The sequence below is a fragment of the Sphingomonas sp. UNC305MFCol5.2 genome (assembly GCF_000712135.1).
In the GTDB taxonomy this organism is placed as follows: Bacteria; Pseudomonadota; Alphaproteobacteria; order Sphingomonadales; family Sphingomonadaceae; genus Sphingomonas.
The window spans coordinates 1-56,057 of the sequence record NZ_JOOE01000005.1; the positions used below are offsets into that span (position 1 = coordinate 1).

Annotated in this window: 58 protein-coding genes and 2 tRNA genes (1 of these 60 running past the window's edge); 36 read left to right on the plus strand and 24 right to left on the minus strand. The window is 66.0% G+C overall.

Features of this window, described 5'->3' with window-relative positions; translation table 11 throughout:
* Positions 1–2,586: beta strand repeat-containing protein (locus BR78_RS0119290; protein WP_029937415.1), on the minus strand; the 2,586-nt coding region annotated here is incomplete at its 3' end.
* Between the two features lie 216 nt (positions 2,587–2,802).
* Here BR78_RS0119290 and uvrA point away from each other — a divergent pair.
* The 12 genes from uvrA to BR78_RS0119345 all read left to right on the plus strand — a co-directional run bounded on the left by uvrA (position 2,803) and on the right by BR78_RS0119345 (position 14,124).
* Positions 2,803–5,727: an excinuclease ABC subunit UvrA gene (gene uvrA / locus BR78_RS0119295; protein WP_029937416.1), complete on the plus strand. Its 2,925-nt coding sequence runs from the start codon at positions 2,803–2,805 to the stop codon at positions 5,725–5,727.
* 66 nt (positions 5,728–5,793) lie between these two features.
* On the plus strand, positions 5,794–7,638 hold the full coding sequence (locus tag BR78_RS21870) for an RNA-directed DNA polymerase (protein ID WP_156022409.1): 1,845 nt from the start codon (positions 5,794–5,796) through the stop codon (positions 7,636–7,638).
* Positions 7,639–7,833: 195 nt separating this feature from the next.
* Positions 7,834–8,010, plus strand: coding sequence for a type II toxin-antitoxin system RelB family antitoxin (gene relB, locus BR78_RS0119300; protein ID WP_025560975.1), 177 nt, complete (start codon positions 7,834–7,836; stop codon positions 8,008–8,010).
* A complete protein-coding gene (locus BR78_RS0119305) occupies positions 8,007–8,282 on the plus strand; it encodes a type II toxin-antitoxin system RelE/ParE family toxin (protein ID WP_025560974.1) in 276 nt (91 codons plus the stop codon). The genes relB and BR78_RS0119305 overlap by 4 nt, the downstream gene beginning before the upstream one ends.
* Positions 8,283–8,730: 448 nt before the next feature.
* Entirely contained in the window at positions 8,731–9,864 is a 1,134-nt protein-coding gene (locus BR78_RS0119310) for a hypothetical protein (protein ID WP_025560973.1), read from the plus strand.
* Positions 9,865–9,961: 97 nt separating this feature from the next.
* Positions 9,962–10,375 (plus strand): DUF3597 domain-containing protein, encoded by a 414-nt coding sequence (locus BR78_RS0119315; protein WP_025560972.1) that lies wholly within the window; start codon positions 9,962–9,964, stop codon positions 10,373–10,375.
* A gap of 483 nt (positions 10,376–10,858) precedes the next feature.
* Positions 10,859–11,011, plus strand: a complete 153-nt coding sequence (locus BR78_RS21875; protein WP_156022410.1) for a hypothetical protein — start codon at positions 10,859–10,861, stop codon at positions 11,009–11,011.
* A 370-nt stretch (positions 11,012–11,381) separates the two neighbouring features.
* Positions 11,382–11,594, plus strand: a complete 213-nt coding sequence (locus tag BR78_RS0119325; protein ID WP_029728753.1) for a cold-shock protein — start codon at positions 11,382–11,384, stop codon at positions 11,592–11,594.
* A gap of 72 nt (positions 11,595–11,666) precedes the next feature.
* Positions 11,667–11,879: a hypothetical protein gene (locus BR78_RS0119330; RefSeq protein WP_029728754.1), complete on the plus strand. Its 213-nt coding sequence runs from the start codon at positions 11,667–11,669 to the stop codon at positions 11,877–11,879.
* A gap of 130 nt (positions 11,880–12,009) precedes the next feature.
* On the plus strand, positions 12,010–12,171 hold the full coding sequence (locus BR78_RS21880; protein WP_156022411.1) for a hypothetical protein: 162 nt from the start codon (positions 12,010–12,012) through the stop codon (positions 12,169–12,171).
* Positions 12,172–12,228: 57 nt separating this feature from the next.
* Entirely contained in the window at positions 12,229–13,995 is a 1,767-nt protein-coding gene (recJ, locus tag BR78_RS0119340) for a single-stranded-DNA-specific exonuclease RecJ (protein WP_029937417.1), read from the plus strand.
* A 54-nt stretch (positions 13,996–14,049) separates the two neighbouring features.
* Positions 14,050–14,124: transfer RNA gene (locus BR78_RS0119345), tRNA-Glu, on the plus strand.
* 205 nt (positions 14,125–14,329) lie between these two features.
* On the opposite strand, the gene BR78_RS0119350 is transcribed toward BR78_RS0119345, so the two are convergent.
* Both BR78_RS0119350 and BR78_RS0119355 read right to left on the minus strand, forming a co-directional pair.
* Positions 14,330–14,737 carry a hypothetical protein gene (locus BR78_RS0119350; RefSeq protein ID WP_029937418.1) on the minus strand — a complete coding sequence of 136 codons (408 nt, stop codon included), beginning with the start codon at positions 14,735–14,737 and terminating at the stop codon, positions 14,330–14,332.
* Positions 14,738–14,787: 50 nt separating this feature from the next.
* Positions 14,788–15,741: a C2 family cysteine protease gene (locus tag BR78_RS0119355; protein ID WP_029937419.1), complete on the minus strand. Its 954-nt coding sequence runs from the start codon at positions 15,739–15,741 to the stop codon at positions 14,788–14,790.
* A 29-nt stretch (positions 15,742–15,770) separates the two neighbouring features.
* Between BR78_RS0119355 and BR78_RS21095 the strand changes: the two genes are divergently transcribed.
* Complete coding sequence (locus BR78_RS21095) at positions 15,771–16,967, plus strand: DUF2974 domain-containing protein (RefSeq protein WP_051683427.1); 1,197 nt, start codon at positions 15,771–15,773, stop codon at positions 16,965–16,967.
* Positions 16,968–16,999: 32 nt separating this feature from the next.
* Positions 17,000–17,893 (plus strand): ankyrin repeat domain-containing protein, encoded by an 894-nt coding sequence (locus BR78_RS21100; protein WP_231478340.1) that lies wholly within the window; start codon positions 17,000–17,002, stop codon positions 17,891–17,893.
* A 24-nt stretch (positions 17,894–17,917) separates the two neighbouring features.
* On the opposite strand, the gene BR78_RS0119370 is transcribed toward BR78_RS21100, so the two are convergent.
* Genes BR78_RS0119370 through BR78_RS21105 form a run of 12 tightly spaced genes read right to left on the minus strand, consistent with a single transcriptional unit; the run spans position 17,918 to position 28,671 of the window.
* The gene (locus BR78_RS0119370; protein ID WP_029937422.1) at positions 17,918–18,556 is read right to left on the minus strand and encodes a hypothetical protein; all 639 of its coding nucleotides are present in this window, start codon (positions 18,554–18,556) and stop codon (positions 17,918–17,920) included.
* A complete protein-coding gene (locus tag BR78_RS0119375; protein WP_029937423.1) occupies positions 18,553–19,011 on the minus strand; it encodes a hypothetical protein in 459 nt (152 codons plus the stop codon). The genes BR78_RS0119370 and BR78_RS0119375 overlap by 4 nt, the downstream gene beginning before the upstream one ends.
* The gene (locus tag BR78_RS0119380; RefSeq protein ID WP_029937424.1) at positions 19,011–20,336 is read right to left on the minus strand and encodes a FliI/YscN family ATPase; all 1,326 of its coding nucleotides are present in this window, start codon (positions 20,334–20,336) and stop codon (positions 19,011–19,013) included. The genes BR78_RS0119375 and BR78_RS0119380 overlap by 1 nt, the downstream gene beginning before the upstream one ends.
* The gene (locus BR78_RS0119385; protein ID WP_029937425.1) at positions 20,329–20,937 is read right to left on the minus strand and encodes a FliH/SctL family protein; all 609 of its coding nucleotides are present in this window, start codon (positions 20,935–20,937) and stop codon (positions 20,329–20,331) included. The genes BR78_RS0119380 and BR78_RS0119385 overlap by 8 nt, the downstream gene beginning before the upstream one ends.
* Entirely contained in the window at positions 20,934–21,452 is a 519-nt protein-coding gene (locus BR78_RS22045) for a hypothetical protein (protein ID WP_029937426.1), read from the minus strand. Before BR78_RS22045 ends, BR78_RS0119385 begins: the two co-directional genes overlap by 4 nt.
* The gene (gene sctJ / locus BR78_RS0119395; protein WP_156022412.1) at positions 21,449–22,198 is read right to left on the minus strand and encodes a type III secretion system inner membrane ring lipoprotein SctJ; all 750 of its coding nucleotides are present in this window, start codon (positions 22,196–22,198) and stop codon (positions 21,449–21,451) included. Before sctJ ends, BR78_RS22045 begins: the two co-directional genes overlap by 4 nt.
* A 36-nt stretch (positions 22,199–22,234) precedes the next feature.
* Positions 22,235–22,603 carry a hypothetical protein gene (locus tag BR78_RS0119400; protein WP_231478341.1) on the minus strand — a complete coding sequence of 123 codons (369 nt, stop codon included), beginning with the start codon at positions 22,601–22,603 and terminating at the stop codon, positions 22,235–22,237.
* A 38-nt stretch (positions 22,604–22,641) separates the two neighbouring features.
* Positions 22,642–22,953 carry a hypothetical protein gene (locus BR78_RS0119405; protein WP_025494913.1) on the minus strand — a complete coding sequence of 104 codons (312 nt, stop codon included), beginning with the start codon at positions 22,951–22,953 and terminating at the stop codon, positions 22,642–22,644.
* A 27-nt stretch (positions 22,954–22,980) separates the two neighbouring features.
* The gene (locus BR78_RS0119410) at positions 22,981–24,099 is read right to left on the minus strand and encodes a SctD/MshK family protein (protein WP_029937428.1); all 1,119 of its coding nucleotides are present in this window, start codon (positions 24,097–24,099) and stop codon (positions 22,981–22,983) included.
* Positions 24,096–25,937: a type III secretion system outer membrane ring subunit SctC gene (sctC, locus tag BR78_RS0119415; RefSeq protein ID WP_156022413.1), complete on the minus strand. Its 1,842-nt coding sequence runs from the start codon at positions 25,935–25,937 to the stop codon at positions 24,096–24,098. The genes BR78_RS0119410 and sctC overlap by 4 nt, the downstream gene beginning before the upstream one ends.
* A 38-nt stretch (positions 25,938–25,975) precedes the next feature.
* Positions 25,976–27,964, minus strand: a complete 1,989-nt coding sequence (locus BR78_RS0119420; RefSeq protein ID WP_051683428.1) for a flagellar biosynthesis protein FlhA — start codon at positions 27,962–27,964, stop codon at positions 25,976–25,978.
* 8 nt (positions 27,965–27,972) lie between these two features.
* Entirely contained in the window at positions 27,973–28,671 is a 699-nt protein-coding gene (locus BR78_RS21105; protein WP_051683429.1) for a lytic transglycosylase domain-containing protein, read from the minus strand.
* Between the two features lie 487 nt (positions 28,672–29,158).
* On the opposite strand from BR78_RS21105, the gene BR78_RS0119430 reads away from it, so the two are divergent.
* From BR78_RS0119430 to BR78_RS0119460, 7 genes are read left to right on the plus strand one after another with little or no spacing between them, the layout of a single operon-like run.
* On the plus strand, positions 29,159–30,304 hold the full coding sequence (locus tag BR78_RS0119430; RefSeq protein WP_051683430.1) for an EscU/YscU/HrcU family type III secretion system export apparatus switch protein: 1,146 nt from the start codon (positions 29,159–29,161) through the stop codon (positions 30,302–30,304).
* Between the two features lie 13 nt (positions 30,305–30,317).
* Positions 30,318–30,647 (plus strand): flagellar biosynthetic protein FliO, encoded by a 330-nt coding sequence (gene fliO / locus BR78_RS0119435; RefSeq protein WP_081855868.1) that lies wholly within the window; start codon positions 30,318–30,320, stop codon positions 30,645–30,647.
* Positions 30,644–31,636: a FliM/FliN family flagellar motor switch protein gene (locus tag BR78_RS0119440; protein WP_029937434.1), complete on the plus strand. Its 993-nt coding sequence runs from the start codon at positions 30,644–30,646 to the stop codon at positions 31,634–31,636. The genes fliO and BR78_RS0119440 overlap by 4 nt, the downstream gene beginning before the upstream one ends.
* Positions 31,636–32,298 carry a type III secretion system export apparatus subunit SctR gene (gene sctR / locus BR78_RS0119445; RefSeq protein ID WP_029937435.1) on the plus strand — a complete coding sequence of 221 codons (663 nt, stop codon included), beginning with the start codon at positions 31,636–31,638 and terminating at the stop codon, positions 32,296–32,298. Before BR78_RS0119440 ends, sctR begins: the two co-directional genes overlap by 1 nt.
* Positions 32,299–32,310: 12 nt before the next feature.
* Entirely contained in the window at positions 32,311–32,577 is a 267-nt protein-coding gene (sctS, locus tag BR78_RS0119450; RefSeq protein WP_029937436.1) for a type III secretion system export apparatus subunit SctS, read from the plus strand.
* Positions 32,574–33,350 carry a type III secretion system export apparatus subunit SctT gene (sctT, locus tag BR78_RS0119455; RefSeq protein WP_231478342.1) on the plus strand — a complete coding sequence of 259 codons (777 nt, stop codon included), beginning with the start codon at positions 32,574–32,576 and terminating at the stop codon, positions 33,348–33,350. Before sctS ends, sctT begins: the two co-directional genes overlap by 4 nt.
* Complete coding sequence (locus tag BR78_RS0119460; protein WP_231478344.1) at positions 33,347–33,715, plus strand: helix-turn-helix domain-containing protein; 369 nt, start codon at positions 33,347–33,349, stop codon at positions 33,713–33,715. Before sctT ends, BR78_RS0119460 begins: the two co-directional genes overlap by 4 nt.
* 10 nt (positions 33,716–33,725) lie before the next feature.
* Here BR78_RS0119460 and BR78_RS0119465 read toward each other — a convergent pair whose 3' ends face one another.
* Positions 33,726–34,451 carry a DUF6683 family protein gene (locus tag BR78_RS0119465; protein WP_029937439.1) on the minus strand — a complete coding sequence of 242 codons (726 nt, stop codon included), beginning with the start codon at positions 34,449–34,451 and terminating at the stop codon, positions 33,726–33,728.
* Positions 34,452–34,546: 95 nt separating this feature from the next.
* Positions 34,547–35,173 carry a hypothetical protein gene (locus BR78_RS0119470; protein WP_029937440.1) on the minus strand — a complete coding sequence of 209 codons (627 nt, stop codon included), beginning with the start codon at positions 35,171–35,173 and terminating at the stop codon, positions 34,547–34,549.
* A 253-nt stretch (positions 35,174–35,426) separates the two neighbouring features.
* On the opposite strand from BR78_RS0119470, the gene BR78_RS0119475 reads away from it, so the two are divergent.
* The 6 genes from BR78_RS0119475 to BR78_RS0119500 all read left to right on the plus strand — a co-directional run bounded on the left by BR78_RS0119475 (position 35,427) and on the right by BR78_RS0119500 (position 39,588).
* Positions 35,427–35,666, plus strand: coding sequence for a hypothetical protein (locus BR78_RS0119475; RefSeq protein WP_156022414.1), 240 nt, complete (start codon positions 35,427–35,429; stop codon positions 35,664–35,666).
* Between the two features lie 37 nt (positions 35,667–35,703).
* Entirely contained in the window at positions 35,704–36,252 is a 549-nt protein-coding gene (locus tag BR78_RS0119480; protein WP_029937442.1) for a hypothetical protein, read from the plus strand.
* Positions 36,253–36,364: 112 nt separating this feature from the next.
* Positions 36,365–36,874, plus strand: coding sequence for a hypothetical protein (locus BR78_RS0119485; RefSeq protein WP_029937443.1), 510 nt, complete (start codon positions 36,365–36,367; stop codon positions 36,872–36,874).
* A gap of 64 nt (positions 36,875–36,938) precedes the next feature.
* Positions 36,939–37,793 (plus strand): hypothetical protein, encoded by an 855-nt coding sequence (locus tag BR78_RS0119490; RefSeq protein WP_156022415.1) that lies wholly within the window; start codon positions 36,939–36,941, stop codon positions 37,791–37,793.
* A 75-nt stretch (positions 37,794–37,868) separates the two neighbouring features.
* Positions 37,869–39,194 (plus strand): phage tail tip lysozyme, encoded by a 1,326-nt coding sequence (locus BR78_RS21110; protein WP_051683431.1) that lies wholly within the window; start codon positions 37,869–37,871, stop codon positions 39,192–39,194.
* A gap of 37 nt (positions 39,195–39,231) precedes the next feature.
* Entirely contained in the window at positions 39,232–39,588 is a 357-nt protein-coding gene (locus BR78_RS0119500) for a hypothetical protein (protein ID WP_029937446.1), read from the plus strand.
* A 3-nt stretch (positions 39,589–39,591) separates the two neighbouring features.
* Here BR78_RS0119500 and BR78_RS0119505 read toward each other — a convergent pair whose 3' ends face one another.
* A complete protein-coding gene (locus BR78_RS0119505; protein ID WP_231478349.1) occupies positions 39,592–39,945 on the minus strand; it encodes a hypothetical protein in 354 nt (117 codons plus the stop codon).
* Between the two features lie 184 nt (positions 39,946–40,129).
* Between BR78_RS0119505 and BR78_RS0119510 the strand changes: the two genes are divergently transcribed.
* Positions 40,130–41,662, plus strand: coding sequence for a hypothetical protein (locus tag BR78_RS0119510; protein ID WP_029937448.1), 1,533 nt, complete (start codon positions 40,130–40,132; stop codon positions 41,660–41,662).
* A 487-nt stretch (positions 41,663–42,149) separates the two neighbouring features.
* Here the strand turns inward: BR78_RS0119510 and BR78_RS0119520 are convergent, their stop codons facing one another.
* Complete coding sequence (locus BR78_RS0119520) at positions 42,150–42,554, minus strand: GFA family protein (protein ID WP_029937449.1); 405 nt, start codon at positions 42,552–42,554, stop codon at positions 42,150–42,152.
* Between the two features lie 87 nt (positions 42,555–42,641).
* On the opposite strand from BR78_RS0119520, the gene BR78_RS0119525 reads away from it, so the two are divergent.
* The 5 genes from BR78_RS0119525 (at position 42,642) to BR78_RS0119545 (ending at position 50,859) form a co-directional block, all read left to right on the plus strand.
* Positions 42,642–43,334 carry a helix-turn-helix transcriptional regulator gene (locus BR78_RS0119525; protein ID WP_029937450.1) on the plus strand — a complete coding sequence of 231 codons (693 nt, stop codon included), beginning with the start codon at positions 42,642–42,644 and terminating at the stop codon, positions 43,332–43,334.
* 360 nt (positions 43,335–43,694) lie between these two features.
* Positions 43,695–47,150, plus strand: coding sequence for a TonB-dependent receptor (locus BR78_RS0119530; protein ID WP_037567256.1), 3,456 nt, complete (start codon positions 43,695–43,697; stop codon positions 47,148–47,150).
* Positions 47,151–47,240: 90 nt separating this feature from the next.
* Positions 47,241–48,461, plus strand: coding sequence for a family 43 glycosylhydrolase (locus tag BR78_RS20690; RefSeq protein WP_081855869.1), 1,221 nt, complete (start codon positions 47,241–47,243; stop codon positions 48,459–48,461).
* A gap of 11 nt (positions 48,462–48,472) precedes the next feature.
* Complete coding sequence (locus BR78_RS0119540; protein ID WP_029937453.1) at positions 48,473–50,059, plus strand: family 43 glycosylhydrolase; 1,587 nt, start codon at positions 48,473–48,475, stop codon at positions 50,057–50,059.
* Between the two features lie 8 nt (positions 50,060–50,067).
* Complete coding sequence (locus BR78_RS0119545; RefSeq protein WP_029937454.1) at positions 50,068–50,859, plus strand: rhamnogalacturonan acetylesterase; 792 nt, start codon at positions 50,068–50,070, stop codon at positions 50,857–50,859.
* A gap of 87 nt (positions 50,860–50,946) precedes the next feature.
* On the opposite strand, the gene BR78_RS0119550 is transcribed toward BR78_RS0119545, so the two are convergent.
* On the minus strand, positions 50,947–51,528 hold the full coding sequence (locus BR78_RS0119550; protein WP_051683433.1) for a hypothetical protein: 582 nt from the start codon (positions 51,526–51,528) through the stop codon (positions 50,947–50,949).
* A gap of 133 nt (positions 51,529–51,661) precedes the next feature.
* On the opposite strand from BR78_RS0119550, the gene BR78_RS0119555 reads away from it, so the two are divergent.
* The 3 genes from BR78_RS0119555 to BR78_RS0119565 all read left to right on the plus strand — a co-directional run bounded on the left by BR78_RS0119555 (position 51,662) and on the right by BR78_RS0119565 (position 54,351).
* Positions 51,662–52,615, plus strand: coding sequence for a DMT family transporter (locus BR78_RS0119555; RefSeq protein WP_051683434.1), 954 nt, complete (start codon positions 51,662–51,664; stop codon positions 52,613–52,615).
* A 91-nt stretch (positions 52,616–52,706) separates the two neighbouring features.
* Positions 52,707–53,534: an amidohydrolase family protein gene (locus tag BR78_RS0119560; RefSeq protein WP_029937457.1), complete on the plus strand. Its 828-nt coding sequence runs from the start codon at positions 52,707–52,709 to the stop codon at positions 53,532–53,534.
* Between the two features lie 88 nt (positions 53,535–53,622).
* A complete protein-coding gene (locus tag BR78_RS0119565; protein ID WP_029937458.1) occupies positions 53,623–54,351 on the plus strand; it encodes an SDR family oxidoreductase in 729 nt (242 codons plus the stop codon).
* A 27-nt stretch (positions 54,352–54,378) separates the two neighbouring features.
* Here the strand turns inward: BR78_RS0119565 and BR78_RS0119570 are convergent.
* The 4 genes from BR78_RS0119570 to BR78_RS0119585 all read right to left on the minus strand — a co-directional run.
* Positions 54,379–54,454 (minus strand) — tRNA-Phe (locus BR78_RS0119570).
* A 31-nt stretch (positions 54,455–54,485) separates the two neighbouring features.
* On the minus strand, positions 54,486–54,671 hold the full coding sequence (locus BR78_RS0119575) for a DNA gyrase inhibitor YacG (protein ID WP_029937459.1): 186 nt from the start codon (positions 54,669–54,671) through the stop codon (positions 54,486–54,488).
* Positions 54,672–54,674: 3 nt separating this feature from the next.
* Positions 54,675–55,622, minus strand: coding sequence for a ribonuclease E/G (locus BR78_RS0119580; protein WP_029937460.1), 948 nt, complete (start codon positions 55,620–55,622; stop codon positions 54,675–54,677).
* On the minus strand, positions 55,615–56,057 hold the 3' portion of the coding sequence (locus BR78_RS0119585; protein WP_029937461.1) for a Maf family protein. It continues 127 nt past the right edge of the window; the window shows 443 of its 570 coding nt (coding positions 128–570); its start codon lies beyond the right edge, outside the window — the gene reads right to left on this strand; its stop codon occupies positions 55,615–55,617. The genes BR78_RS0119580 and BR78_RS0119585 overlap by 8 nt, the downstream gene beginning before the upstream one ends.

The following is a 56,057-nucleotide window of genomic DNA, read 5'->3' on the forward strand; positions in this document are numbered from 1 at the left end:
CAAGTCGGCGCCCGCGCCACCGGCGAGCAGGTCATTGCCGCCGCCGCCGTACAGCGCGTTGGTCCCGCCATTGCCGACCAGATAGTCGCCCCAGGCCGAGCCCTGGACGTTCTCGATCCCGAAGAACCGGTCGCCCTCGGCGTCGTTCCAGAAGCCCTCGCCGGTCGCCAGGTCGACCCAGACCGCGCCATAGTTGGCCGAATAGTCGACCGTGTCGATCCCGCCGCCGCCGGCCAGCGTGTCCGCCCCGCCGCCGCCGGTCAGCCGGTTGTTCGCACCGTCACCCTGCAGCACGTCGTTGAAGCTGGTGCCGACGACGTTCTCGATGCCCGAATAGCTGTCGCCCTCGGCATAGTTCCACGCGCCGACGCCCGCCTCCAGATTGACGACCACCGCACCGAAATCGCCCGCATAGTCCGCCGTGTCCACGTCCGCGCCGCCCGAGAGCACATCCGCCCCCGCCCCGCCGTGGAGCAGGTTGGTGCCCGCGTCGCCGGTCAGGATGTCGTTGAAGCTGGTCCCGACGAGATTCTCGATGCCGATCAGACTGTCGCCCTCGGCGTAGTTCCACGCGCCGACGCCGGCCGCGAGACTGACCATGACCGCGCCGAAATTGCCGCTGTAATCGGCGGTGTCGATCCCCGCGCCGCCGTTGAGCACGTCCGAACCCGCGCCGCCGTGGAGGATGTCCGCGCCATCTGCGCCGCTGATCGAATCATTGCCGGCGCCACCATCGAGAAGGTTGGCGTTCGCATCCCCTGAAAGCCAGTCGTCGAAGTCGGTACCGGTGACATTCTCGATACCCGTCAGGCTGTCGCCTTCGGCGTAATTCCAATAGCCCGCGCCCGCCGCGAGATCGACGATGATGCTGCCGAAATTGCCGGAATAGTCGGCCGTGTCGTTACCCGCGCCGCCCCTGAGGAAGTCCATGCCGGCACCGCCGCTCAGGACATCGTTGCCATTGCCGCCGTCGAGCCAGTCGTTGTCAGCCCCGCCGTCGAGCATGTCGTCGCCGATGCCGCCGCTGAGGCGGTCGGTGCCAGCGGTTCCGACAACAAAGTCATTTCCGCCCGCAGCATCGATTTCGCTCCCGCCCGCAGCACCGGTGAAGCCGAGCACCAGCCGATCATCCGCATCGCTTAGCAACAACAGAGGAATAGCCTCTATTCCGCTGATGCTGCCCCCGGCGATCGTGACAGGTCCCACGGTGAAGTCGGCGGATATTCCCTGTGTCAGCCGCGCAGCGAAATGCAGCGTGTCCAGCCCGGCGCCGCCGTCGATCGTGTCACCCGCGCTCGCCCAGATCGTGTCTGCTCCGGCGCCAGCGAAGATCCGATCGGTCTCGTTGTCATCGACCTGATTGTTGCCGCCGAAGATCGTGTCGTCGCCGTCACCACCGCTCAAGTCGTCCTTGCCGCGATTGCCGATCAGCGTGTCGTTGCCGTCGCCGCCTTCGATGCGGTCATCGCCATCCCCGCCCGAGACTCCGTCGTTGCCACCGCCGCCAAACAGCTGATCATGGCCACTGTCACCGCTGATCTCATCAGCCGCGGCCCCCCCATAAACAATATCGTCGCCAGAGCCCCCCGACACCAGGGCGCCATCGTCGCGCACGTAAATGGTATCGTTGCCGTTCTCTCCCATCAGACGATCCGTCGACGGGTAAACCGCGGCATTGTATCCGGTGCCGCCGATAATCACGTCGTCACCGTCCCCGCCGTAGATCGAATCGGTGCCGGCGCTTTCCGTCAGGTGATCGTTGCCGCCCCAACCACTGATGGATATCCCCACCACTCCGGGTGCGATCGGACCGGCAACGATGATGTCGTCAAAGGCGGTCAGGCTGATCCCTGCGACGATTTCTACATTCGTTATCAATCCGCCGCCGATCTGAATCGAGCCGTTATTCGCCAGTTGACGCAAATCGGCCGACACGCCCGCGGAACCATTGTAGAAATCTAGGTAGATCGTGTCGCTGCCGACGCCGCCATCCGCGCTGTCACCATATCCGACGGTCAGCTGGTCATTGCCCGCGCCTCCGGAAAGCGTGTCGATGTCGCTGTCGACGCCATAGCTCTCCTCCCCATAACCGCTCAGCAGATCATCGCCATCGCCGCCTTCGAGTATGTCGCTGCCGTGGCCGCCCCTGAGAGTGTCGTTGCCTCCGTCTCCATATAGCTGGTCATCGCCCCCGTGGCCCCATATTTGATCGTTGCCCTCACCACCGCTGAGCTGATCGGCCCCACCACTCGCGGAACCGAGGCTTGTATCGCCCTCGATTTCGTCCGCTCCGCCTCCCCCCGAAATGATGTCGTTGCCTAGCCCCCCACGCAGCTTGTCCATGCCATCGCCGCCGGCGATGATGTCATTGCCTTCGAGGCCGGAAATCTCGTCATTGCCATCGCCGCCATCGAGGTCGTCGTCGCCGAGGCCGCCGACTATGTAGTCGTTTCCGCCGTCACCCTTCACCGTGTCCGCGCCGCCATAGGCGAAGATGACGTCATCGCCCTCGCCGCCGGAGATCGTATCGTCGCCTTCGGTGCCCTGGATATAATCGTTGGCCGACGTGCCCGTTATAACTGCCATTTCCGCCCCCACTCGAAAGCCCCATCTCTATCCTCCATTATCTAAAACGCCAGCTTCAAATGGATGATAAACCTGCGCCTTTCGGCAGGTGAGGCGCTCCGGCGGCCGGACGCGGTCCGGGTTGCGCAGCGCGGTGCCGCTTCCCATTTCGCGTTTTCGTAGCGTTGGCCGCGGCCCCGCTTGCGGATCGAGAACAAATCTGGAACAATTTACCGCATGCTGACTCACATTTCCGTCCGCGGCGCGCGCGAGCACAACCTCAAGGGCGTCGACATCGACATCCCCCGCGACACGCTGACGGTCATCACCGGCCTGTCCGGCTCCGGCAAGTCGAGCCTCGCCTTCGACACCATCTATGCCGAGGGGCAGCGCCGCTATGTCGAGTCGCTCTCGGCTTATGCGCGCCAGTTCCTCGAGCTGATGCAGAAGCCCGATGTCGATCATATCGAGGGTCTCAGCCCGGCCATCTCGATCGAGCAGAAGACCACCAGCCGCAATCCGCGCTCGACCGTCGCGACGGTCACCGAGATCTATGATTATATGCGCCTGCTCTGGGCGCGCGTCGGCATCCCCTATTCGCCCGAGACCGGCCTGCCCATCGCCGCGCAGACGGTGTCGCAGATGGTCGACCGCGTGCTGGCGCTCCCCGAGGGCACCCGCCTGCTCCTCCTCGCCCCCGTCGTCCGCGGCCGCAAGGGCGAGTACCGGAAAGAGCTCGCCGAGTGGCAGAAGGCCGGCTTCCAGCGCGTCCGTATCGACGGCGAGACCTACCTGATCGAGGACGCCCCCGCGCTCGACAAGAAGTACAAGCACGACATCGAGGTGGTGGTCGACCGCCTCGTGGTCGGCGGCGAAATCGCCACGCGCCTGGCGGAGAGCTTCGAACAGGCACTCAAGCTCGCCGAGGGCCTCGCCTATGTCGACCTCGTCGACGGCGTCGTCCCCGGCCGCGAGAAAGAGGCCGCCGATGCGGGCGCGATGAAGGGCGCCGGCATCCCGCCCAATCGCATCGTCTTCTCCGAGAAGTTCGCCTGCCCCGTCTCGGGCTTCACCATCGCCGAGATCGAGCCCCGCCTCTTTTCGTTCAACGCCCCCCAGGGCGCCTGCCCGGCGTGCGACGGCCTCGGCGAGAAGCTGGTGTTCGACGAGGACCTCGTCGTCCCCAATCACGATCTCACGATCAAGAAGGGCGCGATCGTCCCCTGGGCCAAGTCCAACCCGCCCAGCCCCTATTACATGCAGGTCCTGGGCAGCCTCGCCCGCGAGTTCGGCTTCAGCCTCGACACGAAGTGGTCCGATCTGCCCGAGGAGCACCGCTACGCGATCCTCCACGGCACCCGCGGCAAGCCCGTCACCCTCACCTTCGTCGACGGCCGCAAGTCCTACGACGTGCGGAAACCGTTCGAAGGCGTGATCGGCAACCTCAACCGCCGCATGCTCCAGACCGAGTCCGCCTGGATGCGCGAGGAGCTCAGCAAGTACCAGGCCTCGCACCCCTGCGAAGTCTGCCACGGCGCCCGCCTCAAGCCCGAGGCGCTCGCGGTCAAGGTCGCTATGCGCGACATCTCCAGCGTCACCCGCCTCTCGGTGGTCGACGCGCTCGCCTTCTTCGCCACCCTCCCCGACCAGCTCACCCCGCAGAGCAAGGAGATCGCCCGCGCGATCCTCAAGGAGATCGACGAGCGCCTCGGCTTCCTCAACAATGTCGGCCTCGACTATCTCAACCTCGATCGCACCAGCGGCACCCTCTCGGGCGGCGAATCCCAGCGCATCCGCCTAGCGTCGCAGATCGGCTCGGGCCTCTCGGGCGTGCTCTACGTCCTCGACGAGCCGAGCATCGGCCTCCACCAGCGCGACAACGACATGCTGCTCGCGACCCTGAAGAGGCTCCGCGACCTCGGCAACACCGTCCTCGTCGTCGAGCATGACGAGGACGCGATCCGCACCGCCGATTACGTCATCGACATGGGCCCCGGCGCCGGCGTCCATGGCGGCGAGGTCGTCGCGCACGGCAGCCTCGAAGACGTGCTCGCCAACGAGAACAGCATCACCGCCGACTATCTCACCGGCCGCCGCGAGGTCCCCCTTCCGCCCAAGCGCCGCAAGGGCTCGGGCAAGAAGCTCACCGTCCACAACGCCACCGCGAACAACCTGACCGGCGTCACCGCGAGCATCCCGCTCGGCACCTTCACGTGCATCACCGGCGTCTCGGGATCGGGCAAGTCGAGCTTCACGATCGACACGCTCTACGCCGCCGCCGCGCGCCAGCTGAACGGCGCCCGCATCCTCGCCGGCAAGCACGACAAGATCACCGGGCTCGAGCATCTCGACAAGGTGATCGACATCGATCAGTCCCCGATCGGCCGCACCCCGCGCAGCAACCCCGCCACCTATACCGGCGCCTTCACCCAGATCCGCGACTGGTTCGCCGGCCTGCCCGAGGCGCAGGCGCGCGGCTACAAGCCCGGCCGCTTCAGCTTCAACGTCAAGGGTGGCCGCTGCGAGGCGTGCACCGGCGACGGCCTGCTCAAGATCGAGATGCACTTCCTCCCCGACGTCTACGTCACCTGTGACGTCTGCCACGGCCAGCGCTACAACCGGGAAACCCTGGAAGTGAAGTTCAAGGGCAAGAGCATCGCCGACGTGCTCGACATGACCGTCGAGGACGCGCACGAATTCTTCAAGGCCGTCCCCCCGATCCGCGACAAGATGGCGATGCTCGCCGAAGTCGGCCTCGGCTACGTCAAGGTCGGCCAGCAGGCGACCACCCTCAGCGGCGGCGAGGCGCAGCGCGTCAAGCTCGCCAAGGAACTCGCCCGCCGCGCCACCGGCCAGACGCTCTACATCCTCGACGAGCCCACCACCGGCCTCCATTTCGAGGACGTCCGCAAGCTCCTCGAAGTCCTCCACGCCTTGGTCGAGCAGGGCAACACCGTGGTGGTGATCGAGCACAATCTCGACGTCATCAAGACCGCCGACTGGATCCTCGACCTGGGGCCGGAAGGCGGCGTCAAGGGCGGCGAAGTGGTCGCCGAGGGCACCCCCGAGCAAGTGGCGAAGGAGCCGCGGAGCTTTACGGGGAAGTATCTCGCGCCGTTGCTGGAGCGGGGGAAGGTTCGGGAGAGCGTGGCGGCGGAGTAAGTCCTCCAAACCAAGCATTTCACTGCCTGTTGCCATCAGAGCTAATTCCGTAGTTTAACTGCCTGGATGACAGCTCCTCCGACGTCAAACTTTGCCGGGCTTCACACACCTCGGCTGGAGGCGCGTCAAAAGGCTTTAAAAGCCGTATTTTCCGCCGACAGAATGCTCATCGCTTGGAAGGATTACGTTCGCTCAGGCCTTCGCGACCAAGAAATACTCGACCTATTCGACTACAATGATTTCCACTGGGCACGCGATGAACGGTTCGCGGATCTGCAAACCGCTATTTTGAACGGTCGTTACAAACCGGCAAACTCCATTCCGACGAAACTTGAAAAATCACTCGGCGTTTGCAGGACTGTTGTAACACCTAGCCCTGAAGATGCTGTCGTTCTACAGTGCATTGTAGAAAGCATCATACCTAAGGCCGCCTTAAAACAGCCGTCCAAGAATGCCTTCTTCAGCAGAAGTCATCAGAATCTAAGCGGGACATTTACGTTTGGAAAAGATTACATCTGGTTCAAACAATGGCGGAAATTTTCTCGCCTAAGATTTCAGGTGGCCAGCGCTCATGACTGGGTCGTAACTACTGACATTGCTACGTACTTCGATAACATTCATTATTCTCATTTGAGAAATATAATATCCACATTCGATGGAATGGAAGAAGTTATTCTAGATGTTCTATTCGATGTATTAGATAGCATATGTTGGCGACCGGACTACCTTCCCTCAAGTCGTATCGGCCTTCCACAAGTTCAATTTGATGCTCCCCGCCTTCTTGCGCATATTTATCTATTCGAGATAGATGCATTTTTAAAAGAGCGCACCAACGATAACTTTGTACGCTGGGTGGATGACATTACCTTTGCTGTAGAGAGCCTCGAGGTCGGAAAAACCTGCCTGCGAGACCTCGATATACTTTTGCAGATGCGTGGGATCCGGTTGAACTCAGGAAAAACAAAGATACTTTCAGCTCCTCAGGCTCGGCGGTTCTTTTATCAAAGAGAGAACGAATACCTAGATCGAATAAAGGCACAAATTGACAAAAATTTAAAAGGAAAAAAATCAACTTTAGCTATAGAAACTAAGCTTAAGACTTCCTTCGATAAATTTATCGTAAGAGAAAAATACGGTCACCACGACAAGATAATTAAGAGATACATTGGATTTTTTCAACAAATTAAATCAGAGTACGCTATTGAATATTGCTTCCAGCATTTTGCCAGCGATCCCGGCTTGCGAGATAGTGTTTATCGTTACGCTGGAGCCTTATCGCCTAGCCAAAAGATGCTTACCGCTATCGGGAACTATTTGTTTGGAGGGAACGCGCTTGATGACGCGTCAATGTGTCAAATCGCGAAGCTCTTGACGGACTGGGAAATTGCCCCGGTTACCCCTCTTTTCCGATCCATGAAGAAACTCACGGAGAGAATGGCACACAAGGACTATATCAACCGCGATACCTTTAGATTCCTGGCTGCACTTTGGATGATAAGCAAATACTCCACTCAAAAACGCCTAAGAGAGTTCATTATTGAATTTGGTGATGTGTGGCGCCACTCGGAATTTTTATCCAGGCAAGTAGCCGCATCGAGCGGGAAATTTAGAAGCAGGCAGTCAATATCTTGGCTACAAGGTGAGCTGGAACGTCACAGTTTTAGATCAGCTCTTTCTGTCTTAAATGCACTGCGTGATCTTAGGTCTTGCACTAATAATATACCTTCCGATGTCAGGCTATATATATTGAACGGACGCAATATGACTACGTATTCTTTGCAGAGATTCTTGGTTGCAATTTCAGTTATGTCTGCTCCAAACCTCTTGCCGGCAACGAAGAACGGAATGCGCACGCAGTTGCTGAAGTACCTAAGAGATCCCCATTACATTAGAGTCTTAAACGCACTTTGAAAGCGATGCGTTTTCCTCGGGTCACGGTGACAGTTTACTAAATCACCTCTATCCGCCTTCTACCGCCCACACCGCCGCCACACCCCTGCATCTCCCACCAAGCACATATACTTCGTCCACACCGCCTCCCCCGGCGCACGCATCTGCAGCGCCGCCGACCTTCCTTCCCCACCCCTATCGCGCTATATTCCCCGCATGACCAAGCTCTCGCCCATCGAGTCCGAATTCGCGACCAGCGAAGACGCCGAGGCGCATGACGCCTGGTTCCGCGCCAAGGTCGAGAAGGCGATGGCATCCAGGGAGCCCGGCATCCCGCATGAAGAAGTCATGGCCGAGATGCGGGCGATCATCGAGCGCCACCAGGCCAAGTGAAGCTCGCGGTCATCTGGCGCCCGGAGGCGCGTCAGGATCTGCGTGACATCATCGACTACATCGCAGAACGCCGGCCAGCCGCCGCGCTGCGCCTCGGCGATGCCATACAGCACACTGCCGATCGCCTGCCCGACCATCCGCACCTCCACCGCCCCGGCCGTGTTCCCGGCACGCGCGAGGCCATCGTCCACCCCAACTACATCCTCGTCTATCGTGTGACCGACGCGATCGAGGTGCTCAGCGTTCTTCACGCACGACAGCAATATCCCTGACTCTTCTCTCCGCGCCTCCGCGTGAACCGATTTTCTTCGTCACCCCGGACTTGTTCCCGGGGGTCCACTGCGCCGCCACGGAAGGATAAGCGCCTCCAGCTTCTCGCCTGGCCGCCCGGTGGATCCCGGCCCAAGGCCGGGATGACAGGTGAGTGGCGTAGCGCTCTCACCGGGCACTGCCACCCTCCGCGCCTCCGCGCCTCCGCGCGAACCAATCTTCTTCTTCGTCACCCCGGACTTGTTCCGGGGTCCACCGTGCCGCCAACGAAGGACAAGCGGCTCGAGCTTCTCGCCCCGCCACCCAGTGGATCCCGGCCCAGGGCCGGGATGACGATAGAGGCGCGAAAGTCACACCCCGCGAGAAAAAGAACAAACAGCGAACAAAACGCTTTCCTACAAACCCCCTCCCGGCATATCTGGCGAGTCCTCACGCATACAGGAGGACGCAATGAACGCCGAGACCCAGTTCCTTTGCCCCGACCCCGCCGAACCCGCCGCGACCTATAGCTTCGGCCCGGCCGAGGCCCGCTATGACGGCTGGACCCCCGACAAGCAGACCATGTTCCTGCGCACCATCTCCGAAGGGCACAGCATCACTTATGCCTGCCGCGTCGTCGGCATGTCGACGCAATCGGCCTATGCGCTGCGCCGCGCGGCGCGCGGGGCGGGGTTCGCGCTCGGCTGGCAGGGGGCATTGATCCTCGGGCGCGAGCGGCTCGCCGACGAAATGCTCGATCGCGTGCTGAACGGCGTGGTCGAAACCATCACCCATCCCGACGGCAGGATCACCGAGCGCCACCGCCACGACAACCGGCTCGGCGCGGCGATGCTCGCCCGGATGGACCGCGTGGCCGATGCCACGCGCGCCGATCCGAGCCATGCCGCCGCGCGGCTGGTCGCCGCCGACTTCGCTCAATATCTCGATCTGATCGGGCGCGACGGCGGCCCGGCCCGCGCCGGCCTGTTCCTCGGCGTGCGCGCCGAAGCCGCCACCGAGGACGATCTCGCCCCGATCCGCGCGCTCGCCCGCGCCGACAAATGGCTGCGCACCCACACCGATCTCGCCGAGCCGGTCGACACCAGCGATCTCGATCCCGCCGCCCGCGCGAGCTGGACCGGCGAGCAATGGGTCCGCGCCGAAGCGGCGGGGCTGGTCCAGTTCGCCACGCCCGCGCCGCCCGCCCCGGAAGACTCGCGCGATGGCAATGGTCAACTTCGTCAACCGGCTGCGCTCGATCCCGATCCGAACGAGCCGGTCTGGTGGGACGATGTCGAGGAGGGATGGCGCACGCACTTTCCTCCGCCCGAGGATTTCTTCGGCGAGGAGGACGGCGAATATGGGGATGACGGCTATTCGCGCACGCTGAGCGAGGAGGAAGAGGCCGCCTGGGACGCCGAGCACCGCACCTATGTCGCCGCGCGCGAGATCGTCGAGAGCCGCGCGCGCGACCGCTTCTTCGGCTTCCTGCCCGACGACGCGCCGGAGGGTGATGCGTATCCCGGCGACGGCGATGATGCGGCAAGCCTCGATTCCGCCGCTCTGCCCGACGCCGCGGCGCCGCCTCCCGACGATGGGCAATGAATGGGGGCAATGAATATCGCGCGCGCCGCGAACACCCACGCCCTTTCGTGCGTTGCCGCACGGGTGCGCGCGTGCGCCCGATTTTCAGGAGTCTCCCATGAGCATCTTCGGCAAGATCAAGGACGCGATCTTCGGCAAGGCCGCCGCCGCGCCCCAGCCTGCGCCCGCCCAGCCCGCTCCCGCCCAGCAGCCTTCCGCGATGCCGCAGATGCAGCAGCCCGCGCCTGCCCAGCCCGCCGCGCCTGCGGGCCCGGTCGATGTCGAGATGGCATTGATGGCCTTCGAGACCGAGCGCGGTTCCGCCGATCTCAACTGGCGCACCTCGATCGTCGACCTGATGAAGCTGGTCGGCCTCGATTCGAGCCTCGACAACCGCAAGGAGCTCGCCACCGAGCTCGGCTATACCGGCGCCAAGGACGGATCGGCGGAAATGAACATCTGGCTCCACAAGGCCGTGATGCAGGAGCTCGCCAAGAACGGCGGGACGGTCCCGGCCAGCCTCAAGGACTGACCCTTTCTTCTCCCTCTCTCCGCTTGCGGGGAGAGGGGGAGTCTCCGCGCTGCGGGATGAAGAAGAAGAAAGAAGAAGATCGTGGTTCGCGCGGAGGCGCGGAGGCGCGGAGGAAAGAAAAGGATGAGGCTCTCGCCGCGCAGCGGCAGTTCCCGTCACGCCACCGCTTTTCCTGCCGCTGCCGGAGCCTCGAACCGTGCCGCGCGGACCACATCCTCCGCGCCTCCGCGTCTCCGCGTGAACCCCTGATCTCTTCCTTTATTGGGCACCCCGCTTGTTATCCACGCGTCCGCCTCCTACATTACCCTCAGACGCCCGCCGCATTGCGGCTATTTCTCCCGGGAATCCGGGGAACTCCGGCGCCTTTCGTCCTTTATCCGCGTGCGGACTCCGGCGTGACCCTCGGGTCTCCCGCATCTTCCGCACATCCGGCCGGCGCCAGCGCCGCGCAGGGCGATCCGAACAACTCCAACTGGATACAGAATGAACTTTTTCACCAATATCGAAGACACCCAGATTACCCGAGGCGCCAAGAAGGCCTTCGACGCATTCATCCCCGCACATCGCCGCCTCTTCCCGATCGAGCCGTGCCCGCGCGAAATCGCCCGCGCCGCCGTTCGCGAAGTGCTCGGCTGAGCGAAGCCACCGGGGCGCGGCAGTTGCCGTGCCCTGACCGGGCTTTCCCTTTTGCCGCGCAGGATCTGCGCTGGCCCGTTTCGTCCGGAATATTCGAGTCCGCGCAGATTTCTCCAAGACGATTTCCCGCACGCGTAAATTCCGAAACGGTTCGGCGCGAAAAGGGCAAAGTTGAGCGCGAGAATTCCCGCAAATCCCCGCCGCGGCGGGCCTGGATTTGTAATTTCGGGCCGGAGCGCGCATATAGCGGCGGCTACAGTCGCAATCAGACGGTCACTTGGCGCTTTGCGGCTCCTTTTTTCCTTCTCCTCGCCTCCGCAGCACGAGGTCCGCCCGTACGGGGCGCGCCGATCATAGAAGGAACTATTCCATGACCCAGCAGGGCACCGTCAAATTCTTCAACGCCGACAAGGGCTATGGCTTCATCGCCAGCGACAATGGCGGCCCGGACGCGTTCGTCCACATCACCGCCGTCGAGCGCGCAGGCCTGCGCACGCTCAACCAGAACCAGCGCGTGACCTACGATCTCGAGCCCGACAAGAAGGGCAAGATGGCCGCGGTCAACCTCCAGGCGGGCGAATAAGGAACGCCGCGGCGCCCCGCCCGTTCGGGCCCGGGGCGCCGCGCTTCCCTTTCCTCGTTTCCGGAGCATTCGATGGCCGATCTCGTAAACACCTATCGCGCCCAGGCCGAAAAGGCACAGGCCGACGCCGACAGCGCGACGCTCGAAAATGTCCGCGAGCGCAACCTGCGCGCCGCCCAGGCCTGGACCCAGATGGCCGAGCGCCAGGAGCGCACCGAGCGCGGCCGCGCCGTCCGCGAAGGCGCCGCCCAGGCCCGCGCCGCGATCGCCCTGGGCGTGGAGTAGGGGTCTCTCTGGACTCGGCAAGGCCCGGCTCCCGTGCTAGGGTGCGACTCACCATCGGCAAGCTGTTCGTAAGCGCCGATGGCTGAGAGACAGGACTGTGCTCCCGCTTACCAGCACCCAGGAGCTTGCCATGGACCTCGACTATCTGAGTCGCCGACACGCAGACGCCATTGCCCGTGCCGCCGCCGCGGCGTCCACCCCGGCCCGCCTCGCGCACCAGAGCATGGCGCGCAGCTACGCCGATCGCATCGCCGCCGAAAAGCGCGCCGCACCGCTGGCGGCGCCCGAATAGGTCTGCCTGGGGGACCCGCCTCTCGACAAGCAGCACCGCGACGACCAGAACGGCCGTATGTCACCCGTTCTCAACATCCACCGCTCGATCCTCGGCCAGCCCTGGCGATGGCGTGGACTGGCGGCGGACGCGCGTGATCCCTCCTTTGCGCCCGACGATCTGGTGACCCAGTTGCTGCTCACGCGCGGCTGCCCGCGCGAAGCGATCGACGACCATCGCGCGCCCAGCATCCGGGCCTTCATGCCCGATCCGTCGATCTTCCGGGACATGGACAAGGCGGCCGAGCGGCTCGCCGACGCGGTCGAAGCGCGCGAGCAGGTCGCGATCTTCGGCGACTATGACGTCGACGGTGCCACGTCGGCGGCACTGCTCGTCCTGTTGCTGCGCGATCTCGGGCTCGAGGCGCGGCCCTATATCCCCGACCGCTTGATGGAAGGCTATGGCCCCTCGGGCGAGGCGCTGGTGCGGCTGCACAATGAGGGCGCGCGGTTGATCGTCACGGTCGATTGCGGCGCACAGGCCTTCGAGGCTTTGGCAATGGCGCACGATGCGGGCGCGGACGTGATCGTCTGCGATCATCATAAATGCGCCGCCGAACTCCCCGTCGCTTATGCCGTGATCAATCCGAACCGGCTCGACGAGACGGAGGGGGCGGCGCACGGGCATCTTGCGGCGGTGGGAGTAGCGTTCGTCCTCGGCGCCGCGCTGATCCGCAGCCTGCGCGCACGAAGCTATTTCAAGGAGCGCCCGGAGCCCCGCCTGCTGGACCTGCTCGACCTCGTCGCGCTGGGGACCGTCGCCGATGTCGCGGCGCTGAGGGGCTTGAACCGCGCGTTCGTCGCACAGGGGCTGAAGGTGATGGCGCAGCGCCGCAACGTCGGCCTGAACGCATTGATCGAGGCGTCACGCCTCACGCGCACGCCTACGTGCACCGATCTCGGCTTCGCACTCGGGCCGCGAATCAATGCCGGCGGCCGCGTCGGGCGCTCGGACCTGGGCGTCCGCCTGTTGACCACGCGCGATCCCGACGAAGCACGCGCCATCGCCGAGGAACTCAACATCCTCAACGAGGAACGCCGCGCAATCGAAGCGCAGGTCCAGACCACGGCCGAAGACCTCTGCCTGGCGAAGGGCAATCGCGCAGTGGTGGTCGTCGCGAGCCGCGGCTGGCACCCCGGCGTGATCGGCATCGTCGCTGGCCGGCTAAAGGAGAAGCTCGGCCGCCCGGCAATCGTCATCGCGCTGGGCGAGGACGGCATCGGCAAGGGATCGGGGCGCTCGATCCCGGGAGTCGATCTCGGCGCGGCGGTGCTTGCCGCCAAGGACTCGGGCCTGCTTCACGCTGGTGGTGGCCATGCGATGGCGTGCGGAGTCACCATCGACGAGGAACGGATCGAGGCCCTGGCCCAATTCCTCGAGGAGCGGCTGTCGGAGCGAGTCGCTGCGGCGATGGGCGAGCGCGCCTTGCTGCTCGATGCCGTGCTGTCCCCCGGTGGGGTCAATCCGGAGCTGGTGAACGCAATGGAGGCCGGTGGCCCCTATGGCATGGGCTGGCCCTCCCCGCGCGTCGTCGCGGGGCCGATCACGGTGCTCAAGGCGGACGTCGTCGGCGCGGGCGGGCACGTCCGCGTCATCGTCGCGGGCGATGACGGCCGCAGCCTCAAGGCGGTCGCCTTTCGCCAGGCCGAGACCGAGCTGGGCGCAGCCCTGCTCTCCGCCCCTCGTCACCGCAAGCTCTGGCTCGCCGGACGGGCCAAGATCGACGACTGGGGCAGCCGGCCCGCGGCCGAACTTCACATCGAAGATGCGGCCTGGGTCGATTGAGGAGCTTGACCCGCGCCGCATCCTTGCCTAACCGGCCGTTCCACGCTCCGGCATGGCCCCTTCGTCTAGCGGTTAGGACGCGGCCCTTTCACGGCTGAAGCACGGGTTCGATTCCCGTAGGGGTCACCATGTTTCCAGTGCGTTAGCTGGATCCGATACGCACGTATCAGATACCTATCCAATATCGTTGCCGACGCCGCGCCCTTGAGATGATCGTCGTCGCTCTGCGTTTTCCGCTTCCGGCACTGCTACGATTCGGATCCGGGCTTTCAATATTGCCACGAAATGCCGGTGTCAGCCGCCACCACCCGACGGTGGCGCGTTCGACCTCCGATCAACTATCCTTAAACCGGACCGCGAAATAGGCGACCGTTCCACCCGTTGGCGATGCCACCATCGCGACCAGCACACCACGCCCGTCGCGGCCGCGCCACGCCTGGGCTAGCTTCTTGCCGGGATCGGCGCCGGGCAATGCCACGGAATTGACGCCGCGCTGGCGTGCCAGATTGTCGATGCGTTTGGCGATCGCGCTCCAGGGCAGGTCCTTCCCCACCGTGAACAGGCGCTCGCTCTCGATCGTGACTCCGTCCTTCGAGACGTCCCGCACAAGCGCGTGCAGCGCCTGCCGTTCCGCTGCCCCCGCGCCAGCCTGCGCGCCCGCCGGCGCGGGCAGCGACGCAACGTCGAACCCGGAGGCGAGGCCCAGAAAGGCGAGTAGACTCAAGAGCAGCGCTTTCAGCAACGGTTTCCTCGAAGTCCAGCCTGCCCGCATTGCGCGGGCGGCTCAACCCTTTAGCGCGGCGCAGGCCCCGCGGTGAAGGCCTCGGCGCCGCCAGTATCCGCGAGCGTACGCAAGGGCACTTCCATCGTCGGAGACGCGGTGTCGCGCCCCTCGCCTACGTTCATGTTGGTGCTCCACGGATTGCGCACCGATACCATCCACTCGCCATCGGCATTCTTGTGGATGCCCTCGACAGTGTAGACGTGGTTGTCGACCAGCCCATCCTGCGTGCCTTCGTTGCCGCGGATCTTGTCCCACAGGCTGCGGTTCTCGGGGACGGTCCACAACGTTACCGGACGGCCGTTGGAGAGCGCGGCATCGACTTGCCCCGCCATCCGATCGAGCGCCGAATTCTCGCTTTCGAAGAAACCCTCCGAATAGCGGATCTCGTCGCCTCGATCACCGGTGATCGCCTGCATCGCATCCTGCGGCCAGCCGCCATTGGCGATGGCGTTATAGCCCTCGGTCAGGCCGTCCGCCGGGTTGCTGTCATGAATCTTCGCATAGGCGGTCTCGGCAACCGCCGGCCAGATCGGACCATCAAGCCCGCTATTGTCGGCGGTCGAGCCGCCCTGCCGCGCGAGATTGTCCTCCAGCTCGGCCTGAGTGACCTGCACCGACTGGGGATTGCCGTCATTGTCGTGCAGCCTGACCGTGAAATTGCCGGTTCCGGCATCGAAGCTGATCATGTTGCGGATCGCATCGGGCTGCTGCCGCGCCACCGCACCCAGCGTCGCGACGAAATAGCAGTCGCCGAGCGCGTCCTGGCGAATGTCCGCGGCCTGCGGGCCTTTGGCGCCGTAGAGATCGGTGGCATCGAAGCGGACCTCCGCGGCCTTGCCCACCGCACCGCCCGCGTCGATCGATATCCGCATTCCCGATATCGAGACCGAACTGCCCCCGAGGAGCGAATCCAGATTGATGTGGTTTGCTACGCCTGCTGCGGCGCCCGCGGCCTCGAGCATGCCGAACTCTCCCATTCTTGCAGGGAGCTATGCACCGCGCGCACGCGCGCCGCGATAATCGGATCGATTATGGCGCGCGTGGCCCCGGCGCGGCATCTCCGGCACATCCGATCGAAGGACGGCGCGCGATGCAGGTCAACAGAGCAGCCCCCGTTTCTACTGCGTCGACTCCCCCTTCGACGCCGCCCTCGGCATCGAGAGGCGCCGAAGTCTATCGTTCGGATTGGCAGTCGCCGAGTGTCACGCCGGCGCTGCACACGACGCCATCGGCATCCACCTCCCCCCGGGCCGATGGCGTCGACTCCCCCCAGCAGCGCGCCGCGAACGATCAGGACGCCGTCGTCCCGTTTGTTCCCGTCGCGCGCAATGCTTCCGATGCTCAGCCCGTGCATCTCGCGACGTTGTCGCCGGTCACCGGCGCAACCGCCCCTTCCGAGCCGCGCCTCGCGGCAAACGATGCGCCCGATCTCGCGCAGGTCCACGCCAACGCGCTGCTCGCCAAGGACGTCTATAACGACGTGCCCAGCCCGCCTTCGGGCTATCGCGCCGCCAGCGACGCCGATCTGGCGCGCCTCGGGCTCACCTCGGAGATGCTAGAGCAACCCGGCGAAAGCAGTTTCCGCGCCCGCGTCTATGTCAGCGGCGAGGCGGGTGCGGAGCGCTACACCGTCGTCTTCCGCGGCAGCCAGTCCGGCGACGACTGGAAGAGCAATGCGCAGCAGGGCCTCGGCATGGATTCGACGCATTATGCCAATGCGCTCGAGATCGGGAAGAAGCTCGCGCGCACCGATGCCGATGTGACTCTGGTCGGCCATTCGCTCGGCGGCGGCCTCGCGGCGGAGGCGGCGATTGCCTCGGGCCGCCCTGCTGACACGTTCAACGCCGCGGGCCTCCACCAGAACACGATCGAGAAGGCGCAGGCAGTCGCGCAGGCGAACGGCCGCGGCCTCTCCTCGATCAACAATTACCGCGTCCATGGCGAAATCCTGACCACGCTGCAGGAAGGCGGCGACCGGATGATCGGTGCCGGGCTCGGCGGGCTGATCGGCGGCGGCGGCGCGATCGTCGGCGCGGCGGTGGTCGACTTGCCCGAGGCCTATGGCACACAGCACGATCTGCCCAATGTCCGCCCCGAAGGCGCACATTGGTGGGATTCGATCAACCCGGTCGACCGCCACAGCATGGACTGGGTTCTCGCCGGAACCGCGGCACAAGCCGGCCGCTGAACGGTTGACGCACCGCCTGCGATAGGAAGAGAGTGCGGCGTGTGCGAAAGATATTCCTGTTCAGCCCCGCGCTCGCGCTCATGACGATGGGCTGCGAAAGCGATGCGCGCGCCGATTGCTTCGCGCCGGGCACCGAATTGCCTTCCCGTCGCGATACACTGACCGATCAGCGGCTGGGCGCAGCCGCCCGCAATTTCGCGGAGGCGCTTTTCGACGGCGATATCGACCGCGCCGCGCAATTGCTGCGCGGGGACCCCGGTCTGGCGCGCCGTCGCGTGGGTGCGCATTACGAGATGCTGTCGGTCGCGCTCGCGACATGCCGCTCCGACGCCGTCGATCTGCTGATCCGCAGCGGTGCGCTGCTCGATGGCGTCGAGGAGCGGGGACTTCCGCTCCGGCTGGCGCTGCGGGCGAAGGACCCCGATCTCGCGCACCGTCTGCTCACGGCGGGCGCGAACCCCAATCCCGCGGGCAATCCGAGCGGTCCGTTGCGAACCGCGATCGCGCTCAATTCGCTCGGCGCGGTACGCATGCTGCTCGATTTCCGCGCCGATCCGAACGTGATGGAGGCGACCGGCAACCGCCCGCTCCACACCGCGCTCGACATGGAGCATTTCCGCATCGCCGAATTGCTGCTCGATCGCGGGGCCGACCCTTGGGCGATCGACAGCGGCGGTGCCAATCTCGGCAGCGCCGCGACAATGCCGATGCTCACCGAGTCCCCGGAAGAGGCCGAGGCGCAGCGTCGATTGGCCGCACGGCTGAAGAAGCTCGGCTGGCCCGATCCGGTTCCCGCGGTGCGTGAAGTGCGGGCGGCTGCGGCCCGCGGCAACTGGCCGCCGGCGGTCGCGCGCGCTGCCGGGGCGGCACCGGTCCCGCCTGCAGTGGTGACGCTGATCAAGGCAAACATGAACTCCGCCAACTAGCGCATTCGAAGCCGAAAGGTGCCTTCAGCCGAACGCCGTCGCGGTCGACAGGCTACCCAGCCTCACTCCCGCATTGCGCAACTGCGCCTCCAGCTCGCGCAGCGTGCCGTCATAGGGCGGCACGCGGTCGCCGAGCAGCAGCGCCACGTCGAGCGTGCCCGCGGCGTTGCGCACCAACCGCGCGCCGGTGGCGGGCCACGCCCGATCGCCGAACGTCACGGTGACTTCCTTCGTCCCCTTGCCGTTCTCGCGCGTCCACAGATCGGCGAGCATCTGCGCGAACGCACCGGGATCTACATGCGCGGCGGGCATTGCCAGCATTGCCATGGCTTGCGGCTGGGCATGGCCGGCAAAGCCGAACAGCCCGTCCTGCCGCTCGCGCGCCTCGCGCTCCTGACGCAACGCGGTGTCACGCGAATCGCCAAAGGCCTCGCGTTGCTGGACGATCGTCTCGCCTCGGCGTTCGGGCTGCACCAGTCCCTTGAGCGGTTTCTGCTGCGCGGTGCCGGCTGGCTGCTCCTTTACCTGCAGTTTTGCCTTCGCCTTTCCCAAAGCCTCGTTCATTGCCCGGATATCGGCAAGCGCGGGCTGGGCGCGAGCCGGCACGGGCCCCTGTGCCGACTGGCGCACCGGCTGCGCATGCGGGGAGCTGACGCGGGTCATGATCGCCTCCGTGCCTCCATATTGTCGAGCGCGGTGCGCTCTTCCTGCCTTCGGGCCCAGCGCCGCACCGCCTGTCCGGCATGCTCGGCCAGCCGGTCGTGCCGGGCACGGGCGAGGATCATCGCCTTGCGGCGTTCGGCCTCGGCCTCGGACGAGAGCCGCTCGGCCTCGCGTGCGTCGTTGAGCGCACTACGTGCCACCGAGCGCCGGAACTGGCTGCGATCGACCATTGCAAGCAGCCGCTCCGCCTCTGCCGGGTCGGTCGTCAGATCCGTCCGCGCCTGCGCCATCGCGGCGTCCGCCGCATCCGCAGCCGCATCGGCCTCGGCACGCTCGCGCTCGGCCGCGGCGGTCGCCGCACGGGCCTCGGCAAGCGCCGCCGCGGCGCCCCGCATCCGAACTTCGCGCAACCGGACGAGGACCTGCGCCTGCCGCCGCTGATCGCCGCCGCGCATCAGCCGGCGACTCCGCGCAGCAGCATCAGCGAGGTCTGGAAGTCCTCCGGCCGACTGGTGTCCTGCCGCAGCAGCGTGTCGATCTCGGGCCTCGCCGCGATCGCGCGATCGGCGAGCGGATCGGCGCCGGCACGATACTCGCCGACCTGCACCAGGAACTCGATCTCGGCATGCTTGGCGAGCAACGCGCGTACCCGCGTCGCCGCCTCGCGATGCGCCGGCGTGGCGAGCCGGGGGAACAGCCGGCTGAGACTCGCGAGCACGTCGATCGCCGGATAATGTCCCGCGGCGCCGAGTTTCCGCGACAGGATCACATGCCCGTCGAGGATCGAGCGCACTTCCTCGCCGATCGGATCGTCACCTTCCTCGTCCTCGAGCAATACGGTGTAGATACCGGTGATCGATCCCGTCGCGTCGTTGCCCGCGCGCTCGAACAGACGCGGCAGCTCGGCGAAGACCGAGGGCGGAAAGCCGCGGCGCACCGGCGGCTCGCCCGCCGCCAGCCCGATCTCGCGCAGCGCGCGGGCGAAGCGGGTCACTGAATCCATCAGCAACAGCACGTTGCGCCCCTCGCTGCGGAAGCCTTCGGCGACCGCCGTCGCGTGATGCGCCGCGCGCACCCGCTCCATCGCCGCGCGGTCAGACGTCGCACAGACGATCACCGAGCGCGCCAGGCCGTCCTCGCCCAGCGCGTCCTCGATGAACTCGCGCACCTCGCGGCCGCGTTCGCCGATCAATGCGATGACGATCACGTCAGCCTCGGCGAAGCGCGCGAGCATGCCGAGCAAGGTCGACTTGCCGCCGCCTGCCGCCGCGAACACGCCGAGGCGCTGGCCCCGCCCGAGCGTCAGCAGCGTATCGATCGCGCGGACCCCGGTCGGCAGCGGCGCATCGATCAGCGCCCGCTCCATGGGCTGTGGTGCCGGCGCATGCAGCGGGCGCCGTTTGAGATCGGCGGGAAGGTCCCCCTTGCCGTCGATCGGGCGGCCGCGACCGTCGAGCACCCGACCGAGCAGCCCTTCGCCCCACGGCACCAGATCCGCGCCGCTGCGCACGATCACTTCGGCATCGACCGAAAGCCCGCGCACGTCGCCGAGCGGCGTCAGGATCGTCGCCTGCCCTGCGATTCCGACCACCTCGACCGGCACTACGCGCCCGGTCGAAGGTTCGATCACTTCGCAGAAATCGCCTACGCGCGGCGCAATTCCCGTCACCTTGAGCGTCGTGCCGAGCACTTCGACCAACCGCCCGCGCCGTTCGACCGTTGGGCTGCGCTGGAGCCCGGCGAGCAATTGGTCGACCGTGCTGGCGGGCCCGTCAGCCATGGAGCGCTTCCTCCCACATCCGCTCGATCTGCGCGAGCTGCGTGTCGAGCCCGGCGTGGGTGCGGCCGAGCGCAGTCTCGATCACGCAATCCTGCCCCGCGAGCAGTGGATCGGCCTCGACGCTCAGCCCGCTGCGCCCGTCCAGTCGTTCGCGGGCCGCCTCGATCGCACCCGGCGCGACGCGCACCACAGCCATGGTATCCGGCGCGAGCTGCGCCGCGGCACGCTCGGCGAGCCCCGCCACCATCGTCCCGTCGCCCAGTTCGCCGGCGATCCGCCGGACCACCTCGAGCGCGAGGCGGGCAATGTCCTTCTGCCGCTCGCGCTGCAATTCGCCGTCGCGCAGCGCGATCCGGAACAACTCGGCCTGCCGCTCGCTCTCCGCCGCGGCGAGTCCTTCGGCGCGCCCCGCCGCGAATCCCTCTGCCCGCGCCGCCTCGCGCGCGGCATCGATCGTCTCGCCGGTTCCCGCCCGGATCCGCCCCGCCTCGGCGAGCAAAGCCAGCGCATCCTGCATCCGGCCGACATCGTCCGCAGACACGAGGGGGTCGTCGGTGAGCGCGGTCGCCAGCCGATCGGCGTGAAGCACGAGGAAGCTCATGCGTGCGCCGCCTCGACCGCCGCGGCAACGAAAGTGTCGAGCGCCTCGCGCGGACACGACAGCGCCAGATGATCCGCGCGCCACGGCAGATAGCCGCGCAGCGGCATCGGCAGCTGCTCGCGCAGCAGCGAGAAGCCGTAGATCTCGAGCTCGTCCGGCTCGAGCCGGCGCGCGGGCGCCGCGGGCATCGCAGGGATGGTCTCGATCGCCCAGTCGAGCAGGTCCTCGCCCGCAACCTCGGCAAGCCCGCCCAGCCATGCACCGTCGATCGAGCCCGCCAGCGCGTCGCCCATCCACAGCAAAGCGACTCGCAGCGCGAGCTTGTGCTGCGCCGCTGCCGGCAGACGGAGCCAGCCGGGTGCGCTCGGCAGATCGGTGAAGCACGCCACGGGATCCTCGCACCCGTTCAGATGCTTCAGCAACAGGGCCGCCCGGCGATATCCCGGCCCGCCCTCGACCGCGACGAGATCGTTGCCGATCGCCGCCAGCGTCGCGCGTTGTTCGGCCGCCCTCATGCACCGCCCTCGCGCCGCGCGACGGACGCGCGCCGCTGCTGCCAGCGCCGCAGGCTCGGATACCCGAGCGCCGCGATCAGCAGCAGGAGGCCGGCGATCCCCACACCGACCAGATTGGCGTTGAGCATTTCCCCGCCATCCTTGCGCGCGACGGTCGGCAAGGGTTGCGCCGGGAAGGTCTCGACCGAGACATTCTCATATTTGAGGCCCTGCACCGAATTGACGATCAGCGCCTTCACCTTGCCGATCTGGGTGTCGATATTGGTACCCGGGCGATATTTGATGAACACCGATGCCGAAGCGGGCTGCCCCGTCTCGGCGAGCGGCTGCGTGTCGGGCAGCACGAGATGGACACGCGCCTGCACAACGCCGTCGATTTCCGAGATGGTGTGCGACAACTCCTGGCTCATGCCATAAACCAGCCGTGCCTTCTCCTCGGTGGGCGAGGAAACCAGCCCTTCGCGCTTGAACACTGTCCCCAGCGAGGCGAATTCCTCGCGCGGATAGCCCTGCGAGTGGAGCACCTCGACCGCCCGGCTGAAATCGCCCTTGTCGGTCTGCAGCATCCAGCCGGCCTCGCCCTTCTCCTGCTTGGTGGCGTTGATCCCGGCGCTTTGCAGCACCGCGATCATCTCGTTCGCCTGCGTCTCGGTGAGCTTCGAGTAGAGCTCCGCCCGCCCGCAAGCGGCGAGCAGCAGGCAGAGCCCGATCAGTGCCGGGCGCATCCTTCGGGCAGACATGCCCATATCAATTCTCCACGCGTGAGGCCTCCAGGACAGGCCTCACGATTGCTGCCGGAACAGCTGCTGGATGCCGTCCGAGGTGCGGTTCGCGATGTTCGAGGTGAGCTGGCAGTGGAACATGAACTCGTGGCACTTCATGGTCAGATCGACCACTTCGCCCGGAGTCATCTCCGAACCGCTGGCTTGCGCGGCCCTGGCATATTCGGACACGCTCTTCGCCTCGCCGTTCACCCGCTCGATCTGGCTGAACATCGCCTGCATCGCCGGCCCGAGCGCGTCCGCGCCGCCGACGCCACCATTCCCCATCGCCGATAGCGAGCCCTGGAAGCTGGTGATATCGGACACGGAAGCGTTCGGCCCCGCCTGAACAATGTCGGGCGGCGTGGGGGCGAAGGCGGAACTCGCCATGGCCCCAGCAATGGCTTCGATCGACATGATCGCCTCCGTCAGTTCTTGCGGGCCATCGTCTCGAGCGCCTTGCCGACGCTGTCGATCGAGCTCGACGAGCTGTTCGCCATGAACGACATCCGCATCGATTCTGCAGTCAGCTTGACGATCTGCGAGGGATTGTCGCTGCCGTTATTGCCCACTTCGTTCGACATCGCCTCGATCCGCGTCGCCTGCTTGTCGAGCGTCTGGCCCCACGAATCCGCCAGTGCCTCGAACCAGGTACCGGGCGCCGAGCCCTTGTTCATCTTGTTGCCGGTCAACGGCGAGAGCGAGATGTTGGTAAGGCCCGTGGTGATGGTATTCGACATGATCCTACTCCTTCACACTACAGATGGTCAGAACTTCAATTGCGTCTCGCGGCCGTTCTTCTCGAAGAACACCGTGTCTCCCTGTATGGCGATGAGGCGGTGGCCGCTCGGCATGATCGCGCCGGAGAAATAGCGCGCGCCGTCGACGGTCTGGATATAAGCAGGGTCCCCGGAGACGACGGTGGAGACCTTTTTGGTCGCGTCGGCGATCGTGCGGATCGGAGTGTCGTCCCTCGGCGGCAGATCGTCGCGGAAGACGAGGCGACCGAGCTGCCTGACGTCGGTGCGGATCGCCTGGGCGAGCTTGAGGCGCTGATCGTCGGTGAGTCGCGTGACGCGCAGCTCCACACCGGTGCGCGAGATCGGCCTGCCCATCGCCTGCAGGCCGTGAATGCGGGCAACGTCCGCCGCGGCCTGGGCGAGCTCGGCGCTGGTCTGGACGTTGATCGCGGCATCGATCCCGTGATCGCGCAACGCCTCCTGCGCCTTCAGCCGCTCGGCATCGCTCGAGACGACGCCACTGACGATCACGCCGCCCGTCGCCGCGTCGTTTGCGGTGGTCAGCGGCGCAAGGCCCGCGGAATCGAGGACATGATCGGCACGCGCCGCCGAATCGCCGCGCAGGCCAAGCGCGTCCATCGTAGGCACCGCCAGCGCCGCGCCCGCCGCCAGCGTCGCCACCGCACCCACTGCCATCGCCCGCCTGCGCGTGAACCAGCCGCTGACCTGCTCGCTCGCCTTGCCCAGCAGCGCCATCGCCTCGTCCTGCGCGGAAGGCGGGGGCAGCGGCGGCGCGGGCGTACTGTCCGCGATGCCGCTCGCTTCGGCCCAGCGCGCGCTTTCGGGATCGCCCCAGGCGAGCGCGACGCCGCCGATCGAGAAGGGAACGTACGCCGGAAGGATCGCGGTCTGCCCCTCGCCCAGATGCGAGCCGAGCAGCAACGCCTCTCCGCTCAGCACCGTGATCTGCGCTCCGCCCTCGCCGCCAATCTGCAGGTCGACGGCGACGCCTTTGGTCGCGGGATCGCGGATGACGACATCCTGCCAGAACTGATGGCCGATCGACACGGTTCCGCTCGCCGGCAATTGCTTCTCGGTGCCGGCAAGCCGGCCGTTGAGCACGCGAAGAACGGAAGCATCGATCATTGCGTCAGGGTTCCGCTGGACGGGACCGGGATCTTCGCCGGCGGCTGGTTGGCCGCAGGCGTAGGCGCGCCGGGCGCCATCGCGGTGGCGCGCGAAGCGAGGGGCACCAGCCGCGGCGTGATCAGGAACAGCCGCTCGGTATGACCACGCTGCTTCGTGCGGAACTTGAACAGCTCGCCGAGCAGCGGGATGTCGCCGAGCAGCGGCACCTTGGTCTCGTCATTGATGTCGGCATCGATCGTCATGCCGCCGAGCAACAGACTCTCGCCGTCGAGCACCATGCCCTGCGTGGCGACGCTGGCACGGTCGACCACGGGTATGTTCTCGACCATCGAATCCGGGCTGATGCTGCCGTCCTCGATATTGACGAGCATGCGGATCCGCGTCTGGTCGTGGTCGCGGAAGACGTGCGGATTGACGCGCAGCACGGTGCCCGCGGTCACGTTGAACAGATCGACTTCCTCGCGCCCCGCCACGCGGACGTAGAAGGTCCGCGTCCGATCGAACACCGCCTCGACGTTGGACAAAGTCATCACCTGCGGACGCGACACGATGCGCGCCGCGCCCTTGTTCTCGAGCGCGGTTACGCGGCCGAGGAACTCGCGCTGGCTGCCGATGATCGTCGAAATCGTCCCGCCCGCCCCCGAAGGCGTGATGTTGCTGACATTGTCGCGCCGGCTCATGCCGGGTATCCGCTGCAGACGGCCGTCGCTATCGGCATTGCCATTCCCGAACAGCGCGCCGAAGCCGCCGCTGCCGAAGCGCCAATTGATGCCGAGCTTGCGCAGCTTGTCGACGTTGATGTCGATGATCGTCGCTTCGAGCTCGACGATCTGCGGCTCGACGTCGAGCGCGCGGATCAGCGAGTCGTATGCCGCCATCCGCTCGGGGACATCGCGCACGACGATCGCATTGAGATAGGCGCTCGGCTCGATCCGAACTATGTCCTGCGAGAGCGGGGCGGCGAGGCCCATGCCGTCGCCGCCGCCCAGCACTTCGGTCGCGGCATAATTGCCGCCGCCGATCGGGACCTGCGATCCTTCCGCCGGAACCGAGTCCAGCCCCTGCCCCTTGAGCCGTGGCTGGCTTTGCCGAACGAGGCGCGCACCGAGCGACGGCACGATCGCGCTGCCGCCGGGCTTCTGATCAAGGACGAGATTCTGGAGGATCGACGCCAGTCCCGGGACGCGAGTCTCGCGTCCGCCCGCAGTGATCAGCGTATCCTCGGCACGGGCATAGCGCAGGTAGAAGACGCGGAATTCGATCGGCTGGCTGATCGGCCCGCGCGGCGCATCGTAATAGCCGCCGCGTCCGCCGCCGGGATAGGCGCCGCCCGGCGCGGCCGGTGCACCATCGGCGAGACTGCCCTCACCGCGCGCCATTCCAGAGACCTGCTCGATGAAGCGCGGCGTGCCGCTGACGACGAGCCCGTCGGTGGTGACGCGCAGCAGATTGCGCTGATCGGGCAGCCGCTGCGCCCGCGCCTGCCGCGCGACGCGCTCGGCGGAGGCACGGTCGAGCGGCAGGTTCTGCACGCCGAGCTCGGTCGGGGCGTACACATAGATCGCCGCGCCGTCATAATAAGAGATCAGGTTGAAGGCCTTGGCGATGTCGCCGTAGATCTTCTCGACGCTCCCCTGGAACACGCCGTTGACCGTGCCGGTCAGCTTGGCGCTCGGCACCACCGGGCGCCCCACCTTTCCGAACAGGTCGCGCAGGAACGCCGCGATCGGCTGGTCGCGTGCGACGATCGAGACCTGGTTGCGGTTCTGCGCCGGCGGCGTCTGCGCGCCGGCGGCAAGCGGCACCGGCAGCATGGCCGCGAGAGCCAACAGCATCGACGGGTTTTTATAAAGCTTCAAACAGCCCTCCGTTGTCATTCCGCCGCGAGCGCGGCCTGCGTCTCTTCCGCCAAAGCCCCTGGCGGAAGACCGATCTGACCGACCATTTCGACGGAAATGGTCGGCGAGAGTTCGTTGAAGGCGAGCACGGGCAGCTCGAACAGATCGGGTTCGATCAGTTTGCGGATCGAACGGCGCACCTCGAACGACGTGACCAGCGCATTGGCGCCGGTTTCCGCCGCGGTGCGGCCGATCGTCGCGACCAGCTCGCGCGCAACCTCGGGCTTGACTGCGAGCCGCTCGACTCCGTCGACCATGCGCGTGGCCTCGCGCACCAAAGTCTCGAGTTCCGGCGTCACCACCAGCGCGCGAATGCCCGCGCCCTGCCCGACCGCGTCGAGCAGATAGCGCTTGAGCGAAATGCGCGTGAGATCGGCGATACGCGCGATTTCACGCTCCTGATTGGCCGCGTCGGTGAGGCCTTCGAGCACGTCGCGCATGTTGCGGAGCGGGACCTCTTCCTCGGCCAGCCGGCGCAGCACCTCGGCGATCCGCGCGGCCGGAACCGCGCGCACCGCTTCCTTGACCACTTCGGGATAATCGTCGCCGACCCGGTTGAGCAGCCCCACCGCCTCCTGCACACCGAGGAAGCGCGGCAGGCTGCGACGGATCAGCGCCTCGACTTCGCGGACCAGGGTCTCGGCATCGCTCCCCTCGCCCGCGCCGACCGAAAGCTCGAACGCAAGCAGCCGCCACGCGCGCGGACCTTCAGGAGCGAGAAAATGAATAGCCAGCCGCGGCAAAGGCACCCCGCTGCGATATTGCAGCCGTTCGAGCATCGCGATGAGCCCGGCGGAAAGCGCCGCCTCTTCGTCGACCGGCGGCTGCGGACCCGAGATCTGGAGCAGCAGTGGCACCACGGCCTTGGGTGCCTCGGGCTCGGCGAGCAACGTCACCGGTCGGGGCGCCTCGCGCCCGCCGGTGAGGAGCTTTCGCATCGGCCCCGAGTGCCGAACCATATGTGGCTTGAGCCGCGGGTGCATCGCCGCGCCCGAAAACAAGGCCACGAAACCCAGCGCGATGAACACCGCGGCGGGGAAGCCGGGGATCAGCGCCATCAGGAAGCAGATCCCGCCGACCGCGAGCAGCACGCGCGGATTGGCGACGAGCTGGCGGTGCATCGCCTGCCCGAGATTGGAATCATTCTCCTCATCGGTCGAGCGTGTGACCATCAGGCCCGCGGCCATCGCACCGAGCAATGCCGGGATCTGCGCGACGAGGCCCTCGCCGATCGTCAGGATCGAATATTTGGAAGTCGCCGCGCTGATCTCCATGCCCTGCTGCATGACACCGATGGCGAGGCCGCCGATCAGATTGACGATGACGATCACGACCGATGCGATCGCGTCGCCCTTCACGAACTTCATCGCGCCGTCGAGGCTGCCGTGGAGCTTGCTCTCGAGCTCGAGCGTGCGGCGGCGGCGGCGCGCCTCGTCCTTGTCGATCAGCCCGGAGCGCAGGTCGCTGTCGATCGAGAGCTGCTTGCCCGGCATCGAATCGAGGCTGAACCGCGCCGCGACTTCGGCGACGCGCTCGGCGCCCTTGGCGATGACGATGAACTGGACGATCGTGATGATCAGGAACACCACCAGCCCGACGACGATGTTGCCGCCGGCGACCATCGTGCCGAAGGTCTGGATGATGTGCCCAGCATGCCCCTCGACGAGGATCATTCGCGTCGTCGCGATGGACAGCGCCAGCCGGAACAGCGTCGAGATCAGCAGGATCGAGGGGAAGGACGAGAAATCGAGCGGGCCGCGGATGTAGAGCGTTGTGAGCAGCAGCATCACCCCAAAGGTGATGTTGACGCCCACCAGCATGTCGATGATCAAGGTCGGGAGCGGCAGGATCATCAGCCCGACGATCGCGACCACGCCGACGATGAGGAACAGGTCCGCGATGCGCGCCGAGAGCGGCTGCGGCTTGGCCGCATTGCTGCTGGCGAGATACCGCTCGACGCTCATCGCGGGCCTCAGCGCGCCCCGCCGCGTTGCGCGGCCTGGTAGCCGCCTACGACCTTGCGGACATAGGCCTGCGTCTCGCGATAGCGCGGCACTTTCCGGCCAGCCTTGATCACCGCGCCGGGGCCCGCGTTATAGGCGGCGACCACCAGCGGCACGTTGTTGCCAAGCTGGCCTTGCAGCTGCTTCAGATACTTGGCGCCGGTGTGCATCGCGAGCACGGGGTCGTCGAGCAAGGCATCCGGATTTCGGACGCCAAGACCGCGCGCAGTGGCCGGCATCACTTGCATCAGCCCCAACGCGCCCTTGTTCGACACTGCCCGCTGGCGGCCGGCGGACTCGGCGTTGACCATCGAAGCGAGCAGATGCGGATTGATGCGGTACCGATATGCGACCGAGGTGATCAGCGCGTCATTGGCACCGCCACCGCGGGTGCGCACCGCCCGAGTCGCCAAAGCGAGCCGCTTCTGGAACCCCGGCATGCTCACGCTCACCGAGCTGCGTTCCGGAAGGACGACCGCCTCGGGTTCGGCGCGGGGAGCCTCCGCAGCCGATGGGCCGCAGAAACGCAGTGCCTCGGTATATCGCGTGCCGATCGCCGCAGCGCCGCAATTGCCCGCCTGTGCGGGAATTGCTGCCACGGCGGCACCCCCGAACGCAACGAGCTTCAACGCGAAGCCGAGCGACGAGAAAGAGCCTGAAAAGCGCATACACGACCTCCCTGCAAGCCCGTGGAAGGGCGTTGCTGACGATCGTCTGGCTCGCATTGGGTCCTGCGATCCGGACCTTGATCCGGCCAATAAAGGCTACGCCGATCACTCGTCGCATGGCACCCCCCGATTTCGTCAAGTCATCGCGGATTCTGACCGATCCATCCCGGCCAAATGGCGCTTCACCGCGAACCCAGCATTCGTATCGCAAGCGAAACAGCCTGCGGAATGCCGTGCTGATCCAAGTGATTCGAGGTGGTTTAATTACCAAATTACTTCGCTTTAGTGACGATACTGCACATGTTCGGCGAGTTGACCCTCGCTCCGGCTTTTGAGAAATAGGCTTTAGTTTGGCACGCAACAGGGTCCTGCGCTCCAACCACGAAACATAGCTGCCGCGCCTCTGTCGGGCGTGGTCTGCGAACGCATCCGGCGCTCTCCTCTCGTCCGTCGTTCGGGCGGGGCTCGAGTATGGCTGGAGGCGCGATTGGCCGAGAAGAACGAAGGCGGCGACAAGACCGAAAAGCCGACGCCCAAGCGGCTGGCCGATGCGCGCAAGAAAGGCGATATCGCCAAGTCGCGCGACATCACCGCGACTGCGACTCTGTTCGTCTGGGTGATGGTGCTGATGTTCGGCGCCGGCTATGCGGGAAAGCAGGTCATCGCGCTGTTCGATGACGGCTTCGTGCTGATCGGCGGCAACGCGCCGTTCCACACTGCTTTGTCGCAACTCGGCCGGAGCGCGCTCTGGGCGCTGCTCGGAATCACCGCCGTCGCGCTGATTCCGGCCGCAGTCACCGGCGTGCTCAGCGAGTTCCTCCAGGCCGGCGGCGTATTCACTACCGAGAAAATGAAGCCCAGCCTCGACAAGATGAACCCGGTCGAGGGCCTCAAGCGCATGTTCAGCGTGGACAACCTCGTCGAACTCGCCAAGACCCTCGCCAAGGCGGCGCTGATCGTGTTCGTCGTCTGGCTCGTGCTGCGCGGCTCGCTCGCCGAGATCATCGAGCGGACCGGCCCGGTGCTGCTGCCCGTGGCCGAAACCGACGGCCGCTCCGCCGCCGCCTCGATCCTGATCTTCACCGGCTCGCTGGTGCGCACCGCCTTGCTCTGGACCTTCGGCGCCTTCCTGCTCGTCGCGGTGCTCGACATGGCGTGGCAGAAGCACAGCTACATCAAGAAGCTGCGGATGAGCATGCGCGACATCCGCGAAGAGTCCAAGGAGAACGAAGGCAATCCCCTCATCAAGTCGAGCCGGCGCCAGCTTCACGAGGAATGGGCCAATCAGAACGCCGTCGCCGCCACCCGCGACGCCAATGTCCTCGTCGTCAATCCGACGCACATCGCAATCGCGCTTGCCTATGACGAAGCGAGCTGCCCGGTGCCGATGATGACCGCAAAGGGCGAGGGACCGCTTGCCGCGGCGATGCGCGCGGCCGCCGAAGAGGCCGGCATCCCGATCATCCGCCACGTCCAGGTCGCGCGAAAACTATACGAGGACGGTGCGCCCGACGACCTGATCCCGCGCGACATGTTCGATGCCATCGCCCAGATCATCCTGTGGGCAAAGCGCGTCCGCGACGGCCAGTCGGCTCCCGATCTCACCGAACCCGAACTGATAAACGCGAACTGATGGGGCCGCATTGATGGATTCGACGATCGGCGCTGCGCTTTCCGGACTCCTCGGCACGATCATCGCGCTTGCGGTGGTGCTCGGGCTGGCATGGGTCAGCCTGCGCGCGCTGCGGCGCTGGCAAGACCGGGGCCTGGGCGGCCCCAATGGCGTGGCCGAGCGCCAGATCCGCTTCGTCCGCGCGCTCCCCGTTGGCCAGCGCGAGCGGCTGGTGCTGGTCGAGGCCGAAGGCGAGCTGATGCTGGTCGGCGTTACATCGGGATCGATCTCGCTGCTGCGCAACTGGGGCGCAGCGAAAGAGGCCGAGGTCGATGTCCCGGCCGCCTCGGAGACGATCCAGTGAACGCGCCCCTCGAACCGCTCCGCAAAAACCTCCGCGCGATCGATCAAGGCCGGGCGCAGCTGCAGACGACGCTGATCGGTGCGCTCAACCGGCGGTTGATCGACGAACTCCAGACCGGCGTTCGCCTCGCCACCGAGCGTGACCGGCGCGCGGCCGTCGCATGGATCCAGTTCCGCAGCGGCGAGCATCTCGTGCAGGTCGCGCCGTTGCTGGTCGACGGCGCGCTCGCCCGCGTTTCGGGTGCGCAAGGCAGCGTCGACGCCGCCGCCGCCGCCGCGACGCTGGGTCGCATCGAGCCGCTGGTCGGCGCGCTGGAGCTCGTGCTCGGCTGCGAACTCCAGCCCGCCGGGCTGCACAAGAGCTATGCCGGTGATCCGGTATTGCTGCGGCTCGACGCGACGACGGCGAACGGCGTCATCCAACACCGCCTGCTCCTCGCGGTCCCACCCGAGATGGCGGTAGAGCCGCTTGCGGAGATCGAGCTCGCCGCGACCGCGATCGGCGGGCTCAGGCTGCGCTGGACTGCGCGCTTCGACGGTCCCGCCGTCGGCGCCGCGCGCATGGCCGCGATCGCGCCCGGCGATTTGCTGCTGCTGGGAACCGGCATACCGGTCACGAAGTTATCATTGCCGGGCCGCAACGATGCGCAACGCGCACGAATCGCATTCAATGACGGGGTGCTCGTTTTGCAGGATGATGCCGCAATAGACGGATCGCACGAGGCGTCCGCGCCTTTTCCGGCGGACGGGGATCCAGGCTGGGCCGATGTTCGGCTTCCGACGACGATCGAGATCATCGGCTCGGGGATGACTGCCGCCGAACTGGCCACGCTCGGCAAGGGCAGCGTGCTTCCCCTGCCCGCGAGCGGCGGCACGCTGCCGGTACGCGTGATCGCCGGCGAGCAATGCGTCGCCGAGGGCGAACTCGTCGCGGTCGGCGAAGGCTTCGGCGTGCTGATCACCGGAGTCACTGTCGACGGGGAAGCGTGATGGAACTTTCGAGCTTCACGCCCGGTTCGGCACTCGTCGTCGTCGTCGCGCTCGCGCTGGCGCCCTTCTTCGCAGTGATGGTGACGTCCTTCACCAAGATCGTCGTCACGCTCAGTCTGCTGCGCAACGCGCTGGGTCTCCAGCAGGTGCCGCCCAACATCGTCCTCAACGGCCTGGCGCTGATCCTGACGCTCTACGTCATGTATCCGGTCGGCCAGCAGATGCAGGACGCCATTGCCGCGCGGCAGGTCCAGGGCAGCGTGATGCAATCCACAGCATCGATCTCGACTGCGATCGACGCCGGCAAGGAGCCGCTGCGCGAGTTCCTGATCAAGCACAGCGACGCCAACGAACGCGCCTTCTTCCTCCGCACCGCGCAACGCGTCGGCAATCCCGAGCACGCCAAGGAGATGACCGACCGCGACCTGATCATCGTCATCCCGGCCTTCGTCGTGAAGGAATTGAGCCTCGCTTTCCAGATCGGCTTCCTCATATTCCTGCCATTCCTCGTCATCGATCTCGTCATCTCGAACATATTGCTCGCGATGGGGATGATGATGCTGTCGCCCACCACGATATCGCTGCCGTTCAAGCTGCTGCTGTTCGTGCTCGTCGACGGCTGGGTGAAGCTCAGCCACGGGCTGGTGCTGTCCTATGCCTGAGGAAGCGGCTCCGTGAACGGCGACTTCGTCAGCCTCACCAACGATGCGCTGTGGCTCGTGCTGATCCTGTCGGCGCCGCCGATCATCGTCGCGTCTGTGGCGGGGCTGCTCGTCGCGATCGTCCAGGCGGCGACGCAGATCCAGGAACAAACGCTGCAATATACCGCCAAGTTCTTCGCGATCGTGCTCACCCTGTTCGTGACCGCATCGCTGATCGGCGCGTCGCTCTATCGCTACAGCGACCGCATCTTCAGCGAATTCCCAACGATGATCCAGTGACCGGCTGGAGCGATCCGATGCTCCTGCTCGGCGTGGCGACCGCGCGGATCGCGGTCGCCTTCATGCTGATGCCGATCTTCTCGCCCGATCTGATTCCGGCGATGGTACGCAACTCGATCCTCGTCTCGCTCGGCATCGTTTCATTGACGCTCCAGCCAACGCTCGACGTGTCGATGATGGGTCCGGGCCAATGGGGCGCGATGTTCGCCAAGGAAGTGTTCGTCGGGCTGGTGATCGGCTTCTTCTTCGGCGCGGTGCTATGGGCGCTGGAGGCGGCGGGGCAGATCATCGACACCAAGGTCGGGGCGACCATGGCGCAGATCGTCGATCCGCTCTCGGGCCACCAGACCTCACTCAACGGCGCGTTTCTCGGCCGGCTCGCCGGGATCGTCTTCATCTTCTCGGGCGGACTATCGCTGCTCGTCCATGTGCTGATGGAAAGCTATGCGCTCTGGCCGGTCGCCGCGCCGATGCCGACGCTCGATGCGCGCGGGCTGGCGCTATTCGAAGCCGAGTTCGGCCGGCTGATGGTGCTCGCTACGCTGTTCGCCGCGCCGGTGCTCACCGTTCTCTTCCTGATCGACGTAGGCCTTGGCCTGATCAACCGCTTCGCCCAGCAGCTCAACGTCTTCACTCTGTCGATGTCGATCAAGGCATTCGCCGCGACGGCGATCATCCTGCTGCTCGTCGGCTCGTTCATCGAGGCGATCACCCGCGACATTCTCAGCCGTCCGGACGTGATCCTCAACATCCTGCGCGGACTCACGCATTGAGCGCCGCCGCGCCCGCCCCTGCGCCGATGACCGAGGACGAGCGCCTCGCCGCGATTGCCGAGCTGCTGCGCAAGGCCGATGCGATGCCCGGCGCGCCAGAGCGCGTCGCCTTGGGCGAGCATATGATCGAGGCGGCGCGCGTGCCGAAGCGTCACCGCGAGGCGCTGCTGCAGCTCACCCCGACCGAGATCACTTGCATCCGCTTTCTCGGCTGGGGCCGCTCGAACGGCGATATCGCGACCTTGCTGCTGATGGCCGAGAATACCGTGCGGGTTCATCTGTCCAACGTCGCGCGCAAGCTCGAGCTGGACGGGATGCGCGAGCTCGCGGCGCTGGCGGGGCTGCTCTTCTACCCCTCGGACTGAGCCGGGAGCCTCAGCTGAGGCCGTCCGGCCCCAACTGCATCCTGGTCACGTCGAAACCGAAAGCCGCGCGCGATCCCTTGGCGATCGCCGCTTTGACCCCCGGCATTGCCGAAGGCTGTTTCTGCGCCGCCTGAATCGCCTGGTCGACCAATACCGCCTGGACGAGCATCGACTCGGCGATTTCCTGCTTCAGCGCATCGCTGGCATTCGCAAATCCCGGAGTGGTGCTGATCGCGCGCGCCATTTGCGCGCTCACTGCCTTGTAATCGGAGGGCTTGCTGTCGACAGAGCCCCGAACGCCATAATAGGCAGCCACCAGGTACATCGCCATTGCGTCGGCGACATTGTTGGGGTTGAGCCCGACGGGCCGCATCACGCCGCCCACTTCGGCGACCACATCGCGGCGCGCGAAGGTCCGCTGCAAATCTGCCGCGCCCTTCGGATCGACGCGGCTGAGCCGGGCGACGAATTGCTGCATGTTGCGCTGGCGCACTGTCGTGCTTGGGCGATAGGTGATCGCCGCGCGGTTGACCGTCGCGGAGCGCGGCACACGCGTCATCGACCGAAACACGTTGCTCGTGCTCGCCCGGGCGCTCTCGGACTGGGTGCTGCCGCCCTGGGACAGGGTATTGGTCAGCATGCCCATATTGAAGACGCCCTGCGCCGCGGCACCGCCGGGCGCCAGCATCGCAGCTGCAGGAAGGCAGAGCAGAAAGCGAAGCAGCATCTTTCGCATGACTTTACTCCGATTGTTTCAGACTTCGGCTGGTACAACGCACAAAGGGGCCGGCGGAGCCAGCCCCTTTGCTTTGAGGCGTGTCGGGAAAAAGTTCAGCCCTTGCGCGCCGAGTTGGCAAGGCCTTCGCCGACCGTCTTGATGGCGTTGGTGGTTGCGTTCATCAGGATGCCGAATTCCTGCGACTTGGCACCGAACTTGGCCGTGAGCGACGGCGTCTTGTCGGTGATCTGGTCGGCCATCTTCGACATTTCCGCAGCCTGCTTGTCGAGCTTCTTGCCGAGCGCCTCGGCCAACGCCATCAGCCAGCTCTGGCCGCTGGTGCCCTTGGCGCCCTTGCCGCCGGCGCGCGCGGCCTTGGCGTCTTCGCCGTCGGCCATGCCCGAAACCATGCGGTTGATCGCGTCATCGACTTCGCGACTGGCCTGGCCCTGCTCGGCCGGCGAGGCGTTGAACTGTTCGGCGAGCCCGCCGATCGCTTCCTGCACGTTCTGGCGAACACCGGCCTTGTCACCCATCGAGGCGCAGAACGCGCCCTGCGCCATGTCGATCGTCGATTGCGGAAGACCAAGCTTCTCGCCCAGCTGCTGGATGACCTGCTGGCCGATCGCCGACATGAGCGTGCGTGCCGCGAGCGAGGCCCAGCCTGCAGGGCCCATGGCGAGCTGCGCAAGCGACAACGGGTTGGTAGCGATGCCGCCGAGTGAACTGAGAATCGACATTGTCTTACCTCCTGGTTCGTGAGCCCTCGGGCCCGGATCATGTGCCGGTCGGCCGCCGGGCCACCGTCGATGACCATAAGACACGAAAGCAGCAGACGACGCGCTCTGCGTTTCGACTAGATCGCCTAGTCAAACCGACTAGTCCCGCGGGCTGCGGCCTGATCGCGCGGCGTGTAGTCGGAGCGATTATGGAACCAAGAAGCCCGCCGGGAGATATTCGACGACCGGGTTACGGGAAGAGGAGTTGCCCATCGTGTCGATATCCGTTGGAGTATCCGTGGGCGGCGTGCGGTCGCGCGGCGTTGGCGCAGAGATCGCCAGCCCGAGCGAGCGCCGCACCGACGATGCCTGCGCCGCGCAGGATGCTGCCACCGAGTCGCTGTCGCAAGGGCTGGCGCGGCATCGGGACGCGGCCGCGCTTGGCGGTGACGGCCCACTCGACCGGCTCGTCCAGCAGCCGAGCCCGCTCGATCGCCTGACCAAGGCGTCGTAGAACGGGGCGCGGCCCGAATCCTCTTGCGGAGAAATGCGTGCACCCACGGAACCGCGCCATTCGCTTCGCGATCGGCGCCTTGCTGCTCGGTTGCGCCACGCCCGCCACGGCGCAAGAAGGCGTCGATTGGGGCGGGCTGATGGCAGGCATCGCGCATGGCACCGCGATGGACGAGGCAGCGCAAGAATCGGTCTCGGAAAATCGCCCGGCCGCCGAAGCGCGCGCACCGGCTTCGACGCTGCGCCTCACTTACAAACCCTCGCTGGACCGACGCCGCGCCAATTTTGCGCGGTTCATCGCCAAAGCGCACGCGCAGGATCCGCAGGGCGCGGCGTCGCTCGAGAAGGAGCTGGGCGCATCCGATCTGATCGCCAGGGCCGAACCCGAACTCGCCCAATACGGTCTTCGCATCGACAATGTTGCCGATGCCTATGCCATCTGGTGGCTGAACGCGTGGCTGGCGGTACGTCAGCGGACCGACACGCCGCCCGCGCGGCAGATCACGGCGGTGCGCCAGGGCGCGCGCGCCTCCGGCCTCGATCTCGGCGCGATAAATCTCACCGACAAAGGCTTCGTCCCGCGATGAAGCTAGTCGTTGCGATTATGGCGCGTGCGGCCTCCGATCGCCACATGGTTGTGGAACATGGCGCCAGTCGTGGGCGGCGACATCGCCCGAACGGGATTTTGGACACGGGATCATGACCAGTATCGACCGCATCTCCGGGCTCTCGCCCCTCTCCCCCGCCGGCACCGCGTCCACCGACGCGCGCGGCGCGGCGATCGAGGCAATGGGCGAGATCGGCCACCGCGTCCTCGCCTGGGTCGACGCCACCAGCCGCGGCAACGGCAGCGGTGCTCATGCATGGAGCCAGACCGCCGGCAGCGGCACCGGCTTCGCCCCCGATATGGGCGAGCTGGCACGGCGCGGGGACGTTTACGGCCTCGGCGACCTCACGCGCGATCTCTCCGCGCGCTTCGGCGGCAGCCCGGCACAGGAAGGCGAACTGCGCCGCGCGCTCGATGACTTTACCCGTCAGGCGGTAATCCAGATCGCCGGGCTGTCAGGGGCGAGCGGCGAGCAGCAGATCGGCGGCGTCCGCGCGACACTCGATAGCGCGTCGCGTGCCGATGCCCCTCCCGGCCTCGACGGCGTGATCGCGCGCTTCGAAGCCGCGACTGCCGATCTCTCCGCACAAAATCGCAGTTAAGACGGAACCCGCCACGCTTTCGCGCGTGCTAGCGCCGTCCATTCCCGATCCTGAGAGGTTCTCGATGCACAGGCCGTTGATGCTGCTCGCCGCTCCCTTGTCGTTGTCGGCGGGCGGGGCGGCGCATGCCGCCGACCAGAAGGCAGTGGTGGTCTCTGCCGGCAGCGAACAGGCGATCAAGCTCGGCAAGACGGTGATCTCACGCCCGTTCGGCGCCGAGCTAGTCGATCACCTGTCCGTAGTCGGCAGCTACACGGTGCAAGGCTCCCGGCTGCATCTGATCCGCGGCAAGGCCGGTGCGGAATGCCCCGCGCGCTATGCAGTGATCGTGACGCGTGCCGGCCAGGAGCCGCTGGTCACCGAGGCGTTCGGCACATGCAGCACGGCCGCGCGCGCCCAGTTGCGGCGTGGCGTGTTCACCGTCGCCATGCCTGCTACTGCGGCCGGCGGTCCGCTCGTCCAGTTTCGTTATGCCAACGGCCGCATGCATCGTCCCGTCGCGGCGCTCACTCAGGGGGCGGGCAAGATCGGCCGTGCAGCCCCGGCAGCGACTTCCGCGTGCCGATCGGCCAATTCGATCGACGCGGCGAACCAGGCGGCTGCGCTCGACGCCTTCGAGCGCGACTGGCCCAAGGCGTATCGCCGCACGGGCTCGCTCAAGAAAGTCACTATCGGCCAAAGCGAGATGCGGCGGCTGACCATTGATCTCGCCTGCATGGCGAGCTGGCCGGCCGGCGAGCGCCGCGTGCCCGAGCTGGCGACGCCGCTGTTCCGCAGCAAGCAGCATCGCGACGCAGCCTTCGCCGCGCTCGAATCGATCCAGCACGATGCCGATACCGACGCCAACCTCAAGGCCGTCGCGCGCAGCTTCTCCGCGGAGATGCGCTACCGCGTCGCGCTCGATCCGCCGCTGCTCTAAGCGTTCCGATTAGCGACCCGCCTTTTCGGCTCGGCTATCAGGCTGCAGCACAATCGGTTTGGCGGAGTAAGGGCCATGACGGGCGTCTCTTCGGTTCAACAGAGTCAGACGAATTCCTCCAGCGGCGGCGGTGACGGCAGCTATTTCGTCAAGACCGGCGATACCTTGAGCGCGATCGCGCGCGACAAGGGCGTTTCGCTGAATGCGCTGATCCAGGCCAATCCGCAGATCCTCCACCCCGACCTGATCCGCCCCGGCCAGCATCTCAACATCCCGACGGGCGGCGGGGCGGCCGAGACCCCGCGCGAGTACAGGATCCAGCCAGGCGACACGCTCTCCGCCATCGCCGAGCGCTTCGGCACGACCTGGCAGGCGCTGGCGCAGGTCAACAACATCGCCAATCCGAACCTGATCTTCCCAGACCGGATGCTGACCATTCCGAACGGCACCGGGGGCACCGGCGGAGTCGAGGGCGGATCCCCGGTCGGCGGCACCCCCGGCAGCGGATCGAGTGATGTCGCGGCGATCGCCGAGAAATATCTCGGCCAGAACGCCTCGTCGCTCAAGGTCAACCGCAACGACAATCTGCCGATGAACGCCGGCGTGCCCTCGAACGTGTGCTGCGCCAACTTCGTCTCGGCGGTGCTGACCGAGGCGGGCAAATTGCCGGCCAATCTCCACACCGATTCGGTCGCCCAGCTCAACGCCACCTTGCGCAGTCGCGGCTGGACCCCGGTCCCCGCTTCCGAGGCGAAGCCCGGCGACGTGGTGATCATCCAGGGCGGCGGCGTCTCGCACACCGAGATCGTCTCGGGCCCCGGCCAGATGATCGGATCGAACAACGTCAATGCCGACGGCAGCCAGAAGATCTCGCACAACAATCTCAGCTGGGCGCTGAGCCATGGCGGCGTGATCCTGCGCGCGCCCGGCGGCAGTGGCGAGACGACGGGCACACAGAGCAGCGGCTCGGTCGTCCCCACCGGCCAGGGCGGGCAGCAGGCGCGGATCGACCAGGCGATCAGCTATTTCCAGAGCCAGGGCTGGAGCCGGGCACAGGCGATCGGCATCGTCGCCAACCTCGATGCCGAGAGCAACATGAATCCGGGCATCGACCAGATCGGCGGCGGCCCCGGCTATGGCCTCGCGCAATGGGAAGGTCCGCGCCAGCGCGACTTTGCCGCCTGGGCCGGTCATAACATCCGCGGCTCCTCGTTCGCCGAGCAACTCCGCTTCGTCCAGTACGAGCTGACCCACAGCGAGGCCGGCGCCGGCCGTGCGCTGCGCGGCGCCACCGATGCGCGCTCGGCCGCGGAGATCGTCACGCGGCTCTACGAGCGCCCCGCCGATACCGCCGGCGAAGCAGTCCGTCGCGGCAATCATGCCGCCGCGATGGCACGCTGACCGGGAACGGTTGGCGCTGCCCCGCGTTCGACGGGCCATGCGAATCATGCTCCCGATCGCGCTCGCCGCCGTGACCCTCCTCCCCGGCTCGGTGGGTGCGCAGGGCGCGTCCTCACGCGAGACCGTACGCTGCTCGTTCAACGACGGCCCCGAGCGCGCCTGCGTCTTCACCGACCAGGCCAGCCGAAACGGCTTCCACCGCATGACTTTCACCGGCCCCGGAATCCGCGTGACATTCGTCGGCCGCTCGAACAGCGGTTGGTGGTCCGGCCAGCTCGACGGCAAGCCGGCAATGGGATTCGAGCGCAACCGCGGCAACACCGTGTTCAGCACCACCGATCTCGGCACGCGCTTCGCCTGGTGGTACCCGCGGAACGCCCATGGCAGCTATTGAGGCTCAGCCGCCGGTGAATAGCCGCGCGGGCGCGCCATAGCGTTTCGGCCAGTCTTCCCACGCGACGTCGCTCGGCCCGATCGCCTTGGCCACGATTTGCCAGCCGTGCGTATCGTGGCGCAGCAACGCGGCATAGGTGCGCGAGACCATGCCCTGTTGCGCGGCATCGGCCAGCGGCGTTCCCTGATAGTCGAAGGGCTTGCCGTCGGAATCCTGCATCGTCGCCAGCAGAAAGGCCCAATCCCCGTCGCGGTGGAGTTGATCGACGCGGAATTTGGGTGCCTTGCCAAGCTCCGCCTGGACAGGCGCACGCGCCGCTTCGAGCAGCGCCGCGCGCGTATCTTGGTCGGTCATCATATGGGGCCCCGCAACTCCGATCGCCGTCGCGATGAGGATAGACTGCAACATGCTGGTCACTCGTATTGCCACGCTCAAAACGGAGGCGGAACAGTGCGGTTCCGGATCGCCTCATAGTCGCTTCGAGTATGGCGCCGCGTCGCGCGGAACCTATCCTCCCCCGCAAGTTCGAGGAGTATTGGCCATGCTTATTGCAGATTCAGGCGGCGGCGGTTCGGTCACCAATACGGCGCCACCGGCGTGCGTGGTCAGCGACTCCAAGGTCAAGGGCGCTGTCGAGCAGACCGTCGCCGCGACTCAATTCGGCCAGCAGACCGACGGCGCGCAGGCGGCCTATCAGATCCAGCAGACGCTCGCGCGCAGCGACCTGACGCAGGATCAGAAGGACGAATATCTCGCCGCGATCGTGCAGATGGCCGGCGGGCAATCGACCTTTTGCGGCTCGGTCGACGAGCGCGCGGCGGACAAGTTGCTCCACGGGCTGAACGACATCGGCACTGCCTGGACCGACCCCGCCACCCCCGAGCTTCGGGACCAGGTGACGGAAGGCATCGCTCGCGGTGTCGCCGACGGCCGGCTCGACGCCGACGATCTCTACGGGATCGTATCGGAACCCGGCAGCGCCGGCACGCGCCAGTTGCTCACCGACGTGCGCGACGGCACCGCGCTCGCCTCGGTCGCCAATCGGCTGGTCGACGATGCGCGGGCGCAGGGCTACGACATCAACGATCGCCAGACGGGGCCCCAGACGCTCACCGCCGCCGCCGACATCGCCAACATGGCGGCCGCCGGAGGCAATCGCTCCGCCGCCAACGCGGTGCTCGCCGAGATCACCCGCGTCGAGGCGAAGGGCCCCGTCGCCGGCGGGGACATGACGCTCACCCAGGCAATGATGGCCACGACCGTGGGTGGCGGCCAATGGAACAACCTCTATGCGCGCGACGGCTTCCACGCGCTCTCCGGCCTGCTCAACTCCACTACGCAGAACACCGCGAACCAGCCTGCGCAGGACAAATTGTTCGCCGATCTCGTGCGCTCCGGCGGCGAAGGCTATGTCGGCGGGCTCGACGAGGGCGGCGATCGCAAGCCCGCGCTCGACCAGCTGGGCATGTATTTCGATCGCAATGTCGCCCGTCTTGCCGAGACCGATTGGCGGATGGACAATACCGGCGACCTTCACCACGGGCTGACGCAGGATTTCATGCGCAACGTCATGCTCGATCCCGATTACGGGCGCGCCGAACAATCGCAGGAGGCGCTCAGCAACGAGATGACTCGCCTCGCTGTGCAGATCGGCGACAAGAACCTGTCGCCCGACAAGCGCGAAGTCGCCGCCAGCACGCTCGGCGCGATCATGGGTTCGCTCGAGCAGGCCGGTGCCGACTATATCGCCAATGCCGAGGGCAAGGCCGAGGCGAAGGTCGCCTTTGTCCGCCAGTTCACCGACGTGGTCACCGACAAACTGATCGGCAAGCTGGGGGAGAAGCTCCCCGCAGGCGGAATCCAGGATGGCGCGACCGCGGCGGGCGGCAACTTCGTCGATCAGCTGTGGCAGAAGCTGGTCGATCACGAGCGCCAGGCGGCCGAGGGCCATGTCGACGAAACGACGGGCGGCGTGCTCGATCTCGCCCAGGCGATCCGCACCACCATGGCGACCGGAGACGCGAACCTGCTCAACGCCTTCGATCTCCGCGTAGAGCTGTACCACGACGCGTGATCCGCACTGATGAGCAATGGCGTGGCTGGAGCGCGCGGCCCCCGTGGAACGCGGAGTCAATCGACATCCAACCGCAAGGTTGGCAAATGCGCCGGGCGCGGGCGGATCCGACCCTTTGGTTGGATCTGAAAATGGCGGATTTGCGCGGTTTCCGGGTGTTGGCGGCGATAATGCCGATTGACGAAGTTGACGCATCCCTACGCGCGCGAGTCAACGCGTAAACCGAGTAGGACGGCGCGACGCGGGCGTTCTGCGGAGCATTCATGGATCGAACCAAAGCAGAACAAATCCTACATTGCCAGCGGCGTTTCGAGGGCGTTGGGCGAGGGCGGCTAGTGGCGGTTAGCTGCCGTTGCCCATCCTCGTCACCCCGTGATCGACTCGGGGTGACGAAGAGAGATTCTCCTGGGCGCGCACACGCGCGCACCACACCGGGCCCCTCCCTGCAAGCAGGGAGGGGAGTCAATTTGTTGAATGTCGATACGTCCTAGAGGTAGCTCGTCACCGCCGGCGGCTGCCACCATGCGTTGTTGCGCCCGTCCCCATATTTGATCGGTGCGGCCGCCAGTTCCTCGTCCGTCGCGTCATCCAGCGATCCCAATTGCACCGACACGAACGCGCCGCCGATCTCGGGCACGTTGCCCTGACTGAACGGCGCGCAGCCGCATTTGCTGCAGAAGCGGTGGCTGCCCTGCCCGGTGCCGAACGAATAATCGCTGAGCACCTCCTCGCCGCTCAACAGGCGGAATGCGTCGGGCTTTAGCAGCACTCCCCAATTGCGCCTTTTGGTGCAGATCGAACAATTGCACCTGGTCGTCTCCGCCGCGAGATCGATCTCGGCCTCGAACCGCACCGCACCGCAATGGCAGCTGCCATGGTAAGTCTTCTGCATCGTTCGTCTCCCTTTGCTTTCGAAAGCTAGACTTACTGCCATGCTGCTGCCAGCATGGTGTCAGCAGCATGGCAGTAGGGTCTTTTTATGCGCAAGGCCGACCGCCTCTTCCAGATCGTCCAGATCCTCCGCCGCACGACGCGCCCGGTGACCGCCGACGCGATCGCCGCCGAGCTCGAGACTTCGAAGCGATCGGTCTATCGCGACATAGCCGCATTGATCGGCCAGCGCGTGCCGATCCGCGGCGAGGCGGGGATCGGCTATGTCCTCGATGGCGGCTTCGACTTGCCACCCTTGATGCTGACTGCGGACGAGATCGATGCGGTAGCCCTGGGCGCGCAATGGGTCGCCGGACATGCCGATCCGGCGCTGGCGCGGGCGGCGCGCGACGTGCTCGCCAAGGTCGCGGCGGTGTTGCCCGACGATATGCGCGCCATTCTCGAAGATCCCTCGGCGCGAACGCCGCCTTCCTGGGACACGGTGGAGGATCCGGTCGACGCCGCCGAACTGCGCGGCGCCATCCGAGCCGCGCGCAAGATCGCCCTTAGCTATACGGATCTCTCGGGCAAGCGCACCGAACGAACGGTCTGGCCGCTGGTGATCGGCTATCTCGACGCGGTCCGGGTGCTGATCGCGTGGTGCGAATTACGCAACGATTTCCGTAGCTTCCGGCTTGATCGCATCGCTGCGGTCACGATCCTCGACGATCGCATACCGATGGATCCGGGAGTGTTGCGCAGGCGATGGCACGCGACCCTGGGCCTCCCCCGAACAAACTGATCTTCCGTCGATGCGATTCGGGCGGCAACCATGCGATATCGGCTCGGTCTTCAATTGATACCGGTATCAATTTTACCATCTCATTGATTTTCAATTGATTTAATCACAACACTTGTGGTTGCCGGAGCAGGGTGTTGGCGTTACCATTATGCCACCGGTGTCTATAGCGACATCGGAAGAGACGGCCGCAAAGGCCGCGCGAAAATGAGGAGAGGCAAAATGCCGCCGGGTCATGCAGCGACGAGCGATCGTCCGCGTCTCTCCGGCATTGCGGCGAACGCCGCACGCTCCCTCCTCGACGACAATAGCTGACGGGGACGACCGCAGGGGATTGCGGCGTCCGCCAACGGGAGGGGAATGATGATCAAGAAGAATGCAACCGCGGCGATCCTGCGTGCCGGTGCGTCTTTTGCGGCGCTCGCGCTGGCCGCGACCTGGGGCAGCGCCGCCTTCGCGCAGGGTGCCGAACCGGCGGCCGAGGCGGCCGCCGCCGCTCAGGACGTTGCCGCCACGCAGGAAGGCGAGATCGTCGTCACCGGCTATCGCGCTTCACTGCGCAGTTCGATCCGCGAGAAACGCGACGCCACCGTCCAGATCGACGCGATCAACGCCGAGGACATCGCCGACTTCCCCGATTCGAATCTCGCCGAATCGCTCCAGCGCCTACCCGGCGTCTCGATCGACCGCGACAATGGCGAGGGCCGCACCATCACCGTCCGCGGGCTCGGCGGCGACTTCAACCGCACCCGCCTGAACGGTCTCGAAGCGCTCTCCACCGCCGGCGCGAACGATGCCGGCACCAGCCCGAATCGCAGCCGCGCGTTCGACTACAACACCTTCGCCTCCGAGCTGTTCAGCTCCTTGAAGGTCCAGAAGACTCCTTCGGCCGAGACCGACGAGGGCTCGCTCGGCGCGACGATCGACCTGCAGACCGGCCGCCCGTTCGACTATGCCAAGTCGGCCTTCGCGCTTTCTGGCGAAGGCAGCTATCAGCAGAACAGCAAAAAGTGGAATCCGCGCATCGCGGGCCTCGCATCGACTCGCTTCCTGAACGATTCGATGGGCTTCCTCGTCTCGGGCGCGTGGAGCAAGTCGAAGAACGAGCTCGATCAATATCGCCGCGCTCCCGGCCAGTCCGACTATCTCTATCGCAACTCGGATTTCCTCGGGAACGAGAACCCGCAGCGCGCCGGCTTCGCCGCACCGACCGGCACCAACTTCGGCACCGTCGTTACCAATCCCGCAGCCATCGCGGCGCTCACGGGTTCCGATCCCGCCGCTTATGCCAAGCTGTATCCGGGCGCACCGTTCAATACGCCAGGCCGTCTCGACGATTCGCTCGTACGCATCCCGGCGCTTGCCTCGATCGAGCAGCAGGACGTCCAGAATGAGCGTCTCGGCCTGACCGCGTCGTACCAGTGGCAGATCGGCGACCGGACCCTGCTCAGCATCGACGGCGCCTATTCGCGCTTCTGGAACCGGAGCACCTACAACCAGGTCTCGTCGGTCGGCCTCAACCGCAACAACACCAACGCGACCTACAACACCGCGACCAACTCGATCACCCCGGTCAACGCCCGGGCGCTCTATCCGGGCCTGTGCACGCCCGCCGCGGACAGCGAACTCGCGCCCTCGCAGGATTGCGGGCAGCAGATGTACGGCTCCACGCCGGCCTTCGCGACGGCGTTCAATGCCAGCGGCGTGCTCGGGCCGTCGATCCTCGGCAACGCCGCGGTCGCGCCCGGAGGCACGACGCCGGCCAACGCCACGATCTTCAGCGTCAATCCGTTCAACCTCGACCCGTATGATTATTACAATAACCCGAACTCGGTCGGGTACATCCCCAGCTCGAACCGCCTCGCCTTCCGCGGCGCGCTGATCGGTCGGCCGGCAGTCGAGGTGCTCGACGCCAACGTCACCAACGGGCTCGCCGACTATCTGGTGATGCGCAACGTCGACTTCCGCTCGGCGGCCGACCAGTCGACTTACACGACCAAGTTCAAGCAGGGCTCGTTCAACCTGCAGCACGCCTTCTCTGACGTCTTCAAGACCGAGATCACCGCCGGCCTGTCGGAATCGACCAACTACACGCAAGGCCTGCTGGTCGAGTTCAACCGCATGGATTCGCCGGGATCGTTCGTTTATGACGAGCGCGGCGGCGGTTCGATGCCCCAGATCGACTTCGGGTTCGACGCGGCCGATCCGGCGAACTGGGAAGTGGTCAAGGGCTTCTCGGGGATCCGCCACTATCAGCGCTTCGTCAAGAACACCTACAAGCAGGCCAAGATCGATTTCGACTGGCAGGCCAATGACGAGTTCAACCTCGGCTTCGGCGCGAACATCCGCAAATATACGTTCGACACGTCGTTCTATGAACGCAACAACGACTTGCTCAATCCGACGCTCAAGGAAGCCGGCGCCACCACCGCCAGCGTCAGCCGGAAGATCAACTTCGGTCAGGGGCTGAGCGTCCCCGACGGCACGATGAGCAGCTTCATCGTGCCCAGCATCCAGGCCTTCGACAATCTGTTCGACTTCACTTGCAACTGCGTCAACAAATGGGGCGATTGGCGCCTCACCAACAAGCGCAACGGCGGCCGCGAGAATTTCGGGGTCGAGGAAGTCGATACCGGCTTCTATTTCCAGGCCGACTGGAACAGCGAATTGTTCGGCCGACCCTTCCGCGGCAATGCCGGCACCCGCGTCGCGATCACCGACGTGACGTCGACGGGCTCGACCACCGCGGGCCGGCCGATCGTCGGCACCAACAAATACACCGATTTCCTGCCGTCAGTGAACGTCGTCTACGAGCCGATCGAGAACCTGCTCGTCCGCGTTTCGGCCTCGAAGGTGATGGCGCGACCGCTGCTCGGCAATCTCGCCCCTACGCTCACTGCGATCTCGGTCCCGAACTCGTCGACCGCGACCAGCGGCGCGACTCTGACCGTCGGCAACCCCAAGCTCCAGCCCTTCCGCTCGACCAATCTCGACGCCAGCGTCGAATGGTATTTCGCGCCGGGCGGCCTGCTCTCGGTGGCGGCGTTCCAGAAGGAGATCGACAGCTTCCCGCAGACGATCTTCTTCACCGGACCGCTCAGCCGCTTCGCCGATGCGGAGACGATCGCGGCGATCCTCGCCCAGTTCACTCCCGGCTCGCCGCAGGCGAACTACATCACCAGCGGCTACGATTTCCAGGCACGCCAGTTCGCCGACGCGCCGGGCGGCTGGCTGCGCGGCATCGAAGCCAGTTTCCAGATGGACTTCACCTTCCTGCCGGGCCTGCTCAAGAATTTCGGCGCGCAGGTGAACTATACGCACATCGATTCCGAGCTGAACTACATCCTCGATCCCGGCACGGCGACCGTTCCGCGAACCACCGGCAAGGGGCCGTTCCTCGGCGTTTCGCCCGACGCGATCAACGCCACGCTCTATTACGAGAGCAAGCCCTTCCGGGCGCGCGTCTCGGTGGCGCATCGCAAGGGCTACAGCACGTCCTATCCGATCGCGGCGGGCTCGTGCAGCCCGGGCATCATCCCCAATCCGACGCCGCTCACGCCGGCGCAGGTGAATGGCAACAACGTGCCGGGCGGGCCCTGCACGGGACCGCTGATCAACGATTTCGTCTACAGCCGCTCGACCACCAACGTCGACGCGTCGATGAGCTTCAACTTCACCCGCTGGGTCTCGCTCACGCTGGAGGGGCTGAACCTCACCAACCAGACCAGCGATCGCTATGCCTATGAAGGGCAGAACGCCGTCACCCAATATGCCAGCTCGGGACGTATCTTCCGCGCCGGCGTCCGCTTCCGCTTCTAGACACGGAGGCGAACGATCCATCCGCCTGTCCCCTCCGCCGGCCTGGACGACCTTCGATGTGATCGAAGGTCGCTCCTCGCCGGGGGCTCTTTGCTCGGGGGGCTAACGCTAAGCGGGGCGACCTGGGCACAGGAGCCGCCCTATGGCCCGGCCCCGCTTTCGGGCGGGCAGATCGATCCGAAAGGCGACGACAGCGGCCGGATCATCCCCGCCCCGCTCAAGGATTATTGGCCCTATTCCGGGCTCAGCGGCCCCGGCCGGAAGCCCGACGCGGCGAGCATCGGCGGCGGCTGGGTCTCGGGTCTTCCGAACGTGCGCTACAAGGGCCCCGGCAGGCCGTCTTACCCGATCGCGCCCTGGGACAATTCGGCAAGCGGCAGTGCCGTAACCGCGGGGCTGCTCCCCGCCATCCGCCCGCTTCACGACGTCCATATCCGCGACACGATCATCTGCCTCGGCGGCGACGGCCATTATTACATGACCGGCTCGACCGGCGACAATATCTGGGCGGTGAACGACGGCGTCGAATTGTGGCGCTCGAAGGACCTGCGCGACTGGGCCTATCTCGGCCTCGTCTGGAGCATCGAGCGCGACGGCGCGTGGGAGAAGAGCTGGCGGATGCGCAAGGGCGTGCCTTTCCGCGCGCTCTGGGCGCCCGAAATCCACTTCGTCCGCGGCAATTACTATATCGTCCATTCGATGAGCCGCGCCGGCGTCGCGATCCTGAAGAGCAAAACCGGCAAGCCGGAAGGCCCCTATGTCCACGCCTTCTCGCCGGACAAGCCGCTGCGCGGCAGCATCGATGCGACATTGTTCGAGGACGCGGACGGATCGGTCTGGTTCACGCTCGGCTCGGCCGACGAGATCGTCCGCCTCAACGACGACATGAGTGGGTTTGCCGGCCCGTGGCAGAAGATGATCGCGGCCGACGGCGAATACGATCTCGACCCGAAGCATCATCGCAAGGAATGCGCCGCGAAGGGCTATCGCCATTTCGGCTATGAAGGCGCGACGATGTTCAGGCGGAATGGCATCTATTATCTCGGCGTCGTCGACCGCTACGAAGGCCGCTATTCGTTCGCGATGTGGATGTCGGACAAGCCGACCGGCCCGTGGCGCAATCGCCATGAAGGCCCGCCCTGCTGCGGCGGCGGCAACTTCCTGCGCGACAAGCAGGGGAATTGGTGGGTCACTTTCTTCGGCAATGACGAAGCAAGCCCGTGGCGCGAGAAGCCCGGCCTCGTCCGCGTCGACTTCTCTCCCGACGGCCGCGTGATCGTCCACCGCGACCAGCCCTTCGCAGCAACCTGAAAGAGGACAATATGGACATCAGCAGGCGGGAAGCGTTCGCGGCGGCGCTGGCGGGAAGTGCCGCGGCCCTGGTGCGTCCCACCGAGGCCGTCGCCAGGCCCGCGCCCGATTGGAAGCGCGGCTTCGACAATCAGCGCATCGCCGATCTGGGCAACGGCAATTTCCTCAATCCGCTGATCTCGGGCGACCGCGCCGATCCCGCCATCCTCAAGGACGGCGCCGATTATTACATGACCTTCTCGAGCTTCGATTCCTATCCGGGGCTCACGATCTGGCATTCGCGCGACCTGGTGAACTGGCAGCCGCGCAAGGCGGCGCTCACGAAGAATATCGGTTCGGTCTGGGCAGTCAGCCTCGAGAAGCATGACGGCCGCTATTTCCTCTATATTCCGGTCAAGGCGAAACCGAACTCGATCTTCGTGATCTGGGCCGATCACATCGACGGGCCGTGGAGCGATCCCGTGGACCTCGGGCTGCACAACCATATCGATCCCTGCCACGCCCTGGGCGAAGACGGGTCGCGCTGGCTGTTCCTGTCGGGCGGGGACCGCATCCGCCTCTCGGACGGCGGCCTCTCGACCGTCGGCGAAGTCGAGCATGTCTATGATCCTTGGCGCTATCCCGACGACTGGGACGTCGAGGGCTTCTCGCCCGAGGGTCCCAAGATTCACCGCCACGGCGACTTTTTCTACATGATCACCGCAGTGGGCGGCACCGCCGGCCCGCCGACCGGCCATATGGTCATCGCCGCGCGCGCACGCTCGATCCACGGCCCTTGGGAGCAATGCCCCGCCAACCCGCTGGTGCGCACCACCAGCGTGGCTGAGAAATGGTGGTCGCGCGGCCATGCCTCGCTGGTCGAGGCGCCCGACGGCAGCTGGTGGTCGGTCTATCACGGCTTCGAGAACGGCTATTGGACGCTGGGCCGCCAGACCCTGCTCGATCCGGTCGAATGGACCAAGGACGGGTGGTTCCGGATGAAGGGCGGCGACTTGTCGCAACCGATCCGCAAGCCCAGAGGCGGCACCGCACTGCCCCACGGCCAGCCCCTGTCCGACGATTTCAGCAAGCCACTGCAGCTCGGCCGCCACTGGAATTTCTTCAAGCCCGCCCCAGACGAGAGCAGCCGCCAGCGCGTCGAGAACGGCGCGCTCGTGCTCAAGGCCAGCGGCACCGCGCCGAGCAGCTCCTCGCCGCTGCTGCTGATCGCCGGCGACCAGGCCTATCAGTTCGAATGCGATATCGAGATCGCGCCGGGGGGCGTCGCGGGGCTGCTGCTCTTCTACGACGAGAAGCTCTATGCCGGCCTCGGCTTCGACGAGAAGCGCTTCGTCACCCACCAATATGGCATCGAGCGCGGCCGCCCCGCCAATCCGCACGGCCGCCGGATGAAGATGCGCGTCACCAACAATCGCCACATCGTCTCCTTCCACACCTCGGGAGATGGCGGGCAGACATGGAAGCGCTTCGATCGCGGCATGGAAGTCTCGGGCTATCATCACAATGTCCGCGGCGGCTTCCTGATGCTGCGCCCCGGTCTCTATTCGGCGGGCGAAGGCGAAGCGCGTTTTCGCGATTTCCGGTTCCATGCACTGTGAGGATCGCCATGCGCACTCTTTCCGCCGCCGCGCTGCTGTTCGCCGCGCCTGCCCTCGCGCAAACCCCGGAAGCGCCGCGGCCGATCGCCGCATCCAAGATCATCCTCGTCGGCGATTCGACCACCGCCGTGATCGGCGGCTGGGGGCCGAGCTTCTGCGCGTATCACGTGACGTCGTTCGCGGCCTGCGTGAACCTCGCGCGCGGTGGGCGCAGTTCGGGTAGCTATCGCGCCGAAGGTTCGTGGGAGCTCGCGCTCGCCGAGATGCGCGCGCCGGGCTACAAGAATATCTGGGTGCTGATCCAGTTCGGCCATAACGACCAGCCCGGCAAGCCCGGCCGCTCGACCGACCTGGCCACCGAATTTCCCGCCAACATGGCGCGCTATGTCGACGAGGTCCGCGCCGCGGGCGCGAAGCCGGTGCTGCTGACACCGCTCACCCGCCGCATGTTCACGGACGGCAAGCTCCAGAACGACCTCGAACCCTGGGCCGCCGCGATACGCAAGGTTGCCGCGGAGAAGAAGGTTCCATTGCTCGATCTCAATGCCGAGAGCAGCGCCGCGGTGCAGGCGATGGGCGAGGCCGCGGCGGATCGCTTCGCGCAACTCCCGCCCGGTTCGGCGCCGATCGCACCCGCACCCGCGGCCACGACCGAAGTCGAAGTCCAGCCGATGGCGCAGCCGCGCATGTCGTTCGACCGCACGCACCTGGGGATCGAGGGCGCGAACTATTTCGCGACCATGGTCACGCGCGAGCTCGCCGCCGCCGTCCCGGAGATGCGCCCGCTGCTGGTGCGCTAGCCGCCCGGTGCCCCAACGGCGGGGAATGGGTGGGAAGCGGCCCGACAGGATTTGGCCGAAGCAATTGTGGTGCTGCCATTCGACACGTCAGGTCACCAAATATACCGCAAAGACAGTGTATGCGCCGTCCTCACAGCCGCCTCCAAACCTGCCAGCGTTGATCGCCTCGACCGCGCTCTCGAGGTTGGGAAACAGGCAATGCTCGTTCACTTGCACCTCTCGGGCTGCCGAGTTGCATGAAAGCGGAGAGTGTTCGAGGTAGTCTCCGAACACCACGACGTCGTATCCGACCAGCGAAAGAGTCTCCTCGTCTGTCGGAGGTTCGACGGCATCCTCCACTCCCGCCGAACGCGCAGGCGATCTCGGACGCCACGACGTCGCGTCAAACGTCCAACCATCTGATTCAAGTTCACGTTCGTAGGCGGCGTAGTAAAATAGCTGGGCGCCGCTCGTGTCGACGCATGCTTCCTCCGTCAGCGCCCAAAGCACCGAGGGACTGTTGGCGACGCCGAAGCTGTTATGTTTCCATGCATCCTGCACATCGACCACATTGTCGTTTACACAATCTGAAACGCTGCAAACGTCTTTGATGTGGTTCGGGGCTGTGACGAGCCACTCGGGCGGGGGCACAACACGTTTTAGAAGGTAGCCAGCAGAAAGCATCGCCATCCCTTATCAATAGGATTCCATGTCCGCTATCGGGCGGTGCGCTCGGCACAGTGAACGACCGAGAATGGGGCGCAAGCGATCGTCCCGTCCCTTCCGTCTGGCGAATGGGTGCCACCTCCCCTAGAGCGCGGCCATGATCCGCCTGCGCCCCCAGTCCGCCGCTTATCTGATGCTCGTGGTGGTGATGCTGCTCTGGGCGGGCAATTCGATCGTCGGCCGCGCGATCCGCGACGACATACCGCCGCTGTTCCTCGCATTGCTGCGCTGGATGGGCGCCTTGCTGGTGATCGCCCCCTTCGCCGCGCGGCACCTGGCCCAGGATCGCGGCGCGATCGTGCGAAACTGGCCGGTGATCCTGTTGCTGGGCCTGCTCGGCGTCGCCGCTTTCAACGGCTTCCTCTATTCGGGACTGCGCTACACCACGGCAAGCAACGGCATGCTGCTGCAGGCGGCGATCCCCGCTCTGGTGCTGCTCGTCGATTTCCTGGTCTTCGGAACGCGGGCGGGAGCAGGCGCGATCTTCGGCGTCGCGTTGTCGACGCTCGGTATCGTCGTGATCGTCTTCCAGGGCAGGCCCGGCGCGCTTTCGCAAGTCGCCTTCAATCGCGGCGACGCGCTGATCCTGTGCGGCGTGGTCGCCTGGGCCTTCTACACGTCGCTGCTGCGCCTCCGCCCGAAGCTCCATATCCAGAGCTTCCTGGCGGTCACCTTCGCGATCGGCATGCTCGCGATGCTCCCGCTCGCAGCAACCGAATGGCGCGAGATCGCCGTTGTGTCCTGGACGCCGCGCGTGTTCGCCGCGGTGCTCTATGTGGCGCTGCTGCCCTCGGTCCTCGCTTACGCGTTGTTCAATACCGCCGTCGCGACGCTGGGCCCGGCGAGCGCCGGCCAGGCGATCACGCTGACGCCGCTGTTCGGCGCGCTACTCGCGGCACTGACGCTGGGCGAGCAGCTGCACGCCCATCACTTCGCCGGCATGGCGCTGATCCTCGGCGGAATCCTCGTCACGGCATTCGTCCGGTCGCGCGAGGCGTTGACGAAGCCATCGGCAGACGTTCAACGTGCCGATAATCGAATGCCTTCCTGAACGAGACGCATCCGCGATGAACAACCGTCCCGCCACCGAACCGACGCGCGCCGCGCGCCAATCGCGCCGCTGATCGGCACGCAGCAGCACGATGCGCATCCTCGATTCACATTTCCATTTCTGGCGGATCGGCGGGCCCGGCCAATCCTGGCCCGACGCCGAATGGCCGCGCATCCATCGCGATTTCCTGCCCGACGACTTGCGCGCCGAGACGGCGGGTCTGGACATGGTCGGCGGCGTGCTCGTCCAGTCGCAGGGGGATGATCGCGATACCGACTGGATGCTCGCACTCGACGACCCGTTCATTCGCGCGATCGTCGGCTGGGTCGATCTCGCGCATCCCGACGCGCCGCGCCGCATCGCCGAACTGGCCGGCCAGCCGAAAATCCGCGGCCTGCGCCCGATGCTCCAGGGGATGGCGGATACCGAGTGGATCCTGCAACCGGACCTCGATCCGGCGATCGAGGCGATGCTCGCGCATGGCCTGCGTTTCGACGCGCTGATCCAGCCACGGCACCTCGATACGCTGCACCGCTTCGCCACGCGCTGGCCCGAGCTTCCGATCGTGATCGATCACGCCGCCAAACCCTATGCGGCGAAGGGCGAACTCGACCCCTGGCGCGACGAGATCGCCGCGCTGGCCGCGCTTCCCAATCTCTGGTGCAAGCTGTCGGGGCTGCGCACCGAACAGGCCGCGGGCCAGCCGCATGCGGCGTTACGGCCCTATGTCGCGCACCTCGTGGCAAATTTCGGCGAACGCCTGATGTGGGGCAGCGACTGGCCGGTGCTGCGCCACGCCGGCGACAGCTATGCGGATTGGGTCGACGCGACCGTCGAACTGGTCGGCGCCGCCACGCCGGCCATGCTCTCACGACTGTTCGAAGGTTCGGCGAGAAGCTTTTACGCCATCGACGCATGACGAGCCCTGGCCTGAGCGAAAATCGCGCTGGACCAAAAGCGCCGATATCCCCGTTCCCGATTCCATCCCCGTTCTGAGGAAAGACAAGATGCGCCTTGCAGGCAAGACCGCCGTCATCACCGCCGCCGCCCAGGGCATCGGCCGGGCCAGCGCCGAATTGTTCGCGCGTGAGGGCGCGCGCGTCATCGCCGCCGACATCAATGCCGAAGCGCTCGCGACGCTCGAGGGCTGTGAAACGCACGTCCTCGACTTGCTCGACGGCGACGCAATCGCTGCGTTCGGCGAGCAGATCGGCGGAGTCGACGTGCTGTTCAACTGCGCAGGCTTCGTCCATGCCGGCACGATCCTGACCACCGACGAGAAGGATTTCGACTTCTCGTTCGATCTCAACGTGAAATCCGCATACCGCATGATCCGCGCCTTCCTGCCCGGCATGATCGCGCGCGGCGGCGGATCGATCGTCAACATGTCGTCGGTCGCCGGATCGGTGATCGCGGTGCAGAACCGCTTCGTCTACGGCGCCTCGAAGGCCGCGGTGATCGGCCTGACCAAGTCGGTGGCGCAGGATTTCGTGGGCCAAGGCATTCGCTGCAACGCGATCTGCCCCGGCACGGTCCAGTCGCCTTCGCTCGACGAGCGGCTGGCGGCGACCGGCGATGCCGACAAGGCGCGTTCCGAATTCGTCGCGCGCCAGCCGATGGGCCGGATCGGATCGGCAAAGGAGATCGCGGAGCTCGCTTTGTACCTCGGCAGCGACCTGTCTTCCTACACGACAGGCACGATCAACATCATCGACGGCGGCTGGACCAATGCATGAGCCTCGCGCTCGATCGGGTGGGGAAAATGGTGCCCGGGGACGGAGTCGAACCGCCGACACTGCGATTTTCAGTCGCATGCTCTACCAACTGAGCTACCCGGGCACGGGAGCCGGCGAACGCCGGAAGCGGGCTCTTAGTCGGCGTCCCGGCCCGTGTCCAGCCCGGTTTGTGTGTTCGGATCAACCGGCTCGCCCGGAACGCGATAGCCCTCGCCCAGCCATTGCAGCAGGTCGCGATCCTTGCAGCCGCGGCCGCAGAAGGGCTTGAATTCTAGTTCGGTCGGTTTGCCGCAAATCGGGCAGCCGTCACGCTTGGCCAATGTCTACTCCTTTGGGGCGACGAACGCCGTCGCGCCCCCGATGCGCCGGGCTAGCTCGGCGGTCCATTCGGGCCGCTGCGCCAACCGGTTGGCGATTCGTCTGTCCACCATATGGGTAACCGGCGGCGGCGGGGGAAGGCGCTCGATACGGCGCAGTTCCGCGCGCGCCTGCGCGCCCACCGGGTCGGCCCGCAACAGCTCCGGGAGCGAGGGCCGCGTCCGCCGCCGCACGATCTGCAGGAAGCCGAAGCCGTTGACCGTGGTGCGCTCGAAAGGCTGGGGCAGCGCCGCGTCGATCGCCTCCGCCACCGCCTGCCGCGCGGCCTTGTTCGCCAGAGTCGGGAAATCCACGCCGATCGAGCCGGCGATCCCGTGCCGCTCGATCGCCCGCGCCACGGCATGCGCCGCCGCCACTGCCAGCGCTTCGAGCGGTCCGCCGCCATCGACGTCGAACAAGGTCATCGCCGGGGTGGGCGACAGCCGCAGCGCGCCGCCCGGGAATGCAATCTCGCCGGTCACTGCCTCTTCGAGCACTTCGGACCAGCCCGCTTCCTCGAGCAAGTCGCTCTCATGCGCGCGCAACACCCGTACCGGCACGTCGGTCGCGGTGATCCGCGCCAGCAGGTCGGGTCCTTCGCCGGATACCGCATCCGCACCTGCGGGCACTGCCTTGGGAAGCTTGGGACGGCCGGCCTCGGGAATGGCCTCGCGCACGATCCGCACCTTCAGCGTGCCGCCCTGTGTGATCCCCTGCGGCAGCGGATCGCACAATGCCTCGCCGCCCTCGAACGCGACCTTGCCGGTGCTCTTGTCCACCAGCCGCGCGTTCAGCACCGCTCCGTGCCGCGGTGCGCTGCCTTCGAGTTCGATCCGCGCCTTCCAGATGACCCCGCGCGAGACGAGCGCGGCGCGGTTCTCGCCTATGCCGGCCTCGTAGAGCCACTCAGCCAAGCACGTATCCTGCGCCTTCGAGCAACGCGCGAGTCTCGAACACCGGCAGCCCAACCACACCCGAATGGCTGCCCGAGAGGAAGCGGACAAAGGCCTCGGCCTTGCCCTGGATCGCGTAGCCGCCCGCTTTGCCCATCCCCTCGCCGCTGGCGACGTACCAGTCGATCTCGGCGTCGCTCAGCCGCTTGAAGGTGACGATCGTGTCCGAAATTCGCGTCCGGGCTATCCCGTCGAGCCCGATCAGGCACATCGCCGACAGGCAATGGTGCCGCCGGCCAGAGAGCAGTGCCAGCATCCGGCGGAGATCGGCCTCATCCGCTGGCTTGGCGAGAATGCGGCGGCCGACGGCGATCGTAGTGTCGCCGGCAAGGACGATCTCCCCCTCCCCGCGCGCGACCGCCAGCGCCTTGTCGGTAGCGACGCGCAGCACATAGG

Bases quoted from the DNA above. Each gene is read 5' to 3' on its own strand.
- BR78_RS0119405 (WP_025494913.1), bottom strand. From the start codon at position 22,953: ATGTCGAATACCATCACCACGGGCCTTACCAACATCTCGCTCTCGCCG.
- BR78_RS0119400 (WP_231478341.1), bottom strand. From the start codon at position 22,603: ATGGCGAGTTCCGCCTTCGCCCCCACGCCGCCCGACATTGTTCAGGCG.
- BR78_RS21880 (WP_156022411.1), top strand. From the start codon at position 12,010: ATGGACCTCGACTATCTGAGTCGCCGACACGCAGACGCCATTGCCCGT.
- BR78_RS0119370 (WP_029937422.1), bottom strand. From the start codon at position 18,556: ATGACCCGCGTCAGCTCCCCGCATGCGCAGCCGGTGCGCCAGTCGGCA.
- uvrA (WP_029937416.1), top strand. From the start codon at position 2,803: ATGCTGACTCACATTTCCGTCCGCGGCGCGCGCGAGCACAACCTCAAG.
- BR78_RS0119555 (WP_051683434.1), top strand. From the start codon at position 51,662: ATGATCCGCCTGCGCCCCCAGTCCGCCGCTTATCTGATGCTCGTGGTG.
- relB (WP_025560975.1), top strand. From the start codon at position 7,834: ATGACCAAGCTCTCGCCCATCGAGTCCGAATTCGCGACCAGCGAAGAC.
- BR78_RS21870 (WP_156022409.1), top strand. From the start codon at position 5,794: ATGACAGCTCCTCCGACGTCAAACTTTGCCGGGCTTCACACACCTCGG.
- BR78_RS0119410 (WP_029937428.1), bottom strand. From the start codon at position 24,099: ATGATCGATGCTTCCGTTCTTCGCGTGCTCAACGGCCGGCTTGCCGGC.
- BR78_RS0119315 (WP_025560972.1), top strand. From the start codon at position 9,962: ATGAGCATCTTCGGCAAGATCAAGGACGCGATCTTCGGCAAGGCCGCC.
- BR78_RS21105 (WP_051683429.1), bottom strand. From the start codon at position 28,671: ATGCGCTTTTCAGGCTCTTTCTCGTCGCTCGGCTTCGCGTTGAAGCTC.
- sctC (WP_156022413.1), bottom strand. From the start codon at position 25,937: ATGCTGTTGGCTCTCGCGGCCATGCTGCCGGTGCCGCTTGCCGCCGGC.
- BR78_RS0119530 (WP_037567256.1), top strand. From the start codon at position 43,695: ATGATCAAGAAGAATGCAACCGCGGCGATCCTGCGTGCCGGTGCGTCT.
- BR78_RS0119545 (WP_029937454.1), top strand. From the start codon at position 50,068: ATGCGCACTCTTTCCGCCGCCGCGCTGCTGTTCGCCGCGCCTGCCCTC.
- sctJ (WP_156022412.1), bottom strand. From the start codon at position 22,198: ATGGGCATGTCTGCCCGAAGGATGCGCCCGGCACTGATCGGGCTCTGC.
- BR78_RS0119485 (WP_029937443.1), top strand. From the start codon at position 36,365: ATGACCAGTATCGACCGCATCTCCGGGCTCTCGCCCCTCTCCCCCGCC.
- BR78_RS0119375 (WP_029937423.1), bottom strand. From the start codon at position 19,011: ATGCGCGGCGGCGATCAGCGGCGGCAGGCGCAGGTCCTCGTCCGGTTG.
- BR78_RS0119540 (WP_029937453.1), top strand. From the start codon at position 48,473: ATGGACATCAGCAGGCGGGAAGCGTTCGCGGCGGCGCTGGCGGGAAGT.
- BR78_RS0119325 (WP_029728753.1), top strand. From the start codon at position 11,382: ATGACCCAGCAGGGCACCGTCAAATTCTTCAACGCCGACAAGGGCTAT.
- BR78_RS21875 (WP_156022410.1), top strand. From the start codon at position 10,859: ATGAACTTTTTCACCAATATCGAAGACACCCAGATTACCCGAGGCGCC.
- BR78_RS0119520 (WP_029937449.1), bottom strand. From the start codon at position 42,554: ATGCAGAAGACTTACCATGGCAGCTGCCATTGCGGTGCGGTGCGGTTC.
- BR78_RS0119560 (WP_029937457.1), top strand. From the start codon at position 52,707: ATGCGCATCCTCGATTCACATTTCCATTTCTGGCGGATCGGCGGGCCC.
- BR78_RS21110 (WP_051683431.1), top strand. From the start codon at position 37,869: ATGACGGGCGTCTCTTCGGTTCAACAGAGTCAGACGAATTCCTCCAGC.
- BR78_RS0119505 (WP_231478349.1), bottom strand. From the start codon at position 39,945: ATGATGACCGACCAAGATACGCGCGCGGCGCTGCTCGAAGCGGCGCGT.
- BR78_RS21095 (WP_051683427.1), top strand. From the start codon at position 15,771: ATGCACCGCGCGCACGCGCGCCGCGATAATCGGATCGATTATGGCGCG.
- BR78_RS0119355 (WP_029937419.1), bottom strand. From the start codon at position 15,741: ATGCTCGAGGCCGCGGGCGCCGCAGCAGGCGTAGCAAACCACATCAAT.
- BR78_RS22045 (WP_029937426.1), bottom strand. From the start codon at position 21,452: ATGAGGGCGGCCGAACAACGCGCGACGCTGGCGGCGATCGGCAACGAT.
- BR78_RS0119330 (WP_029728754.1), top strand. From the start codon at position 11,667: ATGGCCGATCTCGTAAACACCTATCGCGCCCAGGCCGAAAAGGCACAG.
- BR78_RS0119550 (WP_051683433.1), bottom strand. From the start codon at position 51,528: ATGGCGATGCTTTCTGCTGGCTACCTTCTAAAACGTGTTGTGCCCCCG.
- fliO (WP_081855868.1), top strand. From the start codon at position 30,318: ATGGATTCGACGATCGGCGCTGCGCTTTCCGGACTCCTCGGCACGATC.
- BR78_RS0119510 (WP_029937448.1), top strand. From the start codon at position 40,130: ATGCTTATTGCAGATTCAGGCGGCGGCGGTTCGGTCACCAATACGGCG.
- BR78_RS0119385 (WP_029937425.1), bottom strand. From the start codon at position 20,937: ATGAGCTTCCTCGTGCTTCACGCCGATCGGCTGGCGACCGCGCTCACC.
- BR78_RS0119525 (WP_029937450.1), top strand. From the start codon at position 42,642: ATGCGCAAGGCCGACCGCCTCTTCCAGATCGTCCAGATCCTCCGCCGC.
- BR78_RS0119420 (WP_051683428.1), bottom strand. From the start codon at position 27,964: ATGAGCGTCGAGCGGTATCTCGCCAGCAGCAATGCGGCCAAGCCGCAG.
- BR78_RS0119470 (WP_029937440.1), bottom strand. From the start codon at position 35,173: ATGTCGATTCTCAGTTCACTCGGCGGCATCGCTACCAACCCGTTGTCG.
- BR78_RS0119490 (WP_156022415.1), top strand. From the start codon at position 36,939: ATGCACAGGCCGTTGATGCTGCTCGCCGCTCCCTTGTCGTTGTCGGCG.
- sctR (WP_029937435.1), top strand. From the start codon at position 31,636: ATGGAACTTTCGAGCTTCACGCCCGGTTCGGCACTCGTCGTCGTCGTC.
- BR78_RS0119465 (WP_029937439.1), bottom strand. From the start codon at position 34,451: ATGCGAAAGATGCTGCTTCGCTTTCTGCTCTGCCTTCCTGCAGCTGCG.
- BR78_RS0119310 (WP_025560973.1), top strand. From the start codon at position 8,731: ATGAACGCCGAGACCCAGTTCCTTTGCCCCGACCCCGCCGAACCCGCC.
- recJ (WP_029937417.1), top strand. From the start codon at position 12,229: ATGTCACCCGTTCTCAACATCCACCGCTCGATCCTCGGCCAGCCCTGG.
- BR78_RS0119500 (WP_029937446.1), top strand. From the start codon at position 39,232: ATGCGAATCATGCTCCCGATCGCGCTCGCCGCCGTGACCCTCCTCCCC.
- BR78_RS0119380 (WP_029937424.1), bottom strand. From the start codon at position 20,336: ATGGCTGACGGGCCCGCCAGCACGGTCGACCAATTGCTCGCCGGGCTC.
- BR78_RS0119565 (WP_029937458.1), top strand. From the start codon at position 53,623: ATGCGCCTTGCAGGCAAGACCGCCGTCATCACCGCCGCCGCCCAGGGC.